Raw genomic sequence first — 57401 nt, 5'->3', positions numbered from 1 at the left:
AGCAACGTTTCAAGAAAGTGATGACTTTAGAGAAAAGTCGAAGCAACGTTACAAGATAGAAGCGAAAAATAGTGAATTAAAACATAGGCACGGGTTGGATGTAGCGGCATCCTCGGGTCTAATCGGCATGGAGATACAAGCAGCCATTGCAATATTTGCAGTAAATTTGAAGCGAATATTGAAATTGAATGATTAAAATCCAACAAATAAAGATGTAAGAGATAAGAAAAAGACGGCTCAAGCCCATTGAAAAATGGAAATGAGTCGTCTTTTTGTGTAGAGAATTTAGGGATCCTGAAAAACAGTGAGTTCTTCAGTGGCCTCGCCATCTCCGCAGTGGCTTTCTCTTATGCGCTGGTCCCGATTATGAGCAAGGAGAGCCGCCAGAAGGCTGATATCGAAAAGAAATTAAAAAATGAACTTCATGTTTGATCCATACTTAGAAAGGAGGAGATTGCATGCTGGAGGCAATTCATAATATTTTGAAAAATTATAGTCTAGTTACTGCTTTTACCGTAGTTGGGGTTGTGATGTACTTTTCATACTTGCTTTCAGGGAAGTTGACCAAGGGGAGAGTGCATGGTTCAGCGATAGCCATCATTATCGGACTTATTCTTGCTTATTACGGCGGTACAATTACAGGTGGACAAAAGGGGCTTGCCGATATCCCTATGTTTGCTGGGATCGGCTTGCTTGGCGGCGGCATGCTTCGAGATTTTGCGATCGTTTCCACCGTCTTCGGTGCGAGTTTAGATGAAGTGAAGCAAGCGGGAGTACGCGGATTTCTGGGATTAATAATTGGGATCTTGTTTCAATTCGCCTCTGGAGTTTTCGTTGCGTTAGCATTCGGGTACACGGATCCCGTTGCCCTCACAACTATTGGAGCGGGGGCAGTAACGTACATTGTGGGACCTGTGACAGGAGCAGCGATCGGTGCCAATTCCAGTATCATTGCTTTAAGTATTGCGACAGGCGTCATTAAATCCATTTTAGTTATGTCTACAACGCCGTTTATCGCGAAGTATATCGGACTAGATAATCCTCGCACAGCGCTGGTGTATGGAGGAACAATGGGTACTGCTAGCGGTGTTGCAGCCGGCTTAGCAGCAACAGATCCTAAGCTGGTGCCTTATGGTGCGATCACATCCACCTTTCACACAGGAATTGGCTGCTTGTTGTGCCCGTCCATATTATTCCTGATAACTAGGGCCCTTCTGGGCTGACGACTGCCAATTGGTTTAAAGGAACTCCCATGCTGTCATATCGCTGAGCATTGTTGTATATTTATGCAATAATTGATTTTAAATATGGGAATTTTTTCTAACAAATTCTGCAACAGATAGCGGCTTTCGACTTACAAACAGCAAATTCTAATTAATTCTGGAATATCACATTTATATTGTGTGAAATGCCTTAATTCGTTAGCATTGTTGCAGAATTCGTTAGACGATTTATTTCAAAAATCGTAAGAAAATAATTTAAATGCAAGATGATGTACAAAAAATAATGGGGTAGGCAATCATCACAATTGCCTACCCCATTTTATTTTGAGGAAGAGACGAGGCAAAACAGCTGTAATCTGGGACTTTATTTCGCATCGGACCAATTAAATATTTTGGTCAAAAACTTCTTTATTTTAACCTTTAAGGAAGGGTCCTTTGGCTCTTGTCCATCCCACCACAAAATCCGAAGACCCTTTTAAACAAAAATATGTTAAAACCAGTTGCAGGAATCCAGAGCCAACCAAAGTGAGACAATTGGGCAGTATATTCACTTTTGTTCACACAAGGCGATGATATCGGAAATCATATTTAGAAAACTCTCCTCGGTCGACACTGCAATTTCAGTCTGAAGAAACCCCAATATGTTCAGCGAAATAAAGCCATGGATCGCGCTTCTAAGGAAGCGGCTTTTATGAATCAGAGCGGCTCGATCGAGCTCAAAGCTCTCCAGGATTTGCATCAGTATCGCTGCGTGTTTGGAGGATTCCTCATATAACGACTTGTTGCCTTGTTTGGGGATGGAGGTCAACAGCTCGTACGATCCGCGATACTTCATGGCCAAATTACGGTAGGCGGTTGCATAAATGGAAACGGCTGCTCCTCTGGATTTTCCGATCAGGGAGCGGCCGACTTCCTCATTCAAGAGCCGGAATAGCCAGGCTGCCATATCGGTGCGCAATTCCTCCAAATTGGGATAATGGTTATATAAGGATGGGTACTTAATTCCCAATTTCTCGGCAAGCCTCGGGAACGTCAGCTCTCTGACGCCAATGTCATTGGCAAATTCCAAAGCGGCGGCTATGATCTTATCTTTGGTTAAGTTTCTTTTTTGGACCATGGTGCACCTCGCTCAAGTTACTATAAATAATTTATCACTATATAAAATAGTTTACAAATCGACTGGAGGGGTGTATCATAAGAAATGGCTAAACTATAATAAATAGTTTGTTTCTATATATTTAGTGGAAAGGAGGGAGGATATGGCCTTCTTAAAGAATGGATCATTTGCGAAAAGAGGGGCGAAAAGCGGCTTTAACCGCAAATTGATTGCTCCCATGGTTCTCGGATCGATTTTAAATCCGATTAATTCCTCCATCATTTCGATCGCATTGATTCCAATCGGCACGGCTTTTCATGCCCTGCCCTCCCAAACGGCGTGGCTGGTTTCTGCTCTTTACTTGGCAACCGCTATCGGTCAACCCGTGGTGGGGAAGTTGATCGACCTTTATGGTCCGAAATTGCTATTTTTAATCGCCACTTCTTTGGTAGGGCTCTCCGGTTTGCTCGCCATGTTCGCCCCAAATCTTTGGTGGCTGGTCGGAGCGCGGGTACTTTTGGGATTCGGAACATGCGCCGGCTATCCCGCGTCCATGTATCTGATTCGCAGCGAAGCCGATCGAACGGGTGAAAAAAGCCCGGCCGGGATTTTGACTATTCTTACAGTTTCCAATCAGACCATCCTCTTGATCGGCCCGGCGCTGGGCGGACTGCTGATCGAATGGGGGGGATGGCAAAGTGCTTTCTTGGTTAATGTCCCACTGTCTGTTGCCTGTATTCTTCTCGGGTATTTTCGCTTCCCCAAAAACTTGCGGCAGGATCAAGGCAACCATGCGCAGGCCGTCGATTTTACCGGGATAATTTTATTTGCGGTTATGTTGCAGTCAGTCTTACTTTTCTTGATGAATCCTCATCTCCATACCCTTTATTACATGGGGATTGCCGTCGTTTTTGGAGTGCTATTCGGGTTGAGGGAGATGAGGGCCGCACAACCGTTTATCGATGTGCGCGTATTAGGCGGCAATGCCCCTTTATTGAAGACTTATGCCCGGAACTTGTTAACATCGGTAGTTACGTACTGTTTTATATATGGATTTACCCAATGGTTGGAAGAGAGCCGAAGCTTGTCCCCTTCCAGCGCAGGTCTCCTGCTCTTGCCGATGTTTGTGACGGCGCTCGCCGTTTCAAGCACATTGGGAAAAAATCCGGCAATCCGGTCTAAGCTGGTGGTAGGCGGTTCGGTTCTGCTCGCGACATCCGTGCTGCTATTTGCGGTTCGGGACAACAGTCCGATTTATCTGCTTGTCGGAATCGCGCTCCTTATGGGAATTCCCCAGGGGCTGCTCAACTTGGCGAATCAGAATGCCGTCTATTTCCAAGCGCAGCCGGAACAAATTGGGGCCACTTCTGGATTATTCCGAACCTCCATGTACATTGGGGCAATACTGGCTTCCGCGGCAAACGGCTTGTTTTTAAAATCAGGCGCAACGACTGCGGGCGTTCATCATTTAGCTTTGTTTTGTACCGCCATAGGGGCGCTTCTTGTCGGATTGACGTTGTTTGACCGTTCGCTCAAGAAATTCGGCAAGCATGAAACAAGAAAAGTGAGAGAATAAGAAAAAAACGCGAGTGGCGAGGAGCAGAGCATTCAGCGGTTTAATTCAAGGTGTTTAAGAAACTAAACATAAAAAAGTTGGACTTATACAAATTAATCAGATAGGAGAGAATAACATGACAAACGTAAAAACAGCAGGAACCGAAGTATTAGATGCGGAGAAAACAGCACTGGTCGTGATCGACCTGCAAAATGGGATTGTAGGCTTGGGAGGTCAGCTTGCCCCGAATTCGGCCCAGCAGGTGGTCGGACAGGCAAGCAGACTGGTTGAAGCTTTCACGAACAAAGGGGCTTTTGTCGTGCTTGTCAGAGTCTCCACTTTAGACGGCAAAGATTGGTTACATCCGAAAACGGATGCCGCACCGCATGCCATGCAATGGCCGGAAGGATGGGACAATCTGATACCTGAATTGGAGGGCTTCCTAAATGCCCATGTGGTGACGAAACGTCAGTGGGGAGCTTTCTTCGGTACGGATTTGGATCTTCAGCTGCGCCGCCGTGGTATCGACACGATCGTGTTGTGCGGCATTTCCACGTCCATCGGTGTGGACACCACAGCCACAGAAGCGTTTCAACACGGATATCATCAAGTATTCGTAGAAGATGCCATGACAGCCACGGCGAAAGAAGAACATGAATATGTAGTGAAAACCAAGTTCCCTCGTATGGGCAAGATTCGAACAACGGAAGAAGTGGTTTCGATGCTCAAATAAAACGTACCCACTCCTTTTAACGGAGAACGTTAGTTGAACTTCGCTTGCTATTACGAAAACCGTTGAGTAAAGCGTGGCCACTGAAAAAGACAAGCTTTTCCGTTAGCATTGATTTTCAAGTTTGATGTCGAAGAAAATTAGCGAAAAGACAGTTTTAAGCCTTCTTACAGGCTAAAAACTGTCATTTTGCATCTTAGTAAAAAGCCGACAGGACTTTTTCAGTGGTCTCCGTTTTCTAATCAATTTGGGAATATCACATTTTTTACGAGGCAACAGAAGCGATGCAGGTCATGCTGGACTAAAATGTTCCAGTCTATTATGATCGACCGCTGGGGAGGAGTCATGTAGACGATATGTTTCCACCCTAGGCAGTAAAACCGCCATCTATAAATTAACCACAGCCACCTTGTCGGCCAAAGAGAATGAAGAGGACCCGGATCATATGTTCTATGAAGGCAAGACCGTTCATACCGACCGGGCGTAATGGAGCGAGGCTCGAGCGGCCAATTTCATCCAATTCTTTACCGAACGTTCCCGATATGTTATGATGCGTTAAGGGGTGATGATGGGATGGCTAGAAGCAAAGAATTCGAAGAGAACGAAGTACTGGAAAAAGCCATGAAGCTATTTTGGGAACAAGGCTACGAAAAAACATCCATGAATGATCTTGTCGAGCATATGGGGATCCATAGAAGAAGTTTGTACGACACGTTTACCGATAAACACACCTTGTTCCTCAAAGCGATGAATCGCTTCGGCGACAGATTCAACGGCAGAATGGCAACAGCGATCAAACAAGCTGAGACGGCTTCACAGGCGCTTCGTACTATTTACGAATACAGCATGAACGTCGAAGGCGATACGCCGCCCGGCTGCATGTTCGTGAATTCGGCAGTGGAATTGGCGAATCGGGACGCGGAAGTGGATGCGAGAGCCACCCAAGCTTTTGAGAATACGGAACATTTGCTGAAGGACATCGTTGTCTGGGGGCAGCAGAATGGCGAGTTCACGAAAAATGTCGAAGCGGATGATCTGGCTGAATTATTGCACAATACGTTAGTCGGATTGCGGGTCATGGCGCGGACCTCGGCTGCCAAAGAAAAGCTTCAGCGCATTGCCAACCTATCGATAAGCCTCTTGCAAGATTAACATTTTTTTTTAAAGTTATTAGAACGATCATTCTCAAAAAAAATTTTCGCGTATCTTGTGCAATTTCTATACATGATTAGTTTTGTCGATTTCCGAAAATACAATTTCCGAAAGAAGCGCCATTAAGGCTCTTCCTATATTTACTGGGGGATGTCGCTTCTCATCATCATTGCGATTGCGTTCGCAAGCTGTATCTGCTGCGCATCAAGCAATCGAAGTGGTAATGGGTTGGTAGATGGGAATCTAGGGGATACTTGCATTATACCGACTGCGCGCTCTGGTATGGAGCTTAGTCAACCTTGTTCCCCCTAATTAGATGCTACAGCAGCTTTTAGTAATGAGGCTATGTATGCAAAAACCAATAAAAGGAGCAAATACAAATGAATATTTCTAAACAAATCGCATTTATCACCGGTGCAAACCGAGGTCTTGGCCGCCATCTAGCGCTTGAACTTCTTTCCAGAGGGGCTAAAGTTTATGCCGGCGCAAGAAATCCGGAATCCGTCGACATTCCCGGTGCGATACCTGTAAAGCTTGATATTACCAACCCACAAGAGGTGGCTGCAGCTGCCGAGACCGCTAAAGACGTTACGCTACTGATCAACAATGCTGGTGTGTCTACAGGCGCTTCTTTGCTTGATGGTGATCTCGATCAAATAAAATTGGAGTTTGATACGCATGTCTTTGGGACATTATCCATGATTCGTGATTTCGCGCCTATCATTGCGAAAAATGGGGGAGGTTCGATACTGAATATTCTTTCCGTATTATCGTGGGTTAGTGTAGGAGGTTACGGAGCTTATACGGCTGCAAAGGCAGCTGAGTGGGGACTGACGAACGTGCTGCGCTTAAATCTTCATCCTCAAAATGTTAGAGTCGCCGGCTTACATGTGGGCCCTATGGATACAGACATGGGGTCAGGCTTTAAAGTTCCTAAGTCCAACCCCGCAGATATTGCAAAAATTGCCATTGATGGGTTAGCGTCGGACAGCCTTGAAATTATCGCCGATGACAGGAGCCGCAAGATTCAAAAAGATCTCGCCGGCGGAGTATCCGCGTTATATCCTCAGATATCCTAAAACAATAAATAAAATAAAGTGATATGCGGTGAAAAAGCTCCCCTATGACGTCGTGATCTTTGGAAATCGACGTCAACGTGTTCGGTGTACTAGATGTCATCCGAGCGACACTACCAGTCTTTAAACGTCAAGGATCGGGACATTTCGTTAATTTTTCATCCTTCTTCGGAACTTGGTCCATGCCTCCGTACAGCCTATACGCTGCATCCAAGTTTGCAGTTGAAGGCTTCTCCGAAGCGTTCGCGAAAGAGTTCGAAAGCTTCGGGATCAAGACGACGATCGTGGAGCCTTCCGTGTACGCAACAGAGTTTTTTGGCGAATCGATGCAGCATACCGAGAAGAAACAAGAATATGCACCGCTGTATGAAGCATACGAGAAAGGAATGTCGAACATCAAGATCGGCGACCCGGCAAAAGCTGTGCAATTGATCATTTCAGTTATAAAAAGCGACAATTCGCCGCTTCGATTGACGGTTGGTTCTCAAGCTGCATATACGATACGCGAAGCTTATACCAAACGGCTTGAAGAAGTCAACACATGGTTGGAGCGTTCGGCTGAAGCGAACTAATTGAATAACAGGCTGAAACAGCAGCCGTAGTCTAAGACTTTCTTTTTAGGTTCTTTAACCGCCGCTGTTTCTTTATAATGGATCAGTCTAAAAACATTATTTTCATCAGACACCAGCTTAATTAGAAGATAAGCATTTCAACTATGAGATAAGATCACTTACTAGCAGGTAATCTTAAATTAGAAAAAGGAGAACTTTTATGAAAAGTATGCTTTGGGTTATTCTTATGATGTCCTGCGGAGCTACGTTTATTTCCTCATTATTCCCTTTATATGGGGAGCATTATCGGCTGAGCAGTCTGGAAATCACCATTTTGTTTGCCGTTTATGCCGCTATTCTGCTGCCGACCTTGCTTGTCGTGGGAGCCAGAGGGAGCGCCTGGGGATTGAAAAGGGTGCTTCGCTGCAGTATATGGATTTCCATCGCATCGACGTTGCTCTTTCTAGGGAGCTTCAACGTCTGGATGCTTTATGCGGCAAGGATTTTAGAAGGCATCGCATATGGCGCTTTTACGGGTACTGCCAGCGCTTTTTTATTAAATCAAACCTCTCGCGATAAAGTGAGTACGGCAATCAAGTTATCAGGAGTAACAGTAACCATTGGTTTTGGCCTGGGCCCTGCCATTGCAGGTTTAGTCGTGCAATATTTGCATTTTCAGCCGCTTCGTTTGCCATATTGGTTTCTGCTCGTCATGTTATTGAGCTCCTTGGTATTTCTGGAAATATTACCAAAGCACGAAGATTCCCAAGCGCAGAAACAGGCTAAAACTAAGATTTCGCTTGGTGTTCCTGACAACATTCGTTCCCATTTTTGGTCTTTTATCGGACTTCCGATCTTTACCGTTTTCACGTTAAACGGAATTGTGTTTTCTCTTATTCCTTCTTTCGCCAAGAACGTCATTCACACCGCCAATCTCTCTATTTCCGGGTTGTTAATTTTGCTGCTTTTAGGCGGGGGGGCCTTGATGCAATTCTTTCCATGGCCGCGTAATCCCGTTACACGGATGCGTATAGCAATCCTGTTTCTTGCCATTGGATCGTGGGTCGTTGTTATTTCCGGTCAGACAGCGAATTTATTTTTGCTCTGGGCCGGCATATTCATTCAAGCTATCGGCGGCGGGTGGACGTTTCAAGTTACTTTAAGGTTTGCCAGCCAGTTGCCGAAGCCGGAAGAACGTCCGCAAGTAATTTCGGCATTTTATTTATGCGGCTACTCCGGATTCATTGTTCCGGTTGTTGGCGTCGGAGTGCTGACTCAATTTTTTAAGTTGAACTTCTCGTTGATTCTTCTAAATTTGTTTGCTGCGCTAATCGTTATCTATGTGTTGATTTATTCAATCAGATTTAATCGTTATTATTCTAAAGTTACATCACAATAATCACCATCGTAGAATTTTTGCCATTGTTTATGTCAGGTGATTTCTAGTCCTTTACAGTATTTATTGGGAGCGGATGCCAAAAGGAAATGAAGAACTTCAATGGGTTTCCAATACTGCTATTTTTATTTATGGAGATGATTATGTTGGAAAATGTACGGACGATTTTCCTTGCGGACTGCCAATCGTTGGTGCAAATTATCTGAAATGGCTGCAGGGATAATAAGTTTAGCAAAGTAATAAAATCTCCAAACACAAAAACGGGGCGATGAGAACGCCCCGTTTTTGTTGTTACTCGTAAACTTCCATTTCAAATAATGAGTAGCCGTATTGCGTATTGCGCTGCGTACCGGCGACCTTGACGTAACGGGCGTCGACAGGGTTAAAGAGGATGTTGTCGAAACCGCCATCTCCGTTCGTCGTCGAGTAAACCGTCGTCCAATTCATGCCGTCCTTGGACACTTCGATCGTATAGGCCTTTGCGGAGGCGTTCTCCCAGTTCAAAAGGACGCGGCTGATCGAGTAGGATTGACCAAGATCGACGCTGATCCATTGCGGGTCTCTGAACGGTGATTCCCAACGCGTGCTCTTGCTTCCGTCTACTGCCAGTTGACCGTCTTTAAGCGGTTCTTCGGAAGTGGAGGTTTGCTTGTTAAGCGCAAGGTTAATCGTCTTATCAATTGGCTGCACAACAGTGTCGTTGTTGTAGCCGGTTGCCCACACCGTTACTTCGTAAGGCTTAGGTTCCGTGAACAAAGCAGCATTCAAGGTGATTTTTCCTGCAACCACGTTGTATTGGTCAGCTTTGAGGGTCGCGCCGTTCAATACGATCGCGTTGATTGCGTTTCTCCAAGCCGCGTCATCAGCAAACGTGATGTCGATCGGTTTGCCAAGCATGTTATCCTTGGTGTCCGCAGTCAAAGTCGGTCCTGCTAGCGGAGCGTTGTCGCCTGCGTAGACTTCGAACTCCCACAGCGAGAAGCCGTATGGCGATCCCCGCTTGATTCCGTTCATCTTGACGTATCTTGCACTGACTGGAGCGAACGAAATGTCGTCGATATCGCCATTGCCAATGTCGGTGGAATACACTGTGGTCCACGTTTTTCCATCCAACGATACATCAATCGTATAGGCTTTGCCGTAGGCATTTTCCCACGCCAGAACCACTCGGTTAATCGTCTTCGCAGCTCCCAGGTCGACGCTCATCCATTGATTGTCTTCGAATGCAGACTCCCAACGACGATCAAATCGGCCGTCGACCGCATCGGCACTGGAACGGTGGAATTCCGGCGAAGAAGCTGTCGGTTTTTCGAACGCGATGTTTCTCAGGTTCGGGTTAGGATTCGGATTAGGGTTAGGATCCGGATTCGGGTTAGGAATCGGTTGGTTTTTCACCGTGACCGTTTGTTGAACGGACGTTTCTGTATATCCCTTCGCCTGAACCGAGATCCAGTAAACTCTAGCATCCTTAAACAAGGAGGCGTTCAACGTGATTTTTCCGGCAGCTACTGTGTATTGAGCGGCGCTGATCGGTATACCGTCGACTTTGACGGTTTCAATCGCGTTTCTCCATGCCGCATCGTCGTCAAAGGCGATGTCGACCGGTTGATCAACATTGTTATCTGTTGTATCTGCCACGAGCTCTGGTGAGGATGGCAATCCAAACGCATTGCCGTACACTTCAAGCTCCAAGAGGGAGAACCCGTAGGCCGTCGTGCGTTCCGTGCCGTTTACTTTGACGTATCTTGCGCTGACAGGCAAGAATCCGATGTCGTTGATGCCTGCTTTGCCTGTCGTCGTGGCATATACGGTTTTCCAAGTCGCGCCGTCCGACGAGACTTCAACCGTATAGCTCTTTCCTGCTGCGTTTTCCCAGTTCAGAAGAACGCGGCTGATGATGTTTTCCGCTCCGAGATCGACCGTAATAAATTGCGGGTCGCTGAAATCGGACTCCCATCTCGTCGTTTTGTTTCCGTCAACCGCATTTTTGCCTGCTTGTTTCGGATCGGCCGATGTGAACGTCGGCTTAAGCAGGGCAAGGTTGATGTTCGAGTTCGTGACGATCGATTGTTGAATGGAAACATTCGCAAATCCCGTTGATTCAACGGAGATCTCGAAGCTGCCGGCTTCAGGGAATAAGGAGCCATTCAATGTGATAATGCCCGGCGAAACTTGGTATTGCGCGGAGGCTACCGCCGTTCCGTTCACTTTCACGGCCTGGATGCCACTTCTCCAATCCGCGAAATCCTCGAAGCTGATGTCGATCGGCTGGCCAGCGCGGTTCATCGTCGTGTCCGCGATCAGCTCAGGTGCGTCAAGGTTGCTTGCCGGGGTGCCGAATACTTCCATTTCCCACAAGGAATAGCCGTAGTTCGTCGTCCGTTTCGTGCCTTCCACTTTGACATATCTTGCATTCGCGGCCGGGAACGTAATGTCGTCGATGCCTTCATGTCCGCGGGTCGTAGTGTACACAGTTTTCCAATTTTGACCATCTACGGAAACTTGAACCGTGTAGCTCTTACCGGCTGCATTTTCCCAGTTCAAACGGACATGACTGATTTTGTATTCCGATTTCAAGTTGACAGCGACAAATTGCGGATCGCTGAAAGCAGATTCCCAACGCGTGTCCAGCTTGCCGTCAACCGCGTATGAGCCCGGGTTATTCGGTTTGTCGGACGTAAATGTCGGTTTATTCAGTGCCAAATTGACAGTCGAGTTCGTGATGACAATTTGCTGTATGTTCGTATCCGGATAATCCGTTGAACGAACAGCAACCTCATAGCTGCCTTCCACCGGGAACGAGGAGCTGTTCAAGGTGATTTTTCCTGGTTGAACGCTATATTGCGAAGCGTCGATTTTCGTTCCGTTCACCAGAACCGAGTTGATCGCTTCACGCCATTTCAGATGGTCAGCGAAGGTGATCTCGATCGGTTGACCGATCATGTTTTGCGTCGTATCGGCATTCAATTGCGGAGGCGTGTTGCCATCCAAATCCGTAATCTTCGTCGGATCGACTTTCACCAGCGCTTTCGGGCCCACCTTCGCGGAGCCGGTTACTCCGGCCGCATTGTGGAATGTAACCGTAATGGCTTTGTTCGTCGGGTTCCAGACCATTGCCGAGTATGTCGTATCTTTCTTGTACACGGTAGCTCCGGACCAGCCGCTTGTCCAAATATCTTTGGTGCGGGTACCGAGAGTTGCCATGTTGTGCACGAACCAATAGGTGTTGAAGATTTCATTCTTTTGCGTGTTTTCAATCGTAAACTTGCTCAGAACCGATTGTGGATTGCTAAGCGACTCGATTGGCCATACGATATGGTACCAAGCATTCTCAGGGCCTTTGTTATCCTTGACAAGGCCGTTGTACAGATCGGCAGCTTTAGCTGCATCGAAGCCGTAGCTTGTCAAGTATTCGCCGGTCGGCAGCCAGTGGATACCGTAAATATTTACAGGGTCACCGCTGAAGAACGTACCGAAGTTGTACGCGCTGCCGTACACTTGGCCAACGGATTTGTGAGCGAAGCCAGGCAGCCAGTTGTCGTTGTCGTAGTTGAACCAGTATTGCTCGACGGCTTTCAATTCGGTCGTGAAGCCATAGATGGCGATGTCGCGGGAAGCTTTATTGTCGGACATTAGGCTCCACATGTATTCGCCGACCCAACCGAACAGGGACTCGCCGGCAGCTTCTTGGTTGTTACCGTTGTTGTTGTCCCCGTATCCGCCGGCCCATGAATGGCCTTCGTACGGATCGAAGTTGCGCAGGAACGGATATTGCGCATCGGTTTTCGAGGGATTGGCGTAATCGCGAATGAGATGCTCGACCATGCCGCCGTAGTTGTCCTTAAAGTCTTGGTCATAGGTTGCGAGAACGGCGGAAGCGAAGACGTAGTAACCATAGGTGAAATGGTGATCCGTCAGTCCCGTATTGGCGCCGAATTCGCTCGATTTGTAGTACATGGTGCCCCAAGTCGGATCGTAGTACATGAAGTAATCCGGCTCGCCTTTGGTATAGGTGTACCAGTCGGTCAAGATCGTTCGCAACCGGCTAAGGAACTTATTTTTGTAGTCTTGATCCCCAACTTGGTCGGCGATCATCACACCCATGGCCAGTGGATGAAGCACTTTGCCTTGCCAGTACGCGTCTGCGGACATGAAGTTCTTAGCAGTCGATTCGTCCAGGTAGCTGAGTTGCTCAAGTAGTGCGGCGCGGGAATAAGTCGGATCTTCCGGCACAGTAAATTGAGGCATGATTCCTTGGAATCGGTCAACCGTCGTGAACGAGTTTCCTTCATGAAGCTTCAACGTGCCCCGAATGGACGGGTAAGAGAGCTCCGTCAGCGACGAAGACGTTTGCTTCCATTGATGCGGCAGCAAGGCCATCAACGTTGTCGGCTCCATGTCTGTGCGCTTCTGGTCGATCTCGACCTCGAAGCGGGTCGTTACTTCGGAGGTGTTCTCGTCAAAGCTCGGCGTAACGATCGTATTTTTGACGAATGCGTAACCGTGCTTATAGAAGTAGTTCAAGTTGCCTGCGGCAGGCATTGCGGCCAAGGACAGGTAGTTTTGGCCGCTTCCCAGCCGGATTTTGACTTTGTTTCCAACTTTCATGAAGACGGAGCCTTGCGGCGCGAACACGCCGTAGTGGCGAATCACTTTATCCGCTTTCGGAGAGCCGTCAACGTTCGTGACGGTGAATCCGATATGGTCCGCAGTCAAGAAAGAGCCTTCGGCATCGAGTACCGGATTGCTGTTTTCGTCATAAAAGTTGGTGGAAACCGGGAAGGACAATTCAGGTGTCGTCGGGTCGTTGAATTCCGAATACAGGTAAGGCGAGCCTTTAACGAACGTCGTTTTCATTTTCTCAGTGTCGTTGTCGTTAAGCACGACGGTTGCGGACCAGTCACCATAACCGGCAATTTTGTTCTTGATGCGTGAGGGGCTGATGTTGCCAGCGTTCAAGTAAAAATCCGGTCCTCCGTCAGCTGCTTGTGAGTTGCCGGTGTCGTTCACCCAACCCGCGCCGGGGTTCAGGATGCCGAGACCCAGCGTGGTATATTTCGATTTCAGCGGGAGCGTGACGAGGCTGTCGCTCAAGCTTTTGATCAGGACCGACTGCCACCAGTCGTTGGAAGGAATCGGCGCCTTCACGTCGTCCGTCTTGTTGACGGGAGGACGCGGCTGTGGCATGCCGATATCATTAGTTAAATAGCTGCCTTTGCCGACCTGCACCGTCGAAGCGGTCGGTAGCGAAGGGATCGTGTAATCCGGCTTCGGATCTCCGTTCACGTAATCGTATACGCTGAAATTGAATAAGGAGTAGCCGTAACTCGTTGTGCGGCTGATTCCTTTCATCCTTACGTAACGGCCGCTGGCGTAGACCTGTGTATCCATCCATCCGTCTTGGCCGTTCACTTCACGGTAAATCGTTTTCCAATTCACGGCATCGTCGGACACTTGAAGATCGTAGATTCGTCCGGCGGCGTTTTCCCAGTTGAGGCGAATGCGGCCGATGGTGTGCACGCTGCCTAGGTTGACATAAATCCACTCGTCACTCGTGTGCTCCGAAGACCATCTTGTCGTCTGGTTTCCGTCCACCGCATTTTCCGGCAGCATCGCGGGCTTCTCTTTGTCTGCCTTCTCGTATGAGGAAGCAACGACCGGTTTATTCATAGCTACATCTTCTCCGAGTACGACAGGAAGAGGATTGCTTCCGCCCGTGCCGTATACCTCGAATTCATAAAGCGATACCCCGTAACCGCCGCTGCGTTCAAGTGACAGCAGGCGGACGTAGCGGCCTTTGCCCGCCAGTGCGATCGTGTCGACGCCGCCGTCGCCTTTGGTGTCCGTGTAGATGTCTTGCCAGTTCGTTTCGTCGTCGGACACTTGGATCTTGTACGATTTCGAGTAAGCGTTTTCCCAGCGGATGATCGCTTTGTCAATCGTGGCTTCGGAGCCAAGATCCACGTAAATCCATTGCGGGTCCGCGCTGAACGCGCTGCCCCAACGGGAGTCCAGTTTGCCGTCTACCGCTTTGTCCGGCGTCAAGCCACCTTCGACCGACGAAGCGTAAGCGGCTCCCTCGTAAGTCAGCAGGTGAGAAGTTTCGGCCACATTTGCGGCGGCAACTGGAACCGGCATTCCGCTCATGGAACCAAGCAGCACCGAAAGGGCAAGCGCTGACGATGATGTCCGGGCCAATGTCTTGCGTATTCTTCTTGCAAGTGAACTCATTTCTCATATTCCTCCTCTTTTTCACCCAGATGGGGGCTTGCTTGTGGCGTTTCTCGACAACAAAAAACGTTATTCTTCATTTTTTTGGAAAATATATTTCCAGCGTCATTATAATGCTTGTCGAAATCTGATAACAATGAGTGAATATGCCTAGTCATTCTTAGTAATTTAGGTCTGAACGCCTATGTATGGGAATTGGGTTTCAAATAATTCTAGAACATTCAGTCTAAAATGTAAGTGCTTACATTTTTGACCTTGTCGATACAGATCGGAAGGGAAAGGGGGCTTGTACGCTTGCCGTATTACTGTATCTTATAGGCCGAAGGGCCCGATGGTAAATGACAAATGTAATAGGGCACATATACAACTTAATAAAATCTTAATAATTATATGTAGTTAAAAGCAGCCATCGCGGTGCGGAACAGAAGTTAAAGGGAATCGAGGCATTGAATAGTTCAACAAAAATATTTAGGTTAGTGGTATAGTTCTTTTTATAACGTCAGAACAGTCTTACTGACTCTGCTTAACAATAAAAAAAGGGGATCGGCTTATGGAAATTAGGAATATGACACGGCGTCTTTTACTTCCTTTTCAAATGAGTATGAGATATAAGCTTATGATTTTGATGGTGATTATCGCTGTCCTGCCGTTAACCTTAGTCACTATCTTTGCTGCAAAGACCACCAAGCAATCATTAAGTCTGGAGATCATACGTTCTAACGAGTCAAGAATGGACTGGGCTGCCAAATATTTCGATGAAAAATTTAGTCAGTTGCATTCTGTGGCGTATTCCCTTCTCATGGATAATAACTTATTTCCAATTACCAATGGTGAATCTATGAGCACTGGTAACGGTCTGGATGCAGGGAAACTATATATAGATGAGAAGCTCAGATCCCTGTATGTTGCCAACAATAATAATATTGTCTCGATCTCTCTTTATCTGAATGCCAAGCAGCGCATGTATATCGTCGATAAAGATGCCGTTCGATCAACGGATCAATGGGTTACTCTCGTTGGGAATTGGAGTGAAATTGCAAACAACCATCAGACTGTCAATAAAATTGTGAAATCTACACGCAATAATTTCAAATTGGTACGCAGCATGAATCGATTTGAAGATCATGAGATTCTCGGTGGAGTGTTTATAGAAGCGAGATGGAATATGATGGATAATGTCATAAACATGATCCATTCGGAGCCCAATAGTCAAGTGCTTGTTTTGGACGCGCAAGGAAACAACATGTACAATCCTTACCCCGGGCAAACGATGATTGATCAAGAAATGCTGGAAAAGGCGATACATAGTCCAATGGAACCTGGCTTTATCAAATCCAAACAAGGAATTCTATTTTATCAGCCAGTAGTATCGGCCGATTTATGGATCGTGAAATTTATCCCGATCAGCTATGTGAACCAAGGCGCTTCTACAACGCTAAGTTTTAGTTTTTATACAGCTATGGTCTCTGTTCTTCTGGCTATTATCCTTTCTGTTTTAATTGCTTATTTCACGACGAAACCGATTATTCGACTGACGAGGTCGATGAAAGCCGTGGAGCATCAAAATTTCAACGTGGGTGTCGATAAGATACGAAGCGATGAGATCGGTACACTTGAGAGACGGTTTAATTCCATGCTTCAAAAAATGAAAGAGCTGATCCAAATTGAGTATAAAAGTAAAATTGAGAAACGGACCGCACAACTGAAAGCGATGCAGGCACAGATTAATCCTCATTTTCTGTATAATGCGCTGCAATCCATTGGTGGGGTTGCCCTCTCTCGAAATGCGCCTGAAATTTATGAGCATGTCAGAGCCCTTAGCGAGTTATTTCGTTATACGATCAAAATGAAATCAGATATCGTCACAGTGGCCGACGAAATAGAGCATGTTACTAACTATTTGCAAATTCAAAAATTGCGCTTTCAGGACATGATTCATATTCAAATTGACATCGAAGAAGACTGCGGAATTTACCAGCTTCCCAAATTCATACTCCAGCCCATTGTGGAGAATTGCTTCGTCCATGGTTTGGAAGGCCAGATGGAAAAGTGGTTGGTAACCATCAGGGTGGAGAAGATGATGGATGAAATTGAGATTAGTATTGAAGATAACGGTCTAGGCATGGATGAGGTGCGTTTGGAGGAAATTCGGCGACAGTTAAGCCGTTGGGGTGAGGATCAGGTGCTTGGGGAAAGTATGGGAATGAACAACGTGAATTCGCGGATTAAGCTTATTTTCGGTCAAGAATACGGTATGTTTGTCACAAGCTCAAAAGGTGTCGGAACGACTGTCAAAGTTGTTATTCCGGCAATAATCAAAGGAGAGGAGCCTCTATAATGAAAGCTGTCATTATTGATGATGAGTTCTGGGTCCGCAACAGCATTCGGCATTTGGCTGATTGGGAGCGTCTAGGCATCGATCAGATTGAGGAAGCGGAGGATGGGCTTAGCGGCCTAAATATCATAGCGCAGATACACCCTGAAATTGTCATTACGGATATGAAAATGCGAGGCATGGATGGAGCACAGCTTCTGCAAAAAATAAGTGAAGACTATCCGTTTATCCGCAAAATTGTGATTAGCGGATTTGATGATTTCACCTATACGAAACAGGCTATTTTATCCAAAGTGGATGAATACCTGATAAAGCCGATCAATCCGGAAGAGCTGAATCGGGCTTTGGAGAAAGCGGTTCGAGAGCTGGGCGTAACCCGGGGAATCCATGCTGCCAAGCCGCTGGACAAGCAGTTATTGAAGATCATCACCGAGTTGAAGCACATCGTCACCAGAAATTTTCATGAGATGAACACGGAGGCGGTCAAGAAAAGCTTTAAGCAGTTGGAGCAAGCTTTGAGCGATCAAGAGATCTTGCAGCCTGGTCTGAATAATTCGCTTTACAAGCAATTCATGCTGCTTTTGGAGGAGCAATTTGCCCTTTCAGGAAGCGAATTAACGTCTGAAGCTCAAGCGAACGCCAGCCATTTCTATGTTACGGATGATACGCCAGTGTCCGAGTGGATCGATGTCTTGTCTGCCACATACGTCGGGAGCTTGGAAGAATTAATTAACGCAAGGAAAAACAAGACCCGGATCAATATTAACGAAATTCGGAAGTTTCTTGATCTTTCCTATGCAGAGCAAGTGAGTCTTGGAACCATTGCAAGTAAATTTTTTGTCAGCAAGGAGCATCTATCCCGTACCTTTAAACAAGAAGTCGGTGTTACCGTAATGGATTACTTGATTACCAAAAGGATCGAAAAAGCGCACCAGCTTCTTCAGGACTCTTCCGTATCCATCAAGAGCGCCGCAGAAGCAGTAGGCTATTCAGATCTTACTTATTTCCACCGTATATTCAAAAAAATGACAGGAATGACACCTTCTCAGATTAGACAGGATGCTTAGCGAGCTTAAGTCAGTCCAATGATATCAATATTGTCCAGTCAGATATGCATTTTCTGTCCAGTGAATGGCGGCGCTTTCTCAAGTATACTAGGACTCGTAAGCGTTACCATAACAAGGGGAGGCGAAAAAATGAAGAAAGCACTTGCAATGATTGTTACTATGACGATGCTAGGAACCACAGTAGCTTGTTCTTCCGGTCAAGGAACACCAAGCGCCGGAGAAAGCAGCAGCACGTCTAAAAGCGAGGTTGCGCCTAAAAAAGTGGAATTGAAGGTATTTCTTGGCGGCTTGGACCGTTTTCGTGATCAATTCGAGAAGTACTTCGCTGCATTTGCTAAGAAAGAAAAGAAGGAAAAAAATATTGAGGTTACGATCAACACCGAGTATCCAGGCTCCGATAATTCAACACAAATTTTGAAAACTCGTCTGGCAACCGGCGACGTACCGGATATATTCAGCCTTCATGCCGTGAACGATATTCCAGACTACTACAAAGCCGGTTATTTGGAAGATTTAACGAAACAACCGCTTTCTGGTAAGCTCATCGATGGCATCAAGTCACTCGTGACTATCGACAACAAAGTAGTAGCGGTTCCTATGGAAAGCTTAGCATGGGGTTATCTCTACAACAAAAAAATCTTCAAAGATCTAGGTATTAAACCGCCGTCTACTTTGACAGAAATGAAGACAGTTGTTCAAACATTAAATGACAAAAAAATCAAGCCGTTCATGCTCAGCTACAAAGAAAGCTGGATTCCTCAGTTATTCTTGCCTCTAACGATTGGTGGATTAGGCAATTCAAGCCATAAGGATTTTGTTGATAAAATGTACAAAAATCAAGGAAGCTTCGCAGAAGTGAAAGATATGTTCGGTATCATCGATCTTGTTAACAGCAACGGAACAGATCGTGTATTTGAAGTAGGCAACGATGACGGAGCTGCTGATTTTGCTGCCGGCAAAGCTGCTATGTGGGTACAAGGACCATGGGATGCGGACAGCCTTTTGAAAGCTAATGACAAGTTCGAATTTGGGGTTGCTCCTCTTCCTATCAATGATGATTCTACCTCAACACAAATCAACGTTTCCGTGTCAACGTCCTTGGCGATGGCTGCCCAAGGCAAGAATAAAGAAGTTTCGGCAGATCTGCTGAATTTCATTTTGGATGATCAAGCTTCAAACGATCTGTACCAAGGATTGAAATTCAATCCAGTGTCCAAAAACCACTCTTTCAAACCTTATCCTTGGGTTGAGGACGCTTCCGTTTATGTGAACAAAGGACAGGCCTATAAAGATCCTCAGATTCCAGCGGCAGTGAAGGATGAATCAGGCAAAGCGCTTCAAGCCTATTTTAACAAGAAAATGTCCGCAGATGATGTCATCAAGGATCTGGATAAAACCTGGAAAGATGCAAACGCCATAGCAAATAAAAAATAAAGAATAGAAGACATGTTGTGCTCTGCCCTGGCCTTTGAAAGGTTAGGGTAGGGCACAAGATTTTCCTAAGGAGTGAGCCTACGTGCTGAAACGCCTTGCCAAAGACCATACATCATTGATCTTGTTCGTGCTGCCCGCTTTTATCATGTATGTTATATTTCTTGTCATTCCAATGCTCCAAGGCTCTTATTACAGCTTTACGAACTGGGATGGCTTGAATAAACATTACAGCTTCGTTGGGATACAGAATTTCATTGAAGCTATTCGCGATGATACGAATTTTCGATCATCGATTCTATTCACTGCCAAGTATGTTTTGTTTGCTGTCGTTTTTCAGAACGCCATCGCATTGCTGCTTGCGTTATTGATTGAATCTCAAAGCAAAGGAAAAGGATTGCTTCGAACCATCTTTTTCATGCCTAGCATGTTAAGTATTATCATAAGTACATTCATGTGGGTATTCGTATTTACAAAGGTAATGCCGGCTTTGTCCAAGTATGCAGTCTTAAAATTTCTCGATATTTCCTGGCTGGGTGACCCGAACATTTCGTTCTTTACAATCATGCTCGTTTCCATTTGGGGCGGTATAGGAACTTTAATGATTATTTATATGTCTGCCATACAAGGCATTCCAAAGCATCTCAAGGAAGCGGCTATTATTGACGGCGCCAAGCCTCATCATATGCTGCGTTACATTACTTTGCCTTTGATTGCGCATGCGCTAACGATCTGTATCTTTTTAACCTTGAACCACTCGTTTAAAGTGTATGACCTTGTCTATGCTTTAACAGGCGGAGGTCCTGCCCGGGCAACTCAAGTTATCTCTATGAATATTTTGGAAGAGGCTTATCAGCGCAATTTCAGATATGGTTATGCCAGCGCCAAAGCGATTATTCTCTTCCTGATCATACTTGTTATTACGCTTGTTCAAGTGTCCGTAATGAAGAAGCGGGAGGTGGAGGCATGAACAGACGATTGTATGTTGGTCTGTCTCTGGCGGCTTTGGTCATTTTGGCGGTATTCTTTCTATTCCCGATTTACATGGCTATTTTGAATTCCTTTAAGACACAAGGAGAGATGTACAGCTCCGTTCTAGGTTTCCCTGTCAATCTGCACATTGAAAACTATGTGCAGGCCTTTAACAAGGCTAACATGCTGAAGAGCGGTTGGAATACAATTGTTGTAACCGTAACAGGCATTGTTGTCATCGTTTTATGCAGCTCTTTGGCGGGATACAAGCTTTCCCGAACGTCCGGGAAACTGAGCAACGTGATTTTCATGCTTTTCGTATCATCTATGCTGATTCCTTTTCAGACCATCATGATTACTTTAACCAAGATGGCCAAGTCACTTGGGCTTCAGGGTTCGCCATTTGGTTTGGGTATTGTTTGTGCCGGATTGGGCGTCAGCATGGCAGTGTTTCTTTACCACGGTTTTGTGAAAGGCATTCCGCGAGAATTAGATGAATCCGCGAAAATGGACGGATGCAGCGAGATTAAAACCTTTTTCATGATCATTTTACCGTTGCTGCTTCCGATTACATTTACGATTGGTATTTTGAATCTGCTGTGGCTGTGGAACGATTTCCTACTGCCAGTACTGATGCTTACCGATTTTCGCCAATATACGTTAGTCTTGACAATCAATATGTTCTTCGGCAAGTACAGTCGCGAATGGTCGTTGATTCTGGCTGCACTGATTTTGTCATCGATTCCGATTGTCGTGATTTTCGCCATCTTCCAACGTTGGATTATCCAAGGGATTACGGATGGAGCCGTAAAAGGCTAACAGCATTACACGAGGCAGCGGCTACCTATATTTTACATTTACAGGAAAAGAGGAGGCTCAAGCAACGTTTGTCATTCAGAACAAAAGCATTTCTGTTTCATCGGGATATATCAGGGATGAAGATTTTCAGCTTTTTTGCGGACAGTCGAACATGGATTCGGCTGCTGGTCAAAGTACCCGGGATGTTATCAACTTTCATGACAGGTAGAGGTATTTCTGATTTTTATCTTGACGAAAAAAATAACAAAATATTATACTAAATTAAATTAGTAGGGGGGTGGTGATTTGCATACATATTTTGTCCATCGTATTCCAAGCTTTTTTTAGGAATTGGGTTTCTGGTATTTGGTCTTACTAAGTTTGGTGTAATCCATACGTTTTGTTGGTTTCTTCCACTTGCAAAACGGGCATATGAGACTATAATCGTCCGTCTTAGAGATTCAAATTGGTAGGACGCATCAGATTCTGTTCTTCTCACTATGGTCATGAATCCGCTTTGGCAGCATTGACGGGAGAATACTTGATGACCATGTACTTTAATCGCAAGCATGTTTCTTTTACTTGCATAAACGGGCATATGAGACTATAATCGTCAGGCTTAGAGATTCAAATGGGTAAGACGCAACAGTTTCTGTTCTTCTCTCCATGTTTATGAATCCGCTTTCATCCGTTACCCAGTGTTCGGCTTCATTTTGAATACTACCAAGAAATATTAGCTTATCTATCACATTTCGGCAGAGGAAGTGACAGGATTGTATTGGCAAAAAGATAAGATATTCAAGATCGCAGTTTCGATATTTGTGGCATTTGGAATAGCTGTCCCGATATACGATGCGAACACGGCGAATGCGAGCGATTCCGCACAAGTAAATTCCAAGCCGAGAAAAAGTCAAATGACCTTAGGCGAGCAGCCTGTAACAAATGGCAAAACCGACGTTAAAAGTCATGCGGACGGCGCCTCGGCCTCGTCAGATTCTCAAGTTCTAAAGCAAGAATACGCCCCGGACCGCGTCATTGTGAAATATAAATCGAATGTTTCTATATCGGCTCTGTCAAGTCCGTATGCTGCAGAGCAAGTTGCGGAATCTCGTCCGTTAACGCAAACCGGCATCCAAATGCTCCATTTGAAAGATGGAACGGATATCAATAAAGTCATTGCTGAATTAAAGAATGACGCAAATGTTGAATATGCGGAGCCTGATTATAAAATCTACCCGGCCAATATTCCCGAGAAATCCGAAGTGAAAATGAACACTGGTCAAGTGTTAGAGCAGTCTGCCAACACACCTAAACCATTTACGCCAAATGACCCGTTCTTCAACGAGCAATGGGGATTAAACAACACAGGCCAAACCCTTCACAATGGGGATGCTCCAGCAGGCACGCCCGACATTGATATCAACGCGCCTGAAGCCTGGGCCATTACCCAAGGCAGCGAGGACCTGATTGTAGCTGTCATCGATAGCGGCGTCCAAACCACGTTGCCAGATTTATATCCAAATATTTGGAGAAATACTCAAACAGATCCGCAAAAAAATAATCAAGATATTAATGGTTGGGACTTCGTCCACAACGATGGCTCGCTATTCGATATCAAAGATAAATTATCCGATTATCATGGAACCTGGCTTGCCAGCATCATAGCAGCTAGATCGAACAATTTTTACGGTATTGCAGGCGTTGCTCCACATGTGAAAATCATGCCGCTTAAGGTTATGACGGACATCGGATATATAGAAGATGTTATTAAAGCTATCGATTATGCGCAAAGCCATGGCGCCAAAATTGCCAATATTGGATGGTTCACGCCTGGCTATAGTCAAGCTTTACGCGATGCCATCGAGCATTCCTCCTTGCTCTTCGTATCGGCCGCCGGCGACCATGATGGTCTGAATACCGATATTATCCCGGTTTATCCTGCCGATTTTAAAAGCCCCAACGTTCTGAGCGTCACGGGTGTAGATAGAGGTGGGAACTTGGCCCCAAATGCCGCATTCGGAAAATCTTCCGTCGAGGTTGCCGCGCCAGGGGACTATGTGATCACGGAATCTCCGAGCAATAAAATTGGTTACAGCGCGGAAATTCATAAGTATGAAGGACCAACCAACAAAGAATACAAGGCGATATTTAACGGGGTAGGCTTTGAAGAAGTCCCTATCAGAGAAGATTTGGGGATGGACCCGAAACAACGCCAAAAAATGTTTGACGCTGCAATGGACTACTTGAATCAGTCTCGAGGTGGCAACGGAACGAAAGTGTTGCTGGTGCAAGACGATAATGTCGGCTACGGCGGAGGCGATATCGGTCCTTTTGCCGCAGATGATACTTTGCAAATCTATAAGGACTTGTTAAATAGTTATAAACTCTCTCATCCTACCTTGTCCTATGATATTAGTAGCACTGCAGATCAAAAGGTAGATGGTCCGGATAATACAGTGCTTAATCAATATGACGTCGTGATTTGGTTTACCGGATATAGAGCGCCTATATCTCCAGATGTGTTTTTAACTAAGAATGATCAGGATAACTTGACTGCGTATTTAAATAATGGCGGACATCTGCTGCTGACGGGTCAAGACGCCATCGATAAGATCAGCGAATCTTCATTTGTATCAGATACTTTACATTTGGTTTTGATGGGGGAAGGCATTAACGGAAACCCGAATGCCTATCCAGTACAGGGCACGATTTATGGAGGATATAAGCCGTTTCAGCTATGGGATTTTTCTCTTTTCGCCGATCTTGTCGCTTCGAATGATCCTTGGATCACCCAGGTCGATATTGAGTGGCCGAATGGTTATTACCGCTACAAAACCGGCACGGATATGGCGGCCGCTTTCGCAACCGGTACGGCGGCGCTTGTGCTCAGCCAGTACCCGGATATGGATGCCGCAGCCGTCAAGAGCAAATTAATGAACAGCGGCAAACCGCTCAGCGCCTTGAACGGCACGACAGTGAGCGGAAGAATGATTGATGCCTTTAGAGCGGTTTGGGATAAAGACATTCCCGGCACCCCGCTTCAAGATGCGACGGTTACCGATAAGCTGGATGCAGCAACCAACCCGGATAAAGTCTATGCGCTCGATTTGAATGCCGGGGAACAAATCAGCCTCTCCCTAACTGCCGATGCAGGTACGGATTTCGATCTTGAATTATACGACTCGTCTGCGACAACCGTTGCCAGCAAAGCAGGAATTGTCGCTTCATCCGAACATCCGGGGACTTCTAATGAAACCATTACGTACGTAGTGCCTAAAGCCGGAACGTATTATGTCGACGTCTATGCCTATGCCGGTTCCGGTACATTTACGCTCAGCAAGCTTTCTCGCAATCTATTGGGAACATTCGAAGACAAAGATAAATCCCTTCAGTACACCGGCCCTTGGACATCCGCGGCCAGCCCTTCCTATTCGGGCGGAACGTCCATGCAGCTGGACGCGGTAGGCAGAGTGGAGTTAGGTTTCAAAGGAAACACCATTGAATGGATCGGCTCAAAAGGCGTAAATTACGGCATTGCTGACGTTTATATTGACGATATCAAAGTAGCATCTCCTTCGCTCTATAGCGAAACGCCATTGACGCAGCAATCGCTGTTTAAACAATCATTAGGCAGCAACGGCCGTCATACCATCAAAATTCAATGGACCGGACAGCATGATAAGTCTTCGAAAAAATCAGATGACGCTACGATCGACATCGATAAGTTGATCGTCTCGAATTTGATTGCCTCGTTTGACGATTCGGTTTCCTATCAGGGCATTTGGGGCTCCGGCTATAGTCAGAAATTTACCGGCGGCATGCAGAAATTTTCGGTCGAACAAAATAGTTCTGTGGAGTTTTCCTTCACAGGGACTCGAGTCGCTTTGCTGGCCAATACCGGTCCGGGCTACGGTAAAGCACAAATTTATATAGATGACAAGCTTGTTACGTCTGATCCGGTTGATTGGTATAGTTCCAAAGCGAAGTATCAAGTTCCCGTATTTGTTTCTCCGAGCCTTGCGAGTGGCGATCACAAAATCAAAGTGGTCAGTATCGGACAGAAAAACGCTCGCTCTACCGGAACGGTCATAACGATCGACGCCATCAACGTATTGAACTAATCCGCTTTCCCATCTTGTTTGAAATGAGGGTATCCAAATTGATAACATCGCTCATCAAGAAATCGACAGCTCTTTTAGCCGTTGTTAATTTACTAGGCGGCCTAGTGGGACAGAACGTTTCGGCCTCCGATCAATCTGCTCCATCTGCTCACGTGTTCCCGGCGGATAAGCTGCATGCTTTGGCCCAAGCCGCCTTAAAACAGAGCTCGAATAGCCAGATTTCCACATTCACAACTTCAAACGCTCCATTCATCGCATCTGATATCGACACATCTTCAAGCGATAACATGAATGTCATCATTCAATTGAACGGACTGCCCGCAGCAGTGGGGCAGTATGCGGCTAAGATGGGATACGTTACGATGGCAGCCGAATCAACGGAGCAAACGGCTCAAAGCGAACAAACGGCATTTATTAATGCCGCAAAAGCCGCAGGCATCCCTCTTAAAGTAAACTATCAATACAACACGGTCCTTAACGGAATGGAAGTTACCATTCGCGCCAATCAAATTCCGCAATTGGCCAAAATCGCGGGCGTGAAATCCATTCATCGGAATTTGCTCTATCACCCCGTTGTATCGGCGGAAAGCTTCTCAACGGTAACGAGGAGTACATACTCCTACTCTTTTGATGCGACTCCTCTTAAGCAGCTTGGCGTCGATAAAGCATGGGAGCAAGGACTTACGGGGTTGGGGTTAAAAGTAGGCGTCATTGATACAGGGGTCGACTATATCCATCCCGATTTAAAAGGCGCGTTTCAAGGCGGCTACGACTCCTATTTTAATGATTCCGATCCTTACGAGGATTATCCTTATCAGGATCCTAATATTCCTACGGACAAATACGAAGGCTCCCTTCACGGGACCCACGTTTCCGGGACAATTGCCGGCAGGGCTGTGAACCAAACTAACGACTTCGTCCAGAAAGGCGTCGCCTATGAGGCGGAACTGCATGATTATAAAGTAATGGGTGTGGCGGATCCGGCCGACCCTAACGGACCCAAAGAGGCTACCGGGACCTCTGCGCAAATCATTAACGGCATAGAGCGGGCCGTGAAGGATCATATGGATGTTATCAACTTATCGTTAGGAAACAGCTCGGAGAAGGATCCTAACTCCCCTGATTCTATTGCCATTAACAATGCCGTTCTGGCAGGCGTTATCGCCGTTATTGCGAATGGAAATGAAGGCAGCTCAGGTCCTTACTATTATTCGATGGGCTCTCCGGCATCTGCCCAGCTGGCCATCACCGTAGCCGCATCCACAAGCCCTAGCGTCCAGTATGTCGCATCCGTTAAAAGCTCGTCGGTTGTGGCGGCTACCTATCAGCCACTTAATATTGTTACCTGGGAAACCAATCATACGGATTTCCACAACATGTTCGGATCGGCTCCGGTGGACGCCGTTTATGTCGGTCTAGGTAAGGAGGACGATTATAAATCGGTCGCAGGAGCAACCTATGGCAGAATCGATGGGAAAATCGCATTCATATCTCGCGGTGAAATCTCATTTGAAGAAAAAGTCAAGACCGCCAAGGAGCATGGAGCGATCGGTACCATCATTTTCAACGGAATTAACAAGAAAGACGCGGAAGGCAATTCCGTCCCGGATCTTTCGGAAGATATCCCCGGTCGTAATGGACCTATCGGTTCTATCGCCTCTCTCGGTGACAGCTATAAGTATATTCCGCTCATCGATATGCCCGGAACGACGGGGAGAGCGATTGCGCGCAATCTGACTGCTGGGAAGCCGCTGACATTTACATTCGGTGACATTTTTACGGAAAACCATCTTGCTGGCGATACGATCGCTGAATTCAGTTCCCGCGGGCCGAATTCTGACGGCAATTACGGTGTCAAACCGGACATAAGCGCTCCCGGCGTTAATATTTACTCTACTTTGCCGGCTTATGGAAAAAATCCTGATGGAACGATAGATTATAGCAAAAGTTACGAAAAAGCATATGGCCGACTGAGTGGAACTAGTATGGCTACTCCTCATATTGCAGGTCTCGCGCTGCTTTTGAAGCAGGAGCATAGGGATTGGTCGCCCTTTGATATTCGAGCCGCACTCGCGAATACCGCAGATGAAATAAGAAACCTAGATGGAACTCTGTATGATGTTTATTCGCAGGGGGCTGGACGAGCGAATATTGCCAAGGCCATCAAAACGCCTGCCGTATTGCAATCGCTTGATAAGATTAAGATCTATGATTCGAATTATAATCCGATAACGATGCCTAGCGAAGCAAGCAGTGTCAGCTTTGGAACCATCAATCCGGACGCCGGCACGGCTGTTACAGAACCTCTGCAACTGAAAAACAAATCGAATAGTCCTTTAACCTATACGGCCAAAGTAGTGATACATCCCAAGGTTACATCCGATCCGAATCATCCGATCGCTACTCCGGACGTGAGCAACATGATCATGACGCTAAGCGGGCTGGATACAGGCTCCTCGTCGCAAATTACTGTTGCGGCTAACGACAAGCGGGCATTCTCGCTATCCGCCAAAGCTGCAAAAGGAGCGCAGCACGGCGTCTATGAAGGCGAAGTTCTTTTGGAAAATACGGAACCGGCATATCCGTCGTTGCACCTACCGTTCGTCATTCATGTAGGAGACGATTCGGCGAATAACGATTTTCCCGTCCAGATTAAATCGTTATCGAACAAAACCGTTTACTCGGACACTCCTGTCGATATTAAAGCTAATCTCAAATCCGGGAATATGAATTATATTGAGCTTGATGTATTTGGGGTAGACGAGCAGTTTAAGGGAACAGCAGCTCAAATCTATGACATTGATGATAAGACGCATCAGTATAAACTTATCCCTTCGGGCGAGATTACCTTCCCCGGTTTTGACGGCAGCTATACCATAGGGAGAGAGGTTTTGACCGGAAATAATGTTGTTGATCATCTTCCACCAGGCTTATACAAGATTGGCATCATTGCCGTACATGTTAATGACGCTTTCGAGGTAGATAATCAAGCATACGCTTTTAACTCGGTAATTATTAAAGATGAACCTGCGCCAATCAATAACGACGGTGATACACCTCCGCCGCCGTTATCGCCTTCACCGAGCCCTACGCCCATCTTCGGCGGTGGCGGCTACGGCGGTTTGCCCGGACAGGTAGGGACAGGAACTATCAATAAAGATGTATTGGCGGCTGTCATTCCGCAAGGGCAACCGAAAATGTCAATCGCTTCCCAAACTGCAGTACAAGGCAAGCAGCTTACTGCCACAGTGAAAGATAGCGATATCCAAAAGGCGTTGGAGGCTGCCAAACAAACGCCAACTTCTTTCGTTGTCGGCGTAACCGACAATAATTCCAATGAAGCGCAGCTGAAGCTGTTCGGTTCCCAATCGCAGCTGTTGAAGGATGCGCCTAAGAACAGCTCCATCGTATTTGTATGGAACGATGCTTCAGTCGCGGCCCCAGTCTCGGCATTGGACAGCGTACCGGCAGGTTCCGATGTTGCGTTTAGCATAACGAAGGATGCGGATAGCGCACGCGGATTCTCTGACAAATTTACAGAAGCTTCGATCGTCGGCACGCCTTACGCCTTCGAAGCAAGCAGCACCGTCAATGGCGTATCGACGCCGCTTGCCATAGCATCGAATCAGCCCATCCAACGTTCGTTCGTCTTGGAACAAGGTTCGGGGGCAAAAGCCACCGGTGCCTTGTATAAAGAAGGAGACAAGTTTTACGCGATTCCTGCGAAGTTTACTCAAGCGGATAACGGAGCAACGATCGTAACGATTAGCCGCCCCGGCTTCTCGAGTTATGCCGCAGCATCGCGCCATCTGGTGTTCGCGGATATCGATCAGTCATGGGCTAAGGATCAAATCCAATCGCTGGCGGACAAATTCATTCTGAATGGAACTTCGGATGGCGAGTACTCGCCTAAGCGCAGTGTAACGCGGGCAGAATTTGCTGCCATGCTGGTTCGAGCACTCGGCTTGCAAAGAAAAGCGTCCTCCAATCCGTTCAGTGATGTGACCCAGCAGGATTGGTTTGCTGAAGATGTTGCGACCGCTTATCAAGCAGGCCTGGTAACGGGAACAGGCGATGGTTTCAAACCTAACGCCGAAATCAGCCGGCAAGATTTGACGGTGATGCTGGTAAGGGCCATGAATCTGCTGCACATGCAGAAGTCCGCACCGCTCCATCATCCTTATGCGGATTCCGCCCAATTCAGCTCTTACGCACAAGAAAGCATTCAAGCCGTGACGGATACAGGATTGATGCAAGGCATCGAGAATATGGGTAGCTTCTACTTCAATCCTAAAGATGCAACTACACGTGAAGCAGTTGCAATCGTCTTGAATGAATTACTCAAAAAAGCCAAGTTAATTAATTAAAGATTCACTCCTTCCCTCCCCCTTGTACCCGCGGGTTTCCCGTGCAAGGGGGTTTTACTATTGATATGGGAAAAAGCTGAAAATCGGGAATCAATATGTTGCAGAAAAAACCAGAAATACGCTTGGAGTTGCTTAATGTCTGATTCTTCCCTATTGAAAGTACGTGCATATGAGACTATAATGTTTTGGGGTACATCTGGACGAAAATAATGAGTTAATCAAATGATAAGCAAAGAATGAGAAAAATAAGTGAAACGCCATAAAGTTTGAGGGCCAACTCTATTTGACAGGTCACCATCTGGCAGCGTAATGGAGGAGTAGATTTTATGGTCACCAACAATGACATCCCAGGACTCTGTAACTGTGCGCAGTTGAGGCGTGCGGCACGCAATATTACGCGCTTCTACGACGCCTGCTTGTCAGAGTCGGGATTGCGCGTTACGCAGTACTCCATCTTAGGCCATCTCAAGCATCGGGGGCCGAAGACGATGATGGAAATCGCCGAAATGATGACCATGGATCGCGCCACGATCGGACACAATCTTCGGCCGCTGGAGCGTGACGGCCTGATCACTATTCAGGTTAGCGAAGCGGATCGTCGTGCTAGAATCGTATCGATCACCGACGAGGGTCTCAAGCGTGTCAAACAGGGAAGAGCCGGATGGGATCGCGCTCAGGCTGAATTCGAACGACAGTTCGGTGCGCAGAATGCAGCATCCATGCGGCAAATGATGGATGAAGTGGCGAGCATCAGCTTCGAGATCGAATAAGCCGTCGATGGGCATCAATGCGGTGGTTTGCCCTACGATGAGAGTTCCTAGTGAGGAATAGAGATGCGCTATTTTTACGAAGAAGTAGATCGAAGTGCCGAGCCGAGCTGTTTACAGCTCCCTTGACAACAAGGGGCATATGAGTCTAAAACGAAGGCTGTCAAATCCAGAATTAATTAGAATTGTTCCATAATTCCTTAGACGGTTTGTTGCAGAATTCATTAGAAAACCTCATACATGCATAAAAATGCATAAATATAGACAAAATGCCTAATCTGGTACTAATCAGTGCTAGGCATTTTTTAGTTAAACGGAGGACTTTTCATGCATAGTCTCAAAATTGGCTTGCGGAAGTAGCAGCGAATAAAGGGAACCATAATAGGTTCTCTTTTTTGAAAGCCGGCGTCACGAATAGGCCACTCGTTGCCGTTGACTTGCCGCCAGTTCAAATCCCCTACTTCAAAATTAACATCAATTAAACTCTAATGTACAAGACCGACGAGGAGATATTGAAAATGGGCATCAGCATACAGGCTCCTATTTTCTGGATTAGGCATATTCTGTTATCGTCTTTAGTATCTGTACGTACATCAATAGGAATGAGAAGAATTTGTTTAATGACAACCAGCAAGTAGTACCAATATTTAATCAATTTGGCTATCACTACCTGCCATACTATGATTCAGCCTGCGAAACGTTACAACCATATCCATACACTTATCAATATAACGGATATCGTTATCTAAACCCGCATGTATATCATCTACCGCTTATTTATCAACAGTATGCTTATCATCCGCTCTTATGGGAGCAACTATATCCTTATAGACAGTTACCAGCAATAGCATTAGCCGTAGCTGGGGGCTTTTTAGGAATAGCAATTTATGTGTGGGAGAAATATTTTCAGGAAGAAGTTTCCAAGCATGGGGATGCTTTTAAAAAGTGTGCAGAAGCGAATCCATACGATTTTGATGCCATACAATTTTGTTTAAAAAACCCCCCTTTCAACCTTAGTGAGAAAGAGGCATTAAGGGTAAGAAACCGATTCGAATTATTATACAAATTGGAGATGCCCACTCCTATTTCAATCCAGGGAGAGAAATTACTATCCCACTCCAATCTCTTAAACAAGGGGATAATACAATTACTATTGAGGGGTATAATCATCCGCCAAATACTCCCGCCACTTCTTCAAATCCTGCTGGAATTTACGCAATAATCACTATTGAAATCCACTAGGGAACCAGCATCATTGCCATATTGCGTAAGCGTCGAATAGCCCTCATCTTGATTACAAGGTGTGGGTTATTTGACGCTTACGTATATTTTTCTTGTGCTCGTTAGTTTTGAACCTTTGTCTTCTTTGGAGGGGATATTTAATGGAAAACTGTTTGATTTGTAGAGCGGAAAACGATGTTGTTTAGTTAATAGAGATATTGGCTCAAATTGTTTAATTAATCCACTAATGAACTTACCATTAAATGATTTGTACATATCATATAGTAACTACAGAAAAAGGAGGGACTATATATGTCATTTCGTAATCAAGCACAAAAAATGATAGGTAAGTCTGTACAAGTTCAATTGACTAACGGCAGAACATTAACAGGCAAATTAACATCGGTGGGAACAGATTTTATGATTATGCACGTGAGAATTGGTAGGCGAATTCGCAGGATTAATATCCGTTTAGCTGAGATTCTACTCCTCTTCTTATTATTTGGTTTATAATAAAAGCAGCTAGATTTGAATGCGATTTGCCTTCTATTTGCTCAAAAATACTATAAAATTGAGTAGCTTCTTGAATTAGTTGGTAAACTCATTTGACAATTCGGACACTCTCCTAACAAAAGTTCTAATACCTCTTGTATAAAAAAAATTACCCAACCCTTGACTTGAAACGGTCAGGGGTTTTTGTTTCCTTGGGAAAAAATTCTGGAGGTGTAATAAGTTACGAGTCAGGCGACAGTTAAGGATGACACGACATCCCTACCAGAAACTTAGAGGTGAACGGCATTATCACCCGATTTTAAAATATGACGTTTTTTTCTTTAGGTTTAAATTAATGCAGTAATTTCATGTATTGTATGACAGAATTTTCTCCGAACAAGGATTATCAATTTAATAAGTACGGATGATTTCTTATGATAGGTTTAGGCGGGATGATCAAATTCGGATTACTGTACAAAACGAATGGGGAGGTAAGAGATGAGGCCGAAAGTATATATTACTAGGCGTATCCCAGACCAAATTACAGCCATGATTGAAAATCATTGTGATGTTCGAATGTGGCATGAGAAGGATACGACAGTACCTCGTGAAATATTGGAACGAGAGATCACCGATGCCGACGGTTTGTTTTGTTTGCTGACGGAAACTATTGATGCACAACTTATGGAGATGGGCCCTCGATTAAAAGTGATCAGTAACATGGCTGTCGGGTATAACAATATCGACATTGAAGCTGCAAACAATAAAGGTATCTTGGTCACGAATACACCTGGAATTTTAACTGAGACGACGGCAGATCTTACTTTTGCGCTCTTGATGGCAACGGCCCGTCGAATTACGGAAGCTTCCGATTATTTACGTAACGGCAAATGGAGTACTTGGTCACCAATGCTGCTTACAGGCCAAGATGTACATGGTGCGACGTTAGGTATCATCGGAATGGGAAGAATCGGTGAAGCGGTTGCCAAAAGAGCTAAAGGTTTTGATATGAAGATTTTGTACCACAATCGCAGCCGGAGGAGTGGGGTAGAGGAGAATTTTGGCGCGATGTATGTTGATTTGAAGTCTCTGTTAAGGGAATCCGATTTCGTATGTGTGTTAGTACCCTTCTCTAAGGAAACAGTCAATTTGATTGGTAAGGAGGAATTGGCACTGATGAAGCGTACCTCCATCCTCATTAACACATCCCGAGGTGGAATCGTGAACGAAACTGCGCTGAACGATGCACTTGTAGAGGGCACGATATGGGCAGCGGGATTGGATGTATTTTCGCAGGAACCGATTGCTTTAGATCATCCGCTTTTGTCATTGCCAAACGTCGTAGTACTTCCTCATATTGGAAGTGCGAGCGTAAACACAAGACTAGGTATGGCCCAATTAGCTGCACACAATTTATGTAAAGCTTTGCTCGGAGAAATCCCGCCTAATCTTGTAAATAAGTAAGCCCCATAATTTGTTATGCAAATAAATATCGTGTGAGGAGGTATGTAATGGAAGATAAATTAGTTGCGATACAAGTAGGTGCTGTTTCCTTTGTTGATGAGGGTGTGGAAAATGTACTGGACACTTTACAAGAATTGGGCTCAGTTAACACCGTATTTCTAGCAAACTATACGTACACGAGAGATACTGGTGGTCGACAGACACCAGGGTTTCCGATTCCCGATCACGGTACACAGGAATATGATTTGAATTTTATTGGCGGCAACAATGGCATAGCTCACGCGGAGTATTACCGCCGGACCTTCGTTAAACCTGAAGATTTCAGGGCTAAGGAACATGGGGATACCGATATTATGGCAGCAGTCATTCCAGCAGCACACCGAAAAGGAATGAAGGTCTACGCATGGATAGAAGAAAGCTCGGGACGTGGACAGGGCAAATGGATACCGAATTACGTGAATTTTCTGGAGCAAGACTTCAAGGGGAGAAGAGGAAAACGTCCTTGCTTTAACCATCCTGACTATCGAAATTGGCATTTTGGCTTGGTAGAGGATTATATTAAATCCTATGAAATTGATGGTGTTGCATGGTGCTCGGAACGACAAGGTCCACTTGGCAATATGTTTGGAGGACCGTGGGCAACCGGGGAAGTAACTTGCTTTTGCAGTCACTGCAGGAAGCTTGCGGAGGAAAGATCGATAGATGTAGAGCATGCACGTCAGGGGTATACATTACTTCATGATTTATTCTCTCAGGCTAGAGAAAATATACGTCCGAATGACGGGTATTTCGTTTCGTTTTGGAGATTATTGCTTCAATATCCTGAAATATTGGCCTGGGAAGCCTTGTGGCATGAAGGTCAAAAAAAGTTTTTTCGCGAACTGTATGGAATGGTTAAAGCTATAAATCCTGCCATTCAAGTGGGGTGGCACATTTTCCATTTGAACTCGTTTTCCCCTTTTTACCGGGCAACGCAAGATTTGGAGGAAATGAGTCACTACAGTGATTTTATCAAGCTTGTAGCTTATAACAATTGTGCCGGTCCGAGATTCCTCGATTTCATGCAAAACATTCATAATACGATATTTCATGACGCACTCCCGGATGAAAGTTTAGAGCTCATGTACCGTTTTCTTGGGATTGATGAAGGGACGTTGGGGGAGATTCCACAAAAGGGATGGTCAGCCGAGTATGTGCGGAGAGAAACATTAAGAGCGTTGGGTGCAGTAAAAAAAGCAGATAATGAGACCCGTATTTACCCTGGTATCGATGTAGACATTCCTACCGGTGAAGGACTAAAGCAAACTGAACCGGAAGATGTGTACCAAGCGGTTACAGCCGCATTTGAAGCGGGGGCTCATGGCATTGTTTTATCCCGAAAATATTCAGAGATGAAGTTAGTCAACTTGGCGGCATGCGGGAAAGCCATCAAGGATTTAAACGATCGGAATATATAAAAAATCCATATGTGGAGGTGTTAGCCATGCAAGAAAAAATGATTGCCATGCAAGTGGGCGCTGTTTCTTTTGCCGATGAAGGTACGGAGCAGGTATTAGACATTCTTCAAGAGAAAGGGAAGGTCAATACGTTGTTTTTGGCCAATTTTACATATACGCGTGGGACCGGAGGGAGGCCATTTCCTGGCTTTCCACTTGCAGACCATGGAGCGCAGGAATACGACTTAGACTATGTCGGAGGCAATTTTGGTACAGGACACGCTCCATTCTACAGAAATACGTTTATTCAGGCGGAAGACTTTCAATCGAGAGATCATGGCACATGGGATATGATGGCAGAGGTAATTCCTGCAGCTCATCGAAGAGGAATGAAAGTATATTCGTGGATTGAAGAAAGCGCAGGAAAAAAGGGTGCTATTGAACAATCGCGGAGAATTCCTAACTTTGCTCAAGTTTTGGAAATCGATACCCGAGGACGTAAAGCAAAACGACCATGCTTCAACCACCCGGATTATAGAAATTGGCATTTCGGTCTTATTGAGGACTACATAAAATCCTACGATATTGATGGAGTAGCTTGGGGTTCGGAACGTCAGGGACCTCTAGGCAATATGTTGGGTGGACGATGGACGACCGGAGAAATAACATGCTTCTGTGATCACTGTCGGGCAAGAGCGAGAGAAAAAGGCATTCAGGTAGAGCGTGCGAGGCAAGGATATCTTGAATTAGAACAGTTTATTCGTAATACTCGTTCAGATGTGAGACCGATTGATGGATATTTTGTATCCTTCTGGCGTTTGTTGCTTCAATTCCCCGAAATTCTTGCTTGGGAATCGCTCTGGCATGACGGACAGCAGCAGTTTTTTCGAGAAGTTTACGGCATGGTGAAAGCTATACGCCCAGAAGTTCAGGTAGGTTGGCATATTTACCATCTCAATTCGTTTTCTCCTTTTCATCGGGCGACGCAGGATTTAGGGGCTATGAGCCATTACAGCGATTTCATCAAATTGGTCGTATACAATAACTGCGCAGGACCAAGGTACACGAATTTTATTGAAGCCATTCACAATACCATTTTCAAAGATGCAAAGCCGGAAGATGGATTTAAGCTAATTTCCCGTTTTCTTGATATCGACGAAGGCCCATGGGAGGAAATGCATAATCGCAAGTGGTCATCTCAGTATGTACGCAAGGAAACGGAAAGGGCGCTTTCCGCGGTGAAAAGTGCTGGAAATAAAACGCTTATCATCCCAGGTATCGATGTAGATATACCAACTGATAAAGGAGAATCGTTAACCCAACCTGAAGATGTGTACGAAGCGGTCACAGCCGCAATGGAAGCGGGCGGACATGGAGTTATTCTTTCTCGCAAGTACTCGGAAATGAAACTGGCAAACATTGAAGATTGTGGGCAAGCGATAATGGATTATAATACACGCTCACTATAATAAAATAATTAGCGCAACATTGAGTGATTTAAACTAAAGGTACATGGCTTTTAACATGACGTTTTTTTCCTTAGGGTTAAATTAATCCAGGAATTACGGTTTATGTATGACAAAAATTTCTCCGAACAAGGATTATCACTTTAAGATGTACGAAAGATTTTTTAAGATAGGTTTATGCAGGGTACTCAGAGACCTGTACAAAACGTAAAGGAAGTGGACAGTTTGACGAAAATACCAATTATAGACTGTGATGTACATCCATCGCCCAAAAGCATTGATGAAATTCGTTCTTATATGAAGCAACCATGGAAGGATCGGTATTCGGGAGGAGGGCGAGGATTTTATGGTAACCCGCTTCATGGGGCTCGTTTGGATGCCAAACCTCCTAACGGGGGGCCGACCGGATCGGATCCGGAATTTCTTCGTAAGCAGCTGATTGAAGAATTTGGTCATCAGCATGCCATCCTGCTGCCTAGAGCCTTTTGTAATTTGCATCCTGACCCTGATTTTGCAAGCGCTATCGCAGCGGCCTATAATGATTGGTTAGCCGATACGTGGCTGGGTAAAGATAACCCTGACGGCGTTTTCAAGGGGTCTATAACGATTGCCCACCAGGATCCGATAGCTGCAGCTAAAGAAATTGAAAGATGGGCGGGTCATCCGCATTTTGTTCAAGTAATGACTGATTCGGGTGCCCGCGCACCATTTGGTCAGCGGCAGTACTACCCGATTTACGAAGCCTGCAATAAACACGGGCTGCCGCTGGCCATTCATCCGGGTACCGATGGCATGGGAATTAACCATCAACCTACACCAGGTTACCCGACGCATTATATTGAATGGCATACTTGTTTATCGTTAGGTTTTCAGGCACATTTAGTCAGCTTTATTACGGAGGGTGTATTCGAGAAATTCCCTAATTTCAAGGTTGTTTTGACAGAGGGAGGTGTTTCATGGCTTCCAGCTTTAATGTGGAGATTGGATGCCGAGTACAAAGCACTGCGTTACGAGGTGCCTTGGGTAAAACGTAAGCCGAGCGAATATTTAAGGGACCACGTGCGACTTACCTCCCAGCCGCTTGAAAGGCCGGATAATGACCAACATCTACTGCAAGTACTTGAAATGATGGATGCCGAACATATTCTTATGTTTGCAAGCGACTATCCGCATTGGGATTTCGACTCGCCTAAATTGGCTTTTCCTAAGCTTCCGGAGAAGATGAGGAATCGTATATTCTACGAAAATGCCAAAGAATTTTACAATTTGTAACCGATTAGGAGGGGAAACCATCATGCGGCATGAGATTTGTTATGTAAAGGACCTTCCTAAGGGCACCAATAAAATTTTGACACTTGAGGGTCGGTCTGTAGGTGTTTTTAATGTAAATGATGAATTCTATGCTTTGAAGAACAGCTGTCCCCACCAAGGTGCTCCATTATGTGTGGGAACTGTCACTGGCATGACATTGCCGTCAATGCCCGGTGAATACCTGTACGGGAAAGAAGGCGAAATTGTCAGGTGCCCGTGGCATGGTTGGGAATTCGATATTTTGACAGGTAAATCCATATACGATCCTCATAAATGTCTTGTCAAAACGTATGATGTGGCGGTTGAGAAGGTTGAAGAAGATAAAACAGTAGAAACCTACACAGTTAAAGTAGAAGAAGAAAAGGTCATTGTTTACATTTAATTTGGGAGGTTTTTTATGAAAAAAATACTTCGTTCAACGGCATTGTGTACGCTTGGAATCCTAACAGCAACCACTGCCCTATTGGCCGGGTGCGGCAGCCAAGAAGCTTCTCCATCGAATTCAAAGCAAGAAAAACAAAAGCTTTCTATTAAAGTAATGTCATCGCTACAAACCGAACCGCCTGACATGAACAGCGCTTTCTGGACGGGGTTGGAGCAAAAAACGAATGTGCACATGGATATTGATTGGGTGCCCATCAACGATTATATGAATAAAGTTAATATTGTTGTAGCATCAGGAAATATTCCGGACGTTTTAACGGTTACGGAAGTAACTTCGCCCAATGTGGTGGATGCAATTAATAAAGGTACATTTTGGGACTTAACAGAACTTTTAGGAGACTTTAGCAAATATCCGAATTTGAAAAATAATGTTCCGGAAAGCGCCTGGAAATTAATGCGTTATAACGGCAAAATTTACGGAATGCCGCGTACACGGCCACCGATTAATTCCGTGGAACTTATCCGTAAAGATTGGCTAGATAAACTTGGCCTTCCTATGCCAAAGACAATGGATGAACTCCTCGAGACCTTAAAGAAAGTCGTTGAAAGCGATCCCGACGGCAACGGAAAAAAAGACACGATAGGCATGAACTATGATGAGGCATGGATTTCTGCATTCGGCAGCTTGACACCCGAATATACGCCAGAGGGCGGATTATATCCGAAAGAATTGACGAATGCTTATACGAGCATGGTGGAATGGTACAGAAAGGCTTATTCCTACGGCTTAATGTCACAGGAATTCGCCGTTATGAAGGATTCCCAATATTACAGCATGTTCGGCTCCGGTTTGGCCGCCTTTTACAGAAAAAATGCATGGCATCAATACGGTTTGGAACAATCGGCTAAAAAGGTGCAGCCAGGAGCTGTCGTGGATTATGTTCCTTATTTAACCGGTCCTAAGGGGACGACTGCTGTTCTCACGCCCGGCTTCTATGGAGGCTTGTTTATTCCTAAATCCGTGCCTAAAGAAAAAGCAGTGCGAATCCTTGAATATTACAATTTAGTGGCTAGCTCCGAAATTACTGAGTATATCACTTATGGTACCGAAGGCATTCATCATAAAAAAGATAACGGTGCCAGAGTGATGACAGACCAAGGTAAAAAAGAGATTAACAATACGACAATCGAACCATTTGTCCTTAAATTAGATCCATGGTCTAAAACGGATAGTCCTTTAGCGCCGAATGAAATTAATTTGAAAAATAGGGAAAAAGTTAAACCGGTTGCTGAGATTGCTAAAATTGATCCTTACACCGTCATTAATTCACCATCTTGGGTAACGCAATGGCCGAAATACCAAGGTGAGTTTGCCTCTATGAGAACACAAGCGATTATTGGGAAAATTTCGATGGAACAGTACAAAAGTTACGTTGAGCAGTTAAAAGCGAAGAAAGAGTTTGCCCAATCCTATAAAGAATTTGGCGACAATTATAAATCATTGTTCGGGAAGTAGTCCTTGAAATGAGCCGGGCTAGAAGATAGTCCGGTTCCTCATAATAAGTATGGAAGTAAAGGAGTGCCTACCATGGAGCAAACCCATCAGGTCATAGTCTCTGAAATGTTAATGAGTAGATCTAAATCAACAACATGGAAAAAAATGCTTCAATACCGCTATATGTATGTGCTTGTACTGCCTGGACTGTTTTATTTTCTAATTTTTAAAATTGTGCCGTTCTGGGGACTTGCGGCAGCTTTCCAGGATTATTCCCCGCTATTAGGTATATTTCACAGCAAATGGGTAGGGTTTAAACATTTTACGGATTTATTCCAATATGAACATTTTTACATCCTATTCCGCAATACATTGTTGATCAATATCTTCAGTCTAGTTTTTTTATTCCCTCTGCCCATTTTGTTAGCGGTTATGCTGAATGAGGTGAGGCATGAGGTATTTAAAAGAATCAATCAGTCTATCGTGTATATGCCTCATTTTTTGTCTTGGGTTATCATCGCGAGCTTGACGTTCTTCTTACTGTCAACGGATATTGGATTAGTGAACAAGGCGATCCGAGGAGCGGGAAATGAAGCAATTGCGTTTATGCAAGAGCCTAAATATTTTTGGGGGCTATTGACCATACAAAATATGTGGAAAGACACCGGATGGGGAACAATTATTTTTTTGGCTGCGATTGCGGGCGTTGATCCCTCAAGGTATGAAGCGGCTGTGATGGATGGAGCCAGCAGAATGAAACAGATTTGGCATATTACCCTTCCCGCTATACGGCCTACCATTTTAATTCTGTTGATTCTAAAATTGGGCCATCTGGCCGATGTTAGTTTCGAACAGATTTTGCTGATGATCAATCCGTTGGTGCTATCGGTGGGGGATGTCTTCGATACTTATTCCTATCAACAAGGGATACTAAGCGGACAGACGAGTGTCGGTGTAGCAGTCGGCATGTTTAAAGGTATTGTCGGGCTAATCCTGGTAGTAATCTCAAATTACATTGTGAAAAAATTAGGACATGAGGGAATATATTAGAAGCAGGAGGTGCGTCTGATGAGCTTTGTTCAAACTAAGCGCTTAACTGTATTCGACTATATCAATTATAGCGCACTAACGATAATTTCACTCATTTCCTCTTTTCCGATCTTGTATTTAATTATCGTCTCATTGACTGATAAGGATGTCTATGTACCTTTTCAGTTTAATATTTGGCCGGAACGATGGTCATTAGAAGCGTATACCTATTTATTATCAACCCCAAGCTTTCTGGCAGCCTACAAAAATACAATTTTCATTACGATTGTCGGTACATTTCTAAATCTGCTGTTTACTTTCACGATGGCATATGGGTTGACTGAAAAACAGATGCCGTACCGAAATATCATCATGGGGATGGTTATCCTAACACTGGTCTTTAATCCAGGGATCATTCCGAATTATTTACTCGTAAAAGAACTTGGCTTGCTTAATTCTTTTGGTTCACTCATTTGGCCGGTACTGACTAACGCGTGGAGCTTAATCGTTGTTAAAGGCTTCTTGGATTCCATCCCTACAGAGCTGAAAGAATCTGCAAAAATAGACGGCAGTACGGATGTAGGCATATTTTTCCGTATTATCCTGCCGTTATCGATGCCAGCGGTTGCGGCGTTTACTTTGTTTTTTGCAATTGCACACTGGAATACTTATTTTAATGCCATATTATATTTAACGGATACGAATAAATGGACTTTGCAAGTTTTGGTGAAAACGTTGGTTTTGGATGCAAGTTCCAGTATGACTGGCAATTCAGCTTCATCGGACCAAGTGCTTCCTCAAGAAACAGTACGCATAGCTTCCGTGGTTTTGGCGATGTTGCCTATCTTGCTTGTGTACCCGTTTCTACAGAAACATTTTGCGAAAGGCGTTATGCTAGGTTCAGTTAAAGGATAGGATTATCAAAATGTTTGTTCGGTTTGTCCCTTTCATTTATAATTAAATTAGTTATTTTGAAAGGGGAGGGGTAAATATAGCTGCATGGATTCGATTTCTCAATCAATTTATTCCGCTGAAAAACAATAGAAAATCCTTCCTTTTTAGATTCATCTGGTTTGGTTGTTTGTCTGCATGTTTGCCCGTTTTATTAATTGGTGGTGTTTACTATCATCTATCGATGAAATCCAGCGTCAATGAAGCTGCTCAAATATCTGATTCCTCTTTGGCTCGAGCCAAAGACAGACTTGAGAGAATTTTTAGTTCAGTTGAGCGTTCATCTCTCCAGCTTGCTACGGATCCATTGATTAAGAATTCTTTTTTTGATGGCGATTCTAACGAAAAAATATTAGCGCATTTGGAAATATCAAAAATGCTTCAGGTCACTAAAGGTTCAAACGATTTTATTGAAGATATTATTTTGTATGATGACGTATCAGAAGACATTCTTAACAATGAGCAAGGTTTTGCTCTCAAAAAGATGTATAAATTACGGTCAGTACTCGATTATTTAATGCAATTCGAACCCAAAGATCAATGTCTGCTTATTAGGCAAGAGAATATGGGAGACTCCCTCGCATGTGTTCGGTTTCTTGTGTCCAACGACATCCAGAAGGCGCGGGGGCTTTTAATAACCAAGTTAAATAATGACCTTATGAGTAAATATTTAGAAGAGCCTATTGTTTACAGTCATAGTCAATCCATGCTCGTATTGGATTCGTCGAATCATGTATTAGTTCACGCAGGTCAATATTTCCAAAACGTTAGTTCCATCCTGAACGAACCTTCCATCACAGATATTATTAAATCGGAGAAAGCCAGTAATCACTTTTTTATGGAAGACGAAACGGGAGTGCGTTATTTCTACAGCTATCGAAAAACGGAATTAGGCCGAACTTACATTTCCAAAATTGCTGAAACCGATATATCAGAGCATAAAAGCTGGATTCGCTGGGTTATTGTAATTACAATTTTATTATTTATTAATATCGGGATCGCTGTAAGCGTTTTCCTTAGTTTGAAAGCCTACCGACCTATTCGGCAATTAATCGATCTAGGTAAAAAATTAAATAAAGAAACACAATTTAAGTCTCGCTCCGATAGTGATATCACTTTTATTCAAGATAGTTGGATTTACTTAAATGAACAGGCACAAAAGATTAATCATTACATGCAAAAATGGGAGCCTACGATTAAGGAAGGATTATATCTTCAATTGTTGGAGCACCGTACTCACGAAAAAGCATTAACCCATATGAATGAGCATGAGGTATCTATTTCGCATGAACATAAAGCATTTGTCGTTTTGATGGTTAATCTGGAAAATATGCATAAGGAAACGCGGTTTGGGCGCACTGACGGCTCAATACTCTCTTTTATTGTGAAGAATGTGATGAGCGAAATTCTGCTTAAGCAGGACCAAATGGAAGGGGAAGTTGTCATTAACCGCATCGGACTTGGTACAGCTGTTATATCTTTTCCCCATGATCTGACGGAAAACGAGATGAAGAGCAAGCTTACCGATTTTTCCTCCGATTTGGTTCATGGGTTCTATACTTATTTGAAATTAAATGTTTGCATTGGTGTAGGAAGAATTGGCCGCTGCCTAGAGGATATACCCGGATCCTATAGAGAAGCTTTGGAGGCGCTGCAATACCGTCTTTACGAGGAGCAAAGCCAGGTTATTTTTATTCAAGATTTGGACTTACTAAAAAAGCAGGCATCCTTTTACTATCCTTTTTACATCGAAGAAATATTGATTGATAACCTTGAAAACCAGCGAATTAAAGACGCAGAGGAAAATCTTAAAGAATATATAATGGCTGTACGTTCATCCCGATCCCACGTCATCATTTCTCAATGCTATAATATGCTGCTCGGTACGATGACCAAGTCACTTATAAGAAAAGGATATTCCCAAATTTTTGATTCCAATTTATTGTTCACTTTACAAGAACGAAAGACTTCAACAGAAGTTAATGATTGGTTCATCCAACAAGTATTTCCTTATTATGAGAAAGCCTTTGAAAAATCGACTAACATGAACTCGTTAGTTCTACAAGTTTGCCAGCACATTAATGAGCATATTCACGAGGATATTTCTCTTATGCAATGCGCGGATCTTGCAGGTATTAGTCAGTCACACCTCAGTAAGTTGTTCAAAAAAGAGATGGGAATACAATTTTTAGATTACGTGTTGGAGCTTAAATTAAAAGAAGCGCAGAATTTGCTTCTGAATACAAAGTTAAGTGTTCTGGAAATTGCCGAGAAAATAGGTTATTCGGAGAGAAGTCTTATTCGTATCTTCCAAAAGTACATCCATATGACCCCAAGTCAATTCAGAACGAAACATCTATCCTAATTAGCGAACTAATCCAGAACGTTGTTCATAATGATGAACAAGAAAGGTGTGCCTATAAATGAAACTAGCCCGATTTACTATTTCCGGCGAAACCGAGATACGCAGCGGAATCGTGGAAGACCATTACATTCGTGAATTTACGGGAGACTTGTTCGCTTCCCTGACTCTTACTGGAAATACTTTCTCTCTGAGTGATGTTCAATTCAAAGCTCCGATTACGCCTAGACACATTATAGGTATCGGCAAAAACTTTGTCGGCGAAGGGGCCCCCAAGCCGGCAATTCCAGATATGCCGATCCTATTTTTCAAGCCCTTGACCACAGTAGTCGGTCCAGAAGACCCCGTTCTGCTTCCCTTGGGAACGGATGAGATCAAATTCGAATCAGAGCTTGCTGTCATTATCGGGAAAGAAGCGAAAAACATTGACCCGGGACAAGTGAACGAAGTGATCTTCGGTTATACGGTAGCCAACGACATCGGCGCCTTCAATTATTTCCATTCGGAAGGACACTGGACAATCGGAAAATCGTTTGATACTTTTTGCCCTCTTGGTCCGGTGATTGTTACCGAATTCAATTATCACTCAGCTCGCATTCAAGCAACAGTGAACGATACAGTCAAGCAGGATGCCATGATGGAACGTATCATTACGCCGATTGACGCGATGATATCCTATATCAGCCGATTCATGACCCTCATGCCAGGAGATGTCATCCTGACGGGAACGCCTGCTGGTGCTGATTTGGTCCGTGATGGGGACGTTGTTGATTGTTTTATTGAAGGGATAGGACACCTGCGGAATCCTATTATTGCTCAAAAATCATAATACATAAAAAAAGAGGGAGACAACTAAATGAACGAATATATAAAAGTAGGTAATCTACAGGTTGCTGCGGTTCTCTATCAGTTTATAAATTCAGAAGCTCTTCCTGACAGCGGTTTGACGCGTGAGCAGTTCTGGTCTGATTTAGATGACTTGATCCACGAGTTAGTACCAAAAAACAGGGCATTATTAGCCAAGAGAGATGAACTTCAAAAGCTGTTAAATGAATGGCATAAGGAAAATAAAGAAAATGTTGAATTCGAGAAGTATAAATCATTTTTGCATGAAATTGGCTATCTGGAGTCGAAAGTAGAAGATTTTCAAATTACTACCCAAGGGGTAGACAATGAAATTGCCTTGCAAGCAGGCCCGCAGTTAGTCGTCCCGGTAAATAACGCCCGTTATGCTCTTAATGCCGCAAATGCCCGCTGGGGAAGCCTTTACGACGTTCTATACGGAACTGATGCTATTGATGATGAAGGAAGCGGTGAACGTACAGCTACTTATAATCCGATTCGTGGCGAGAAAGTCATTGCATACGCTAGGGGGGTCCTGGATAAAGCGGCGCCATTAATGGGAAATTCACATAAAGAAGCTGTGATGTATGCGATCGTAGATGGTCAATTGTCTGTATCACTTAGTAATGGGCAAATTATTGGTCTCAAGGATGCTTCTAAGCTAGTGGGCTATCAGGGACAGGCAGAAGAGCCTTCCGCCATATTAATAACCAATAACGGGCTGCACTTTGAAATCCAAATTGATCGAAGTCATCCGATCGGCAAAACGGATCAGGCAGGCATTAAAGACATCCTTATGGAAGCAGCGCTGACGACCATTATGGATTGTGAAGACTCTGTTGCTGCTGTGGATGCAGAGGATAAGGTACTGGTGTACAGGAACTGGTTAGGATTAATGAAAGGAAACCTATTCGCTAACCTCCTAAAGGGTAACAAATCCGTTATACGAACCTTGAATCCTGATAGAATCTACACATCCCTCGCAGGAGAGGAATTTAGCTTACCTGGGCGTTCACTCTTATTTGTTCGTAACGTTGGACATTTGATGACGATTAATGCTGTATTAGACCGGGACGGTCAGGAGATCCCCGAAGGGATTTTAGATGCTGCTGTGACTAGCCTCATTGCTAAGCACGATCTCTTGAGAAACAGTCCATATCAAAATTCTCGCAAAAGCTCCATATATATTGTGAAGCCAAAAATGCACGGATCCGAAGAAGTGGCTTTTGCTAATGAACTGTTTAATCGTGTTGAAGATATGCTCGGCCTGGAACGCAATACAATTAAAATTGGTGTTATGGATGAGGAACGCCGTACTTCTTTAAACTTGAAAGCTTGTATACGTCAAGTGAAGGATCGAATTGTATTTATTAATACTGGTTTCTTGGATCGAACGGGTGACGAAATGCATACTTCCATGGAAGCAGGACCAATGATTCGTAAGAATAACATGAAGTCATCAAGCTGGTTGCAAGGCTATGAACAATCGAACGTGAACATAGGTTTAGCTTGTGGCTTGCAAGGTCGAGCTCAGATCGGTAAAGGCATGTGGGCCATGCCTGACCTGATGAAGGAAATGTTGAAGCAGAAAGTAGGGCATCTGGAAGCAGGCTGTAATACCGCTTGGGTACCTTCACCCACAGCGGCAACATTGCACTCACTTCATTATCATCAAATTAATGTAAACGAAGTTCAAAACAAATTGAAAGAAACTAGTAGAGATTTTCTAGAGGATATATTGGAAATTCCAGTAGTTAAAGACCCGCAATGGAGCCCTGAGGAAATTCAGCAGGAACTAGATAACAATGCACAAGGTATACTTGGCTATGTGGTTCGTTGGATAGATCAGGGGATTGGGTGCTCCAAAGTGCCGGATATTAACAACGTGGGATTGATGGAAGATCGCGCCACACTGCGCATTTCCAGTCAACACATGGCAAACTGGCTTCACCATGGGATTTGCTCGGAAGACCAGATACTAAAGACCATGAAGCGTTTGGCTAAAGTGGTGGATGAGCAGAATGCCAGTGATCGCGCATACCGCCCTATGGCTGAGGATTTTGATCACTCTGTGGCATTTCAAGCCGCCTGTGAGCTGGTTTTCAAAGGGTATGAACAACCAAACGGTTACACCGAGCCAATTTTGCACCGCAGACGCATGGAATTCAAGGCTAGAGGGAGAGAAATATATTGAAATCCTCATCCAACAGCATTATTTTGCGTATTGAACTGGACCAAAAAGTGACAACCTTCGGTGAAATGGCTAATGTCGTAAGTCTTGCCGGAGGAGATATAGTAGCAATTGATGTGATTCGATCGGATAAACAATCAACAACGAGAGATATTACGGTCAATCTTGGGGAGCAGGCCGTTGGATTGATGACGGATAAAATCAGATTGCTGCCAGGTGTTGTATTGCATCATATATCGGATCCCATTTTCTTAGTTCATCTAGGGGGTAAAATAGAAATCCAACCTAAGATACCTGTGAAAAACAGGGATGATCTATCGAAAGTTTATACACCAGGGGTAGCGAGAGTATGCATGGCGATTCATGAAGAACCACATAAAGCATTTACTCTGACAATAAAACGCAATACCGTTGCTGTTATTTCCGATGGGACGGCTGTTCTCGGTTTGGGAGACATAGGTCCTGAAGCTGCTATGCCTGTGATGGAGGGTAAGGCTATGCTTTTTAAGCAATTGGCTGGTGTTGACGCAGTTCCAATTTGTTTAGATACAAAAGATACGGAAGATATCATACGGACGATTAAGAATATTGCACCAGCCTTTGGTGGAATCAATTTGGAAGATATAAGCTCTCCGCGATGCTTTGAGATCGAATCTCGCCTTAAGGAAGAGTTGGATATTCCTGTGTTCCATGATGACCAACATGGGACAGCTGTTGTTGTATTAGCCGGGATTATTAATGCCTTGCGTTTAACCAAAAAAAGAATGGAGGATATCCGGATCGTCGTAGTTGGCATCGGTGCAGCTGGTGTATCCATCATTAAAATGCTTTTAGGGGCAGGAGCCATTGACATAGTTGCCGTAGATCGTCAAGGCATTTTGACGCGCGGCATTTCATACGACAATTCATTGTGGGATTGGGTAGCGCTGCACACTAACCCGGAAGGCTTGACAGGAAGCCTGTCAGACGCTTTGATAGGTGCGGATGTCTTCATAGGTGTTTCTGGACCGAATGTGTTAAAAGTGGAAGATGTTTGTCGTATGGCCAGCGATCCTATCGTATTTGCTATGGCGAATCCAACCCCTGAGATAGACCCTGAAGTGGCCGGGCCACATGTCAGAGTGATTGCCACCGGACGAAGCGACTTTCCAAACCAAATCAATAATGTACTTTGTTTTCCGGGTATATTTCGTGGAGCCCTTGATTGCAGAGCGAGTGAAATTAACGAGGAGATGAAATTAGCTGCTTCCCGGGCAATCGCATTAACCGTATCAGACGAGGAATTAAATGAACAATATATCATTCCTTCCATTTTTAATGAGAAGGTTGTACAGGAAATTCGGGATCAAGTTATATGGGCCGCCATTCAATCCGGTGTAGCTCGCCGAATACCGCCAGAATTTAAAGTCTCGAAACAATTGTCGCAGATTAGTACAAATTAATTATCGTTAGAAATTGAGGCACTCGGCTTTTGACTATTGGCGGAGTGCCTTTTTTCCATAGAAATGGAGGAGATCATTTGATATATTTCGTAGTTTTTTTACCCATGCTCAGTCCGGAAAAAAGCGTTGAATATCGTCCACAGCATCTCGAATATCTTGCTAAATTGAGAGAAGAGGGAAAAATATTTGCAAACGGACGTTTCCTAGACGGGGCTGGCGGGTTGGTGATTTACATGGCGGAATCGTTCGAACAGGTGCAGCGTTTTGTTGAGCAAGACCCGTATGTGATTTACAAAGCAAGAGGTTTCGAAATTCACGAATGGGAAATCGTTCTAGGCGACTCCAACAAGTGAGTGCATCTTCTCTGTTTTTTCCGACCACAATATGAACTTCAAGATTTCGAGGAAGGGGTAGTTTATGCATATTGTTGTAGCGCCGGATTCTTATAAAGGGTGTTTGGTGGCATCACAAGTTGCTATCACCATCAAAAATGCTTGGCATACAGTTTTTCCAGAAGCAACAGTAGAAATGGTTCCTATGGCCGACGGAGGTGAAGGAACTATGGATGCTTTACTGTATGCATCGCATGGAGTAAAAGTGGAGACCAATGCAACCGGACCGCTGATGCAACCGGTCATCACTAACTATGGAGTGTTGGGGGACGGAGTGACAGCGGTCATCGAAATTGCGCAAGTTGCAGGATTGCCAATGATCCCGGAGCACCAAAGAAATCCGCTGATGACTACAAGTTACGGTGTCGGGGAACTTCTTCTCCATGCAATGGATCAGGGTTACCGGAGATTTATTATTGGACTAGGTGGCAGTGCAACCAACGATGGCGGACTGGGAATGCTGCAGGCCTTGGGGGGGATTTTCCTCGACAGCGGTGGTCAAAGCGTGACTCCGATTGGCGCATCCTTAAAACATATTCAAACTGTGAACCTCAGTATGCTGGATCCCAGAATAAGAGAATGCAATATTATTATTGCGAGCGATGTGGACAATCCGTTATGCGGCCCCAAAGGCGCCTCCTTTATATTTGGACCGCAAAAAGGGGCGACGAAGCAGCAGATATCGGAGTTAGATGCTTCCTTGAATGCTTATGCTCAATTGATCGAAGGCGAAATTGGTTTGCAGCTACGAGATCTGCCTGGAGCGGGAGCTGCCGGCGGACTTGGATTTGCTTTACTTATGTTGGATGCCCAAATGGTTTCAGGTGCGCGCGTTGTGACGGAGGCCGCTGGATTGGCTAATAAAATAAAAAGTGCTGATTGGGTCATAACGGGGGAAGGCCAGAGCGATTTTCAAACACTTTATGGAAAGCTCCCATTCCATGTTGCTAAGTTGGCCAAAGAACATACAGTTAAAGCCATACTGATTTCAGGAGGGCTGGGGAACGGTTACGAACAACTGTACGATTATTTTGTAAGCTGTCATTCCATCGCACTGGGGCCGATCTCACTCAGTGAATCAATGCAGAACGCCGAAAAATTGCTATTTCAAACGGCAATGAATGTAGCACGTTTAGTGCGTGCATCGAAGTATAATATCTAAGGAGGTCAGGGTTGCGATATTACCCGTCCCTCCAATTTACTAAACTAACGAGAACTGTGGTTCAAAAAAAACTTGGGGCTGCCGATTACTCGGCAGTCCTGCTGTGTTATAACCCTTACTTTATAGTATATAATGGAAACAGCTTTATCAGCTTCATCCATGGTCATACATAAATAATTGTAGGAGAGTAAACGATGATTGCCAAGCGTTATACCCCTCATTTCTCTATCTACCATAAACTAGTGCTTACTTTCTTAATTATCATAATGCCTCTTTACTGGATAGGAATAAAAATTAATGAAGCAGGAGCAAGTCAATTCAAAGTAGAAATTTCCAAATCCATGCAATCCAAAGTTCACTTTTATTTAAGTTCGCTGGAACTTGAATTTTCGAAAACGATTAAGCAGCTTCAGCAGTATACAGCTGACGAGGACCTCGAGAAACTAAGTCTTACTTCGAAAATCATGACAGAAGTGGAGAAAAAAGATGCCATAATCCGGCTGCAAAAACGATTGATCTTAGTGCGGGACGCCAACAGCTACATCCTGAATGTGTCGGCTTACATCCCGCAAATTAATAAGGTCATCTCTGCGAATAATTTGTATGAGACAATGAATCAGGACGAATGGAAAGCATTTCAAGCCATAACTGATTTGTCTTCTTCTCCATTCTTTAACTGGAATGATCGCATATTCATCAATCTAGCATTTCCAGAACAATTGGTGATGGAGAAACGGGATCCCAATTATGTGTTATGTATTGAGATTTCCCAAAATGCACTGCTGAAAATGCTGCAGCAGTTTCCTATCGAGGGAAATGGAAGTGTAATGATAGTAAGTGATCAATTGGATTGGTATATCTCAAACGTTAATGATCCATCCATAATGGACAAGTTTAAGGAACTTATTCGTGGTAAGGAAATGGAGAACAGTAAGAGCGCGGGGATCCATTCATTACGCAAAGGTGAGCAAAATAATATGGTTTCATTCGAAAAATCAGGTACGTTGGGAATTACCTTAATGATGTCGGTGCCGGAAAAAGAAGTATTAAAACCATTAAGCCAATTTAATAACTGGTTCTGGATGCTTTCTGTTGTATCCGTTTTCATTATTGTTATCGCATCTTATTGGATATATCAATTGATTCACCAACCTTTGAGCAAGTTAGTACGAGCATTTCGTAATCTAGAGAAAGGAGACTTTGAGCTTTCTATCCAACATAAAAGCAAAGATGAATTTAGTTACTTATACAGGCAATTTAATTCTACAGTACAGAAGCTTAAGACATTGATTGAAGAAGTGTATGAGCAAAAGTATCGTGTTCATCTCGCGGAGCTTCGTCAACTTCAGTCCCAAATTAATCCGCATTTTTTATACAACAGCTTTTATAACTTATACCGAATGGCCAAAATGCAGGAGATGGAGAAGGTAGCTCATTTGACGCAGAATCTTGGGAAGTATTTTCATTTTATTACCAAAAGCGCGGATGAGGTGAAATTGGAGGAAGAAATACAAAACGCCCGGGCTTATGTGGAAATACAATGTATTCGTTTTGAAGACCATATTTACGTTGAATTCCCCGATCCGCCGCAAGATACACAAGGTTTATACGTGCCCAAGCTGATACTTCAACCGCTGATCGAAAACTGTTATAAACATGGATTAGAGGATTTACAGAGAAAAGGGTTGATCAGCATCCAAATGGACGTAAACGAACATCTACTGCATATTCATATCGAAGATAACGGGGATCCAGTGACTGATGAATCTTTACATATGTTGAAATCGGTTCAGACCAATTCCAAATTGGATAATGAAGGAAGCGGCATACTCAATGTTTACAGGCGGCTGAAAATGAAGTTCGGTAATGAAGGAGATCTGGTTATCTCCAGAAGCGGATTGGGCGGTTTAAAGGTCACAATAACGATTCCGATACGGGGGAACACGTAGAATGATCCGATTATTAATCGTTGATAATGAAAAGCACATTGTACAAGGGTTACATGACGTATTCCAACAAATCGGAGGTCTGGAACTGGATATAATTTGTGCTTACTCTGCGCAAGAAGTGATTCAGTGGCTTCCGAGAGTCAAATTAGATATTGTGCTGAGCGATATCCGTATGCCGGGAATGAGTGGACTTGAGCTGCAGCAACTGATCAACGAGCAATGGCCTCATTGTAAAGTCATTTTTTTATCGGGGTTCAATGATTTTGATTATGCTCAAACCGCGCTTAGAAATGGTGGATTTGATTATTTGTTAAAAATCGACGGAGATCATAAAGTGATTGACGCCATAAAAAGAGCTGCCTCTATCTTGTCTAAAGAGCTTCAAAGAGAGCAGCTAATTGAAAATGCGAAGGAACAATTTTATTTAAGCATGCCTGTCCTGCGTAAGGATTTTTTACTGCATCTGCTGGAAGGGCAATTAGCATCCTATCGTACATTAGCACAAAGATTTGAAGAGCTGGATATACGTCTAAACGCTCGTGCACCGGTCATGCTGGTATTGGGTAGAATTGATCATTGGAACGAAAGCATCACGTCAAAGGATCAATCCCTGCTACTTTATGCAGTTCAAAATATAGTTGAAGAAAACTTGATCGGTTATTCTCTGATCTTCGTTGTATATGATCGATCCAAATTTGTTTTACTCATTCAACCAAAACAGGAGGGGATGGATGGACAGACGTCACCGGAATTGATTGAGAAAACAGTTAGATTCATCGATGGTATGATGGAAAACATTCAGGACACTTGCAAAGAGCTATTAAAGCTATCCCTCTCTTTTGTCACTAGCCGTAGGCCATATGATTGGGAAGTCGTACCTGAAAGATTTATAAACTTAAAAAGCTTGATGACCTGGGGGCTTGGATATGGCAATGAAATGCTGATAACCGATGAATGTTACGAATTGTCCCCTGATAACGCTGTATCGCAAAATAAACAGTATGCTTCCGCAGTGTTAACTCCTGTTAAAGCTCTACAGCTCCATTTGGAATGTGGAAAAAAGTCAGAGTTCTTCGAGTCACTACAAGATTTCATTGAAAAAAATAGGAAGGAAAGCAGCTATTACGTCTTGTCGGAAATTTATTATTCCATCTCTCTTATGTTTCTATCTTACCTCAATCGCTTAAACCTGTCTGAAATCATTGCGCCCCAAATAGATATAAACAAGCTGATGCATTTGGAACATCATGCGACATGGGATGATGCCGTCCAATATTTGAATGAAACGGCTGTTCTGCTGTTTTCCTGGCAAAAAATAAAACAGGAGGAACAGAAGCTTCATATTGTTCAACGGGTAAACAACTACGTAGAAACCCACCTGGGCGGAGATCTCTCATTGACGAAACTTGCGGAAGTGGTTTACTTAAACCCTTCATATCTAAGCCGACTTTACAAACAAATTTCAGGGCAAGGTTTGTCGGACTATATTAACGAGGTGAAATTCAACAAAGCTAAAATGTTATTGGAACACTCCAATATGAAAATTCAAGAAATCGCCCATGCCGTTGGATTCGAATCGAAATCATATTTCGCGAGATTTATTAGAAGCAAAACCAATTTATCACCGCAGGAATATAGGGACATTCAAATGAACAAACAAGTCAATGAAAAGCGCTAAATGTAAACAACAGGTCATTTTCCTTGAAGCGCATTGAATCTATTATGAAGTTAAGGATGCATCCATGAATGATTACTCTTGTTAAGGGGGAAAGGCATGAAAAAATGGAAGGCGAGTTTAAATCTTCTCATCGTGTTGTTATTGATTTTTGCGTCAGCTTGCAGCAATTCAAATGAAAGCGCTCAAGAAACAAAAAATCCTAGCAAAGACAACCAGCAAAACACTCAGCAGAAGCAGGAGAATTTAAATCCGTTAGGCAAATATGACCCGCCTATTCAGTTATCGACCGTAAGGTGGCTTTCTTCATCAATGTCCTTTAAAACAGGAGAAGATCTTAACAATAACATTTGGTATAAAACGTACGAAGATGAACTTGGAATTAAGCTGAGCAATCAATGGATCGTCAATGAAGATCAATACGACTCCAAATTGAATCTCACAATTACGAGTGGTGATTTGCCTGACTTTTTCAAGGTGAACGCAACTCAATTGAAGCAGCTTGTTGAAGGAGGGAAACTGGAAGATCTAACAAAATTATATGATAAGTATGCTGCGCCTTTTACAAAGGAAATGATTGAAAACGGTCCGATCGCGAAAAAGGCAGCGACCTTCGACGGCAAATTGATGGCTATTCCTCCCAGTCAATCCCTTACTAACAGAGTGCTGTGGGTACGTACCGATTGGCTCAAAAAGTTGAACTTGCCGGAACCTAAGACGATGCAGGATCTTTTTAAGATTTCAAGTGCTTTTACCCATCAAGATCCTGATGGAAATGGCAAGAAGGATACCTATGGACTTGGGGCATCCATGAACTTATGGGACTACTGGGTTGATCTTGAAGGTTTTGTGAATAGCTTTCACGCTTATCAGGGCATTTGGACAAAAGATAGTTCCGGTAAATTGGTGTATGGCAGTGTACAACCGGAGATGAAAGCGGCTCTGGCCAAATTGCAAGAAATGTATAAAGACGGACAGATTGACCCGGAATTCGGCGTCAAGAATTCTGCCAAGGCACAGGAGCTTGTTTCTTCAGGGAAAGCCGGCTTGTATTATGGTGCTCTTGTCAATCCTGACGGGCCTCTACTGAACAACGCCAAAAATGATCCGAAAGCGGATTGGCAGGCATACCCGTTCCCTTCGATTGATGGTTCTCCAGCAGCAGCTCAGAACCCACTGAGCTTTAATCAATTCTTTGTTGTGAAAAAAGGGGTTAAAAATCCCGAAGCAGTAATCAAGCTGCTGAATCTCACATTGGAAAAAATCGAAAGCCCCCGCGCAGCGGTAGAGACTCACCATACAAGCCCTGAAGGCATCGCACTCTTTCATTACCGGGCCATTAATGGAGGAACTGTTCTAAAGAGACTGATGGAAAGGCGTGAGCTGATCCTTAATGCGATCAAAACCGGAGATGAGTCTAAATTGGATACGGTAGACAAACAGCATTTGGGCAATCTAAAGAAGGCCATGAATGGAGATCGGTCACTTTGGAATTACGAAAAAATTTACGGCAATAACGGATCATTGGAGATCCAACGTAAATACAGGGACAAAGAACTTCCATTAATGTCTAATGAGTATTACGGTCCGCCGACCCCTACCATGGTGGAAAGGCAAGCAACATTGAAAAAGCTGGAACTTGAGACGTTTACCAATATTATTTTGGGGAATTCATTGGACAAATTCGATAAGTTTGTAAACGATTGGAAAAATCTCGGTGGTAATGATATTACAAAAGAAGTTAATGCTTGGTACGAGACAAAAAAATAATAATTAACTAATAAATTATTATAACAAAGAGGGTGTGGGGGACGTGTGCTATGAAAGCGGATTCCCCTCTAACCCGGTCTTTCAAATTTGTTTAAGCAGCTCTTCATAGGTTCAGGAGGCACATCATGAACAAGAAAATAAAGTGGAACCAACTAACTCTAGATATGATGATCTTACCAGGGCTGATTTTAATTCTCATATACAGCTATGGGCCAATGTTGGGACTTGTTATTGCTTTTCAAAAATTTAACCCGGTAACGGGTATATTCAACTCGAGATGGGCGGGGTTAAGCAATTTTAATTACGTGTTTCTTATGCCGGGAACAATGCAAATCATATGGAACACGGTTTTTATTTCTTTGATGAAAATGATTACGGGATTAATTGTACCAATCGTGATCTCCTTGTTGTTGAACGAAATTTATAAGAATTCTATCAAAAGGTCAGTTCAAACCCTAATTTACCTGCCTCATTTTTTGTCATGGATTATATTGGGGGGAATTTTAATCGATATTCTATCACCGACAAAAGGGATCGTAAATCAGCTTTTGACCTTATTCGGATTGGAACCCAATTTTTTTCTCGGCAATAACAAATGGTTTCCGTACGTGTTGGTGATAACCAACGAATGGAAGGAATTCGGCTTCAGCACGATTGTCTATCTGGCTGCAATAACAGGAATTAACCCAGCGTTGTATGAAGCAGCCATCATGGATGGAGCCAACCGGTGGAAGCAGACGATCTATATTACGCTTCCAGGAATGCTGCCAATTATCATACTGCTGGCAACCTTGAGCCTTGGGCAAGTCCTGAACGCAGGTTTCGATCAAGTTTTCAACTTGTACAGCCCGCAAGTGTATCAAAGCGGAGACATCATCGATACGTTTGTGTATCGGATCGGCCTGATTGATTCCCAGTATTCTGTAGCTACCGCAGTCGGATTGTTCAAATCGATTGTTTCTCTTGTTCTCATCTCCGTCTCCTATTTTCTTGCTTATCGCTTAGCGAATTATCGTATCTTTTAGGGAGGAGACATAGGATCATGCTTCATAAGATATCAGTAAGTCGCGGTATTTTTAATGTTTTCAATTATTCATTTTTAATTACAATGTCCATTTTGTGCATCTTGCCTTTGGTTCATGTTTTTTCCATATCATTAAGCTCCGCAGCGGCCGCAAGTGCCGGTTTCGTGACGCTCTGGCCGATTGACTTCACTTTTGCGTCTTATAACTATGTTTTGGAAAAACAGGAGTTTGCTCGTTCTTTTGTGGTCACTTTGCAAAGGGTAGGTTTAGGGGTTGTCGTCAACATGTTTCTGACCATTCTCGTAGCTTATCCGTTAGCCAAACAAACGGCCAATTTCAGAAGAAGGACAATATATGCTTGGATATTTGTAGTGACAATTTTGTTCCACGGGGGTCTTATTCCTAATTACTTGGTGGTGCGGGGAACCGGTTTGTTGGATACGATCTGGGCGCTGATTCTTCCTAATGCAGTG

Annotated in this window: 41 protein-coding genes and 1 pseudogene (1 of these 42 only partly in view); 38 read left to right on the top strand and 4 right to left on the bottom strand. The window is 44.2% G+C overall.

Annotated features, from left to right (window positions below; translation table 11 throughout):
* The 3 genes from BLT91_RS18150 to madM form a co-directional block, all read left to right on the top strand.
* On the top strand, window positions 1-196 hold a 196-nt coding region (locus BLT91_RS18150), incomplete at its 5' end, for a transposase (RefSeq protein WP_175532378.1).
* A gap of 50 nt (window positions 197-246) precedes the next feature.
* Window positions 247-432, top strand: a complete 186-nt coding sequence (locus tag BLT91_RS18145) for a hypothetical protein (protein WP_090823431.1) — start codon at window positions 247-249, stop codon at window positions 430-432.
* A gap of 26 nt (window positions 433-458) precedes the next feature.
* Window positions 459-1223, top strand: a complete 765-nt coding sequence (madM, locus tag BLT91_RS18140; protein ID WP_090823429.1) for a malonate transporter subunit MadM — start codon at window positions 459-461, stop codon at window positions 1221-1223.
* Between the two features lie 547 nt (window positions 1224-1770).
* On the opposite strand, the gene BLT91_RS18135 is transcribed toward madM, so the two are convergent.
* The gene (locus tag BLT91_RS18135) at window positions 1771-2340 is read right to left on the bottom strand and encodes a TetR/AcrR family transcriptional regulator (protein WP_090823427.1); all 570 of its coding nucleotides are present in this window, start codon (window positions 2338-2340) and stop codon (window positions 1771-1773) included.
* Between the two features lie 142 nt (window positions 2341-2482).
* On the opposite strand from BLT91_RS18135, the gene BLT91_RS18130 reads away from it, so the two are divergent.
* The 6 genes from BLT91_RS18130 to BLT91_RS18105 all read left to right on the top strand — a co-directional run bounded on the left by BLT91_RS18130 (window position 2483) and on the right by BLT91_RS18105 (window position 8782).
* The gene (locus tag BLT91_RS18130; RefSeq protein WP_217635241.1) at window positions 2483-3895 is read left to right on the top strand and encodes an MFS transporter; all 1413 of its coding nucleotides are present in this window, start codon (window positions 2483-2485) and stop codon (window positions 3893-3895) included.
* Window positions 3896-4010: 115 nt separating this feature from the next.
* On the top strand, window positions 4011-4607 hold the full coding sequence (locus tag BLT91_RS18125; protein ID WP_090823426.1) for an isochorismatase family protein: 597 nt from the start codon (window positions 4011-4013) through the stop codon (window positions 4605-4607).
* Window positions 4608-5177: 570 nt separating this feature from the next.
* Window positions 5178-5756 carry a TetR/AcrR family transcriptional regulator gene (locus BLT91_RS18120; RefSeq protein ID WP_090823424.1) on the top strand — a complete coding sequence of 193 codons (579 nt, stop codon included), beginning with the start codon at window positions 5178-5180 and terminating at the stop codon, window positions 5754-5756.
* Window positions 5757-6136: 380 nt separating this feature from the next.
* Window positions 6137-6835 (top strand): SDR family oxidoreductase, encoded by a 699-nt coding sequence (locus tag BLT91_RS18115; RefSeq protein WP_090823422.1) that lies wholly within the window; start codon window positions 6137-6139, stop codon window positions 6833-6835.
* Between the two features lie 59 nt (window positions 6836-6894).
* Window positions 6895-7404, top strand: a complete 510-nt coding sequence (locus tag BLT91_RS18110; protein WP_090823420.1) for an SDR family NAD(P)-dependent oxidoreductase — start codon at window positions 6895-6897, stop codon at window positions 7402-7404.
* A gap of 199 nt (window positions 7405-7603) precedes the next feature.
* Entirely contained in the window at window positions 7604-8782 is a 1179-nt protein-coding gene (locus tag BLT91_RS18105) for an MFS transporter (RefSeq protein ID WP_090823418.1), read from the top strand.
* A gap of 288 nt (window positions 8783-9070) precedes the next feature.
* Here BLT91_RS18105 and BLT91_RS32970 read toward each other — a convergent pair whose 3' ends face one another.
* The 3 genes and pseudogenes from BLT91_RS32970 to BLT91_RS32960 all read right to left on the bottom strand — a co-directional run bounded on the left by BLT91_RS32970 (window position 9071) and on the right by BLT91_RS32960 (window position 15017).
* Window positions 9071-13789 carry a hemoblobin-interacting domain-containing protein gene (locus tag BLT91_RS32970; RefSeq protein ID WP_254777010.1) on the bottom strand — a complete coding sequence of 1573 codons (4719 nt, stop codon included), beginning with the start codon at window positions 13787-13789 and terminating at the stop codon, window positions 9071-9073.
* 360 nt (window positions 13790-14149) lie between these two features.
* A pseudogene (locus BLT91_RS32965) lies at window positions 14150-14824 on the bottom strand (discoidin domain-containing protein); the annotation flags it as partial.
* Complete coding sequence (locus BLT91_RS32960; RefSeq protein ID WP_254777011.1) at window positions 14715-15017, bottom strand: hypothetical protein; 303 nt, start codon at window positions 15015-15017, stop codon at window positions 14715-14717. The pseudogene BLT91_RS32965 and the gene BLT91_RS32960, both read right to left, overlap by 110 nt.
* Before the next feature lie 543 nt (window positions 15018-15560).
* Here BLT91_RS32960 and BLT91_RS18095 point away from each other — a divergent pair.
* From BLT91_RS18095 to BLT91_RS17950, 29 genes are all read left to right on the top strand, one after another.
* The gene (locus BLT91_RS18095) at window positions 15561-17348 is read left to right on the top strand and encodes a sensor histidine kinase (RefSeq protein ID WP_090823415.1); all 1788 of its coding nucleotides are present in this window, start codon (window positions 15561-15563) and stop codon (window positions 17346-17348) included.
* Window positions 17348-18412: a response regulator transcription factor gene (locus BLT91_RS18090; RefSeq protein ID WP_090823413.1), complete on the top strand. Its 1065-nt coding sequence runs from the start codon at window positions 17348-17350 to the stop codon at window positions 18410-18412. Before BLT91_RS18095 ends, BLT91_RS18090 begins: the two co-directional genes overlap by 1 nt.
* 129 nt (window positions 18413-18541) lie before the next feature.
* Complete coding sequence (locus tag BLT91_RS18085) at window positions 18542-19846, top strand: ABC transporter substrate-binding protein (RefSeq protein ID WP_090823411.1); 1305 nt, start codon at window positions 18542-18544, stop codon at window positions 19844-19846.
* Window positions 19847-19991: 145 nt separating this feature from the next.
* Window positions 19992-20813: a carbohydrate ABC transporter permease gene (locus tag BLT91_RS18080; RefSeq protein WP_090823457.1), complete on the top strand. Its 822-nt coding sequence runs from the start codon at window positions 19992-19994 to the stop codon at window positions 20811-20813.
* On the top strand, window positions 20810-21634 hold the full coding sequence (locus tag BLT91_RS18075; protein WP_090823409.1) for a carbohydrate ABC transporter permease: 825 nt from the start codon (window positions 20810-20812) through the stop codon (window positions 21632-21634). The genes BLT91_RS18080 and BLT91_RS18075 overlap by 4 nt, the downstream gene beginning before the upstream one ends.
* Before the next feature lie 752 nt (window positions 21635-22386).
* Window positions 22387-25734, top strand: a complete 3348-nt coding sequence (locus BLT91_RS18065; protein WP_090823405.1) for a S8 family serine peptidase — start codon at window positions 22387-22389, stop codon at window positions 25732-25734.
* A 38-nt stretch (window positions 25735-25772) separates the two neighbouring features.
* Window positions 25773-30101, top strand: a complete 4329-nt coding sequence (locus BLT91_RS18060) for a S8 family serine peptidase (RefSeq protein ID WP_175532377.1) — start codon at window positions 25773-25775, stop codon at window positions 30099-30101.
* A 326-nt stretch (window positions 30102-30427) separates the two neighbouring features.
* Window positions 30428-30871: a MarR family winged helix-turn-helix transcriptional regulator gene (locus tag BLT91_RS18055; RefSeq protein ID WP_090823401.1), complete on the top strand. Its 444-nt coding sequence runs from the start codon at window positions 30428-30430 to the stop codon at window positions 30869-30871.
* Window positions 30872-31481: 610 nt separating this feature from the next.
* Window positions 31482-32090 (top strand): hypothetical protein, encoded by a 609-nt coding sequence (locus BLT91_RS18050; protein ID WP_090823399.1) that lies wholly within the window; start codon window positions 31482-31484, stop codon window positions 32088-32090.
* A gap of 311 nt (window positions 32091-32401) precedes the next feature.
* Window positions 32402-32602 (top strand): LSm family protein, encoded by a 201-nt coding sequence (locus BLT91_RS18045; protein WP_090823397.1) that lies wholly within the window; start codon window positions 32402-32404, stop codon window positions 32600-32602.
* Between the two features lie 477 nt (window positions 32603-33079).
* Window positions 33080-34045, top strand: a complete 966-nt coding sequence (locus tag BLT91_RS18040; protein ID WP_090823395.1) for a 2-hydroxyacid dehydrogenase — start codon at window positions 33080-33082, stop codon at window positions 34043-34045.
* A gap of 47 nt (window positions 34046-34092) precedes the next feature.
* Window positions 34093-35502, top strand: coding sequence for a hypothetical protein (locus tag BLT91_RS18035; RefSeq protein ID WP_090823392.1), 1410 nt, complete (start codon window positions 34093-34095; stop codon window positions 35500-35502).
* A 26-nt stretch (window positions 35503-35528) separates the two neighbouring features.
* The gene (locus BLT91_RS18030; RefSeq protein WP_175532376.1) at window positions 35529-36950 is read left to right on the top strand and encodes a family 10 glycosylhydrolase; all 1422 of its coding nucleotides are present in this window, start codon (window positions 35529-35531) and stop codon (window positions 36948-36950) included.
* A gap of 213 nt (window positions 36951-37163) precedes the next feature.
* The gene (locus BLT91_RS18025; protein WP_254777009.1) at window positions 37164-38219 is read left to right on the top strand and encodes an amidohydrolase family protein; all 1056 of its coding nucleotides are present in this window, start codon (window positions 37164-37166) and stop codon (window positions 38217-38219) included.
* A gap of 22 nt (window positions 38220-38241) precedes the next feature.
* Window positions 38242-38640, top strand: a complete 399-nt coding sequence (locus tag BLT91_RS18020; RefSeq protein WP_254777003.1) for a Rieske (2Fe-2S) protein — start codon at window positions 38242-38244, stop codon at window positions 38638-38640.
* Window positions 38641-38655: 15 nt separating this feature from the next.
* On the top strand, window positions 38656-40158 hold the full coding sequence (locus BLT91_RS18015; protein WP_090823386.1) for an extracellular solute-binding protein: 1503 nt from the start codon (window positions 38656-38658) through the stop codon (window positions 40156-40158).
* A gap of 72 nt (window positions 40159-40230) precedes the next feature.
* A complete protein-coding gene (locus BLT91_RS18010; RefSeq protein ID WP_368086821.1) occupies window positions 40231-41187 on the top strand; it encodes an ABC transporter permease in 957 nt (318 codons plus the stop codon).
* A gap of 18 nt (window positions 41188-41205) precedes the next feature.
* Entirely contained in the window at window positions 41206-42081 is an 876-nt protein-coding gene (locus BLT91_RS18005) for a carbohydrate ABC transporter permease (protein ID WP_090823384.1), read from the top strand.
* Between the two features lie 166 nt (window positions 42082-42247).
* Window positions 42248-44482, top strand: coding sequence for a helix-turn-helix domain-containing protein (locus BLT91_RS18000; RefSeq protein ID WP_141225023.1), 2235 nt, complete (start codon window positions 42248-42250; stop codon window positions 44480-44482).
* 58 nt (window positions 44483-44540) lie between these two features.
* Window positions 44541-45308, top strand: a complete 768-nt coding sequence (locus tag BLT91_RS17995; protein ID WP_090823380.1) for a fumarylacetoacetate hydrolase family protein — start codon at window positions 44541-44543, stop codon at window positions 45306-45308.
* Window positions 45309-45335: 27 nt separating this feature from the next.
* Window positions 45336-47516: a malate synthase G gene (locus BLT91_RS17990; RefSeq protein ID WP_090823378.1), complete on the top strand. Its 2181-nt coding sequence runs from the start codon at window positions 45336-45338 to the stop codon at window positions 47514-47516.
* Window positions 47513-48955, top strand: coding sequence for an NAD-dependent malic enzyme (locus BLT91_RS17985; RefSeq protein ID WP_090823377.1), 1443 nt, complete (start codon window positions 47513-47515; stop codon window positions 48953-48955). The genes BLT91_RS17990 and BLT91_RS17985 overlap by 4 nt, the downstream gene beginning before the upstream one ends.
* Window positions 48956-49032: 77 nt before the next feature.
* Window positions 49033-49308: a YciI family protein gene (locus BLT91_RS17980; RefSeq protein ID WP_090823375.1), complete on the top strand. Its 276-nt coding sequence runs from the start codon at window positions 49033-49035 to the stop codon at window positions 49306-49308.
* 64 nt (window positions 49309-49372) lie between these two features.
* The gene (locus BLT91_RS17975; RefSeq protein ID WP_090823373.1) at window positions 49373-50509 is read left to right on the top strand and encodes a glycerate kinase; all 1137 of its coding nucleotides are present in this window, start codon (window positions 49373-49375) and stop codon (window positions 50507-50509) included.
* A 194-nt stretch (window positions 50510-50703) separates the two neighbouring features.
* Window positions 50704-52458 (top strand): sensor histidine kinase, encoded by a 1755-nt coding sequence (locus BLT91_RS17970; RefSeq protein WP_090823371.1) that lies wholly within the window; start codon window positions 50704-50706, stop codon window positions 52456-52458.
* A 1-nt stretch (window position 52459) separates the two neighbouring features.
* Window positions 52460-54136, top strand: coding sequence for a response regulator (locus tag BLT91_RS17965; RefSeq protein ID WP_090823369.1), 1677 nt, complete (start codon window positions 52460-52462; stop codon window positions 54134-54136).
* Between the two features lie 96 nt (window positions 54137-54232).
* On the top strand, window positions 54233-55903 hold the full coding sequence (locus tag BLT91_RS17960; protein ID WP_090823368.1) for an extracellular solute-binding protein: 1671 nt from the start codon (window positions 54233-54235) through the stop codon (window positions 55901-55903).
* 125 nt (window positions 55904-56028) lie between these two features.
* Window positions 56029-56928: an ABC transporter permease gene (locus BLT91_RS17955; RefSeq protein ID WP_217635240.1), complete on the top strand. Its 900-nt coding sequence runs from the start codon at window positions 56029-56031 to the stop codon at window positions 56926-56928.
* Between the two features lie 17 nt (window positions 56929-56945).
* Window positions 56946-57401 carry the 5' portion of a carbohydrate ABC transporter permease gene (locus BLT91_RS17950; protein WP_090823364.1) on the top strand. 429 nt of this gene lie beyond the right edge of the window, so only the first 456 of its 885 coding nucleotides appear in the window; it begins with the start codon at window positions 56946-56948; its stop codon lies off the right edge, out of view.

The sequence above is a fragment of the Paenibacillus sp. yr247 genome (assembly GCF_900103825.1).
GTDB lineage: Bacteria > Bacillota > Bacilli > Paenibacillales > NBRC-103111 > Paenibacillus_E.
This window is presented reverse-complemented; position numbering and strand designations above follow the sequence as displayed.

Excerpts from the sequence above, each read along its gene's own strand:
- BLT91_RS18045 (WP_090823397.1), top strand. The coding sequence starts at position 32,402 with ATGTCATTTCGTAATCAAGCACAAAAAATGATAGGTAAGTCTGTACAA.
- BLT91_RS17965 (WP_090823369.1), top strand. The coding sequence starts at position 52,460 with ATGATCCGATTATTAATCGTTGATAATGAAAAGCACATTGTACAAGGG.
- madM (WP_090823429.1), top strand. The coding sequence starts at position 459 with ATGCTGGAGGCAATTCATAATATTTTGAAAAATTATAGTCTAGTTACT.
- BLT91_RS18130 (WP_217635241.1), top strand. The coding sequence starts at position 2,483 with ATGGCCTTCTTAAAGAATGGATCATTTGCGAAAAGAGGGGCGAAAAGC.
- BLT91_RS17960 (WP_090823368.1), top strand. The coding sequence starts at position 54,233 with ATGAAAAAATGGAAGGCGAGTTTAAATCTTCTCATCGTGTTGTTATTG.
- BLT91_RS18005 (WP_090823384.1), top strand. The coding sequence starts at position 41,206 with ATGAGCTTTGTTCAAACTAAGCGCTTAACTGTATTCGACTATATCAAT.
- BLT91_RS18020 (WP_254777003.1), top strand. The coding sequence starts at position 38,242 with ATGCGGCATGAGATTTGTTATGTAAAGGACCTTCCTAAGGGCACCAAT.
- BLT91_RS17990 (WP_090823378.1), top strand. The coding sequence starts at position 45,336 with ATGAACGAATATATAAAAGTAGGTAATCTACAGGTTGCTGCGGTTCTC.
- BLT91_RS18075 (WP_090823409.1), top strand. The coding sequence starts at position 20,810 with ATGAACAGACGATTGTATGTTGGTCTGTCTCTGGCGGCTTTGGTCATT.
- BLT91_RS18125 (WP_090823426.1), top strand. The coding sequence starts at position 4,011 with ATGACAAACGTAAAAACAGCAGGAACCGAAGTATTAGATGCGGAGAAA.
- BLT91_RS18030 (WP_175532376.1), top strand. The coding sequence starts at position 35,529 with ATGCAAGAAAAAATGATTGCCATGCAAGTGGGCGCTGTTTCTTTTGCC.
- BLT91_RS18040 (WP_090823395.1), top strand. The coding sequence starts at position 33,080 with ATGAGGCCGAAAGTATATATTACTAGGCGTATCCCAGACCAAATTACA.
- BLT91_RS18085 (WP_090823411.1), top strand. The coding sequence starts at position 18,542 with ATGAAGAAAGCACTTGCAATGATTGTTACTATGACGATGCTAGGAACC.
- BLT91_RS18095 (WP_090823415.1), top strand. The coding sequence starts at position 15,561 with ATGGAAATTAGGAATATGACACGGCGTCTTTTACTTCCTTTTCAAATG.
- BLT91_RS18015 (WP_090823386.1), top strand. The coding sequence starts at position 38,656 with ATGAAAAAAATACTTCGTTCAACGGCATTGTGTACGCTTGGAATCCTA.
- BLT91_RS17975 (WP_090823373.1), top strand. The coding sequence starts at position 49,373 with ATGCATATTGTTGTAGCGCCGGATTCTTATAAAGGGTGTTTGGTGGCA.
- BLT91_RS18010 (WP_368086821.1), top strand. The coding sequence starts at position 40,231 with ATGGAGCAAACCCATCAGGTCATAGTCTCTGAAATGTTAATGAGTAGA.
- BLT91_RS17955 (WP_217635240.1), top strand. The coding sequence starts at position 56,029 with ATGAACAAGAAAATAAAGTGGAACCAACTAACTCTAGATATGATGATC.
- BLT91_RS17995 (WP_090823380.1), top strand. The coding sequence starts at position 44,541 with ATGAAACTAGCCCGATTTACTATTTCCGGCGAAACCGAGATACGCAGC.
- BLT91_RS18120 (WP_090823424.1), top strand. The coding sequence starts at position 5,178 with ATGGCTAGAAGCAAAGAATTCGAAGAGAACGAAGTACTGGAAAAAGCC.
- BLT91_RS18035 (WP_090823392.1), top strand. The coding sequence starts at position 34,093 with ATGGAAGATAAATTAGTTGCGATACAAGTAGGTGCTGTTTCCTTTGTT.
- BLT91_RS18135 (WP_090823427.1), bottom strand. The coding sequence starts at position 2,340 with ATGGTCCAAAAAAGAAACTTAACCAAAGATAAGATCATAGCCGCCGCT.
- BLT91_RS18115 (WP_090823422.1), top strand. The coding sequence starts at position 6,137 with ATGAATATTTCTAAACAAATCGCATTTATCACCGGTGCAAACCGAGGT.
- BLT91_RS32960 (WP_254777011.1), bottom strand. The coding sequence starts at position 15,017 with ATGAGAAATGAGTTCACTTGCAAGAAGAATACGCAAGACATTGGCCCG.
- BLT91_RS17970 (WP_090823371.1), top strand. The coding sequence starts at position 50,704 with ATGATTGCCAAGCGTTATACCCCTCATTTCTCTATCTACCATAAACTA.
- BLT91_RS18080 (WP_090823457.1), top strand. The coding sequence starts at position 19,992 with ATGTATGTTATATTTCTTGTCATTCCAATGCTCCAAGGCTCTTATTAC.
- BLT91_RS18055 (WP_090823401.1), top strand. The coding sequence starts at position 30,428 with ATGGTCACCAACAATGACATCCCAGGACTCTGTAACTGTGCGCAGTTG.
- BLT91_RS18090 (WP_090823413.1), top strand. The coding sequence starts at position 17,348 with ATGAAAGCTGTCATTATTGATGATGAGTTCTGGGTCCGCAACAGCATT.
- BLT91_RS18105 (WP_090823418.1), top strand. The coding sequence starts at position 7,604 with ATGAAAAGTATGCTTTGGGTTATTCTTATGATGTCCTGCGGAGCTACG.